This is a genomic window from Telluria sp. ZB2R32, from assembly GCF_059685715.1.
The window spans coordinates 170560-227935 of record NZ_JCASIG010000008.1; the positions used below are offsets into that span (position 1 = coordinate 170560).

At 64.6% G+C, this 57376-nt stretch carries 50 protein-coding genes and 2 tRNA genes (2 of these 52 running past the window's edge); 13 read left to right on the top strand and 39 right to left on the bottom strand.

All coding sequences use genetic code 11. The features are described 5' to 3' along the window. From AC56LG_RS21580 to AC56LG_RS21600, 5 genes are all read right to left on the bottom strand, one after another. Positions 1–341: the 5' portion of a LiaI-LiaF-like domain-containing protein gene (locus AC56LG_RS21580; protein WP_497168082.1), read on the bottom strand. The gene continues 451 nt to the left of window position 1, outside the view; the window shows 341 of its 792 coding nt (coding positions 1–341); it begins with the start codon at positions 339–341; its stop codon lies off the left edge, out of view. Beyond that, positions 334–705, bottom strand: a complete 372-nt coding sequence (locus AC56LG_RS21585) for a LiaF transmembrane domain-containing protein (protein ID WP_497168083.1) — start codon at positions 703–705, stop codon at positions 334–336. The genes AC56LG_RS21580 and AC56LG_RS21585 overlap by 8 nt, the downstream gene beginning before the upstream one ends. Before the next feature lie 188 nt (positions 706–893). Beyond that, positions 894–1070: a hypothetical protein gene (locus AC56LG_RS21590; RefSeq protein WP_497168084.1), complete on the bottom strand. Its 177-nt coding sequence runs from the start codon at positions 1068–1070 to the stop codon at positions 894–896. Positions 1071–1094: 24 nt separating this feature from the next. Next, complete coding sequence (locus AC56LG_RS21595; protein WP_497168085.1) at positions 1095–1277, bottom strand: hypothetical protein; 183 nt, start codon at positions 1275–1277, stop codon at positions 1095–1097. Between the two features lie 300 nt (positions 1278–1577). Beyond that, positions 1578–4541: a TonB-dependent receptor gene (locus AC56LG_RS21600; RefSeq protein ID WP_497168086.1), complete on the bottom strand. Its 2964-nt coding sequence runs from the start codon at positions 4539–4541 to the stop codon at positions 1578–1580. Positions 4542–4774: 233 nt separating this feature from the next. Between AC56LG_RS21600 and AC56LG_RS21605 the strand changes: the two genes are divergently transcribed. Together AC56LG_RS21605 and AC56LG_RS21610 are read left to right on the top strand one after the other, a co-directional pair. After that, the gene (locus AC56LG_RS21605) at positions 4775–5743 is read left to right on the top strand and encodes an N-acetylmuramoyl-L-alanine amidase-like domain-containing protein (RefSeq protein WP_497168087.1); all 969 of its coding nucleotides are present in this window, start codon (positions 4775–4777) and stop codon (positions 5741–5743) included. Between the two features lie 557 nt (positions 5744–6300). Further along, on the top strand, positions 6301–8235 hold the full coding sequence (locus AC56LG_RS21610; protein ID WP_497168088.1) for a polysaccharide biosynthesis protein: 1935 nt from the start codon (positions 6301–6303) through the stop codon (positions 8233–8235). A 145-nt stretch (positions 8236–8380) separates the two neighbouring features. Here the strand turns inward: AC56LG_RS21610 and AC56LG_RS21615 are convergent, their stop codons facing one another. From AC56LG_RS21615 to AC56LG_RS21625, 3 genes are all read right to left on the bottom strand, one after another. Continuing rightward, entirely contained in the window at positions 8381–8524 is a 144-nt protein-coding gene (locus AC56LG_RS21615; RefSeq protein ID WP_497168089.1) for a hypothetical protein, read from the bottom strand. A 34-nt stretch (positions 8525–8558) separates the two neighbouring features. Further along, the gene (locus AC56LG_RS21620; RefSeq protein WP_497168090.1) at positions 8559–9608 is read right to left on the bottom strand and encodes a polysaccharide biosynthesis/export family protein; all 1050 of its coding nucleotides are present in this window, start codon (positions 9606–9608) and stop codon (positions 8559–8561) included. A gap of 263 nt (positions 9609–9871) precedes the next feature. Continuing rightward, positions 9872–11746 carry an energy transducer TonB gene (locus AC56LG_RS21625; RefSeq protein ID WP_497168091.1) on the bottom strand — a complete coding sequence of 625 codons (1875 nt, stop codon included), beginning with the start codon at positions 11744–11746 and terminating at the stop codon, positions 9872–9874. Positions 11747–11875: 129 nt separating this feature from the next. Here AC56LG_RS21625 and AC56LG_RS21630 point away from each other — a divergent pair, with 129 nt between their 5' ends. Continuing rightward, positions 11876–13156 (top strand): family 1 glycosylhydrolase, encoded by a 1281-nt coding sequence (locus AC56LG_RS21630; protein ID WP_497168092.1) that lies wholly within the window; start codon positions 11876–11878, stop codon positions 13154–13156. Here the strand turns inward: AC56LG_RS21630 and AC56LG_RS21635 are convergent. Next, on the bottom strand, positions 13153–14118 hold the full coding sequence (locus AC56LG_RS21635; protein WP_497168093.1) for an MBL fold metallo-hydrolase: 966 nt from the start codon (positions 14116–14118) through the stop codon (positions 13153–13155). The two genes, AC56LG_RS21630 and AC56LG_RS21635, sit on opposite strands and share 4 nt — an antisense overlap. A 230-nt stretch (positions 14119–14348) precedes the next feature. On the opposite strand from AC56LG_RS21635, the gene AC56LG_RS21640 reads away from it, so the two are divergent. Together AC56LG_RS21640 and AC56LG_RS21645 are read left to right on the top strand one after the other, a co-directional pair. Then, positions 14349–15434: a M28 family peptidase gene (locus AC56LG_RS21640; RefSeq protein ID WP_497168094.1), complete on the top strand. Its 1086-nt coding sequence runs from the start codon at positions 14349–14351 to the stop codon at positions 15432–15434. A gap of 129 nt (positions 15435–15563) precedes the next feature. Continuing rightward, positions 15564–16049, top strand: a complete 486-nt coding sequence (locus AC56LG_RS21645; protein WP_497168095.1) for an Rv1443c family protein — start codon at positions 15564–15566, stop codon at positions 16047–16049. Between the two features lie 38 nt (positions 16050–16087). Here AC56LG_RS21645 and AC56LG_RS21650 read toward each other — a convergent pair. The 6 genes from AC56LG_RS21650 to AC56LG_RS21675 all read right to left on the bottom strand — a co-directional run bounded on the left by AC56LG_RS21650 (position 16088) and on the right by AC56LG_RS21675 (position 21524). Then, positions 16088–16164: transfer RNA gene (locus tag AC56LG_RS21650), tRNA-Arg, on the bottom strand. Positions 16165–16236: 72 nt separating this feature from the next. Continuing rightward, positions 16237–16313 (bottom strand) — tRNA-Pro (locus tag AC56LG_RS21655). Positions 16314–16380: 67 nt separating this feature from the next. Continuing rightward, complete coding sequence (glmM, locus tag AC56LG_RS21660; protein ID WP_497168096.1) at positions 16381–17718, bottom strand: phosphoglucosamine mutase; 1338 nt, start codon at positions 17716–17718, stop codon at positions 16381–16383. 40 nt (positions 17719–17758) lie between these two features. Beyond that, complete coding sequence (gene folP, locus AC56LG_RS21665) at positions 17759–18595, bottom strand: dihydropteroate synthase (protein ID WP_497168097.1); 837 nt, start codon at positions 18593–18595, stop codon at positions 17759–17761. Positions 18596–18746: 151 nt separating this feature from the next. Next, the gene (gene ftsH, locus AC56LG_RS21670; protein ID WP_497168098.1) at positions 18747–20633 is read right to left on the bottom strand and encodes an ATP-dependent zinc metalloprotease FtsH; all 1887 of its coding nucleotides are present in this window, start codon (positions 20631–20633) and stop codon (positions 18747–18749) included. Positions 20634–20837: 204 nt separating this feature from the next. After that, positions 20838–21524: an RlmE family RNA methyltransferase gene (locus AC56LG_RS21675; protein ID WP_497168099.1), complete on the bottom strand. Its 687-nt coding sequence runs from the start codon at positions 21522–21524 to the stop codon at positions 20838–20840. A 42-nt stretch (positions 21525–21566) separates the two neighbouring features. Here AC56LG_RS21675 and yhbY point away from each other — a divergent pair, with 42 nt between their 5' ends. After that, on the top strand, positions 21567–22037 hold the full coding sequence (gene yhbY / locus AC56LG_RS21680) for a ribosome assembly RNA-binding protein YhbY (RefSeq protein ID WP_497168100.1): 471 nt from the start codon (positions 21567–21569) through the stop codon (positions 22035–22037). 103 nt (positions 22038–22140) lie between these two features. Here the strand turns inward: yhbY and AC56LG_RS21685 are convergent, their stop codons facing one another. The 16 genes from AC56LG_RS21685 to alr form a co-directional block, all read right to left on the bottom strand. After that, positions 22141–22599, bottom strand: coding sequence for a DUF4149 domain-containing protein (locus tag AC56LG_RS21685; RefSeq protein WP_497168101.1), 459 nt, complete (start codon positions 22597–22599; stop codon positions 22141–22143). Next, on the bottom strand, positions 22599–23078 hold the full coding sequence (greA, locus tag AC56LG_RS21690) for a transcription elongation factor GreA (RefSeq protein ID WP_497168102.1): 480 nt from the start codon (positions 23076–23078) through the stop codon (positions 22599–22601). Before greA ends, AC56LG_RS21685 begins: the two co-directional genes overlap by 1 nt. A 100-nt stretch (positions 23079–23178) precedes the next feature. After that, a complete protein-coding gene (gene carB, locus AC56LG_RS21695) occupies positions 23179–26409 on the bottom strand; it encodes a carbamoyl-phosphate synthase large subunit (protein ID WP_497168103.1) in 3231 nt (1076 codons plus the stop codon). Continuing rightward, positions 26409–27572 carry a glutamine-hydrolyzing carbamoyl-phosphate synthase small subunit gene (gene carA, locus AC56LG_RS21700; protein ID WP_497168104.1) on the bottom strand — a complete coding sequence of 388 codons (1164 nt, stop codon included), beginning with the start codon at positions 27570–27572 and terminating at the stop codon, positions 26409–26411. The genes carB and carA overlap by 1 nt, the downstream gene beginning before the upstream one ends. Positions 27573–27857: 285 nt before the next feature. Continuing rightward, complete coding sequence (locus tag AC56LG_RS21705; RefSeq protein ID WP_497168105.1) at positions 27858–28271, bottom strand: GlcG/HbpS family heme-binding protein; 414 nt, start codon at positions 28269–28271, stop codon at positions 27858–27860. 29 nt (positions 28272–28300) lie between these two features. Next, positions 28301–29212, bottom strand: a complete 912-nt coding sequence (locus AC56LG_RS21710) for a patatin-like phospholipase family protein (protein ID WP_497168106.1) — start codon at positions 29210–29212, stop codon at positions 28301–28303. A gap of 165 nt (positions 29213–29377) precedes the next feature. Then, positions 29378–30670 (bottom strand): phosphate regulon sensor histidine kinase PhoR, encoded by a 1293-nt coding sequence (gene phoR / locus AC56LG_RS21715; protein WP_497168107.1) that lies wholly within the window; start codon positions 30668–30670, stop codon positions 29378–29380. 26 nt (positions 30671–30696) lie between these two features. Next, positions 30697–31380, bottom strand: coding sequence for a response regulator (locus tag AC56LG_RS21720; protein WP_497168108.1), 684 nt, complete (start codon positions 31378–31380; stop codon positions 30697–30699). Between the two features lie 3 nt (positions 31381–31383). Then, positions 31384–32079: a phosphate signaling complex protein PhoU gene (gene phoU / locus AC56LG_RS21725; protein WP_497168109.1), complete on the bottom strand. Its 696-nt coding sequence runs from the start codon at positions 32077–32079 to the stop codon at positions 31384–31386. 190 nt (positions 32080–32269) lie between these two features. Next, the gene (pstB, locus tag AC56LG_RS21730; RefSeq protein WP_497168110.1) at positions 32270–33058 is read right to left on the bottom strand and encodes a phosphate ABC transporter ATP-binding protein PstB; all 789 of its coding nucleotides are present in this window, start codon (positions 33056–33058) and stop codon (positions 32270–32272) included. Between the two features lie 40 nt (positions 33059–33098). Continuing rightward, positions 33099–33953 carry a phosphate ABC transporter permease PstA gene (gene pstA, locus AC56LG_RS21735; RefSeq protein ID WP_497168111.1) on the bottom strand — a complete coding sequence of 285 codons (855 nt, stop codon included), beginning with the start codon at positions 33951–33953 and terminating at the stop codon, positions 33099–33101. Continuing rightward, positions 33950–34972 carry a phosphate ABC transporter permease subunit PstC gene (pstC, locus tag AC56LG_RS21740; protein WP_497168112.1) on the bottom strand — a complete coding sequence of 341 codons (1023 nt, stop codon included), beginning with the start codon at positions 34970–34972 and terminating at the stop codon, positions 33950–33952. Before pstC ends, pstA begins: the two co-directional genes overlap by 4 nt. Positions 34973–35050: 78 nt before the next feature. Continuing rightward, positions 35051–36091 (bottom strand): phosphate ABC transporter substrate-binding protein PstS, encoded by a 1041-nt coding sequence (gene pstS, locus AC56LG_RS21745; protein ID WP_192053447.1) that lies wholly within the window; start codon positions 36089–36091, stop codon positions 35051–35053. 575 nt (positions 36092–36666) lie between these two features. Then, on the bottom strand, positions 36667–36987 hold the full coding sequence (locus AC56LG_RS21750; RefSeq protein WP_497168113.1) for a PilZ domain-containing protein: 321 nt from the start codon (positions 36985–36987) through the stop codon (positions 36667–36669). A gap of 63 nt (positions 36988–37050) precedes the next feature. After that, complete coding sequence (radA, locus tag AC56LG_RS21755; RefSeq protein ID WP_192053443.1) at positions 37051–38430, bottom strand: DNA repair protein RadA; 1380 nt, start codon at positions 38428–38430, stop codon at positions 37051–37053. Then, entirely contained in the window at positions 38417–39529 is a 1113-nt protein-coding gene (alr, locus tag AC56LG_RS21760) for an alanine racemase (protein WP_497168114.1), read from the bottom strand. The genes radA and alr overlap by 14 nt, the downstream gene beginning before the upstream one ends. Positions 39530–39689: 160 nt before the next feature. On the opposite strand from alr, the gene lplT reads away from it, so the two are divergent. Beyond that, positions 39690–40952 carry a lysophospholipid transporter LplT gene (gene lplT, locus AC56LG_RS21765; RefSeq protein ID WP_497168115.1) on the top strand — a complete coding sequence of 421 codons (1263 nt, stop codon included), beginning with the start codon at positions 39690–39692 and terminating at the stop codon, positions 40950–40952. A 257-nt stretch (positions 40953–41209) separates the two neighbouring features. Here the strand turns inward: lplT and AC56LG_RS21770 are convergent, their stop codons facing one another. The 4 genes from AC56LG_RS21770 to tsaB are packed head-to-tail and all read right to left on the bottom strand — an operon-like array spanning position 41210 to position 44247. After that, entirely contained in the window at positions 41210–42193 is a 984-nt protein-coding gene (locus tag AC56LG_RS21770) for a DUF1853 family protein (RefSeq protein WP_497168116.1), read from the bottom strand. After that, complete coding sequence (locus tag AC56LG_RS21775; RefSeq protein WP_497168117.1) at positions 42174–43046, bottom strand: uracil-DNA glycosylase; 873 nt, start codon at positions 43044–43046, stop codon at positions 42174–42176. The genes AC56LG_RS21770 and AC56LG_RS21775 overlap by 20 nt, the downstream gene beginning before the upstream one ends. After that, positions 43043–43513, bottom strand: a complete 471-nt coding sequence (gene rimI / locus AC56LG_RS21780; protein WP_497168118.1) for a ribosomal protein S18-alanine N-acetyltransferase — start codon at positions 43511–43513, stop codon at positions 43043–43045. Before rimI ends, AC56LG_RS21775 begins: the two co-directional genes overlap by 4 nt. Then, entirely contained in the window at positions 43510–44247 is a 738-nt protein-coding gene (gene tsaB / locus AC56LG_RS21785) for a tRNA (adenosine(37)-N6)-threonylcarbamoyltransferase complex dimerization subunit type 1 TsaB (RefSeq protein ID WP_497168119.1), read from the bottom strand. The genes rimI and tsaB overlap by 4 nt, the downstream gene beginning before the upstream one ends. Positions 44248–44338: 91 nt before the next feature. Here tsaB and AC56LG_RS21790 point away from each other — a divergent pair, with 91 nt between their 5' ends. Both AC56LG_RS21790 and AC56LG_RS21795 read left to right on the top strand, forming a co-directional pair. After that, positions 44339–44764, top strand: a complete 426-nt coding sequence (locus AC56LG_RS21790; protein WP_497168120.1) for a thioredoxin family protein — start codon at positions 44339–44341, stop codon at positions 44762–44764. Between the two features lie 91 nt (positions 44765–44855). After that, positions 44856–48161 carry a PAS domain-containing protein gene (locus AC56LG_RS21795; RefSeq protein WP_497168121.1) on the top strand — a complete coding sequence of 1102 codons (3306 nt, stop codon included), beginning with the start codon at positions 44856–44858 and terminating at the stop codon, positions 48159–48161. Positions 48162–48220: 59 nt separating this feature from the next. Here the strand turns inward: AC56LG_RS21795 and AC56LG_RS21800 are convergent, their stop codons facing one another. After that, on the bottom strand, positions 48221–49048 hold the full coding sequence (locus tag AC56LG_RS21800; protein ID WP_497168122.1) for an ABC transporter substrate-binding protein: 828 nt from the start codon (positions 49046–49048) through the stop codon (positions 48221–48223). Positions 49049–49162: 114 nt separating this feature from the next. On the opposite strand from AC56LG_RS21800, the gene AC56LG_RS21805 reads away from it, so the two are divergent. Then, on the top strand, positions 49163–50257 hold the full coding sequence (locus tag AC56LG_RS21805; RefSeq protein ID WP_497168123.1) for a substrate-binding domain-containing protein: 1095 nt from the start codon (positions 49163–49165) through the stop codon (positions 50255–50257). Beyond that, the gene (locus tag AC56LG_RS21810) at positions 50254–51396 is read left to right on the top strand and encodes a putative sulfate/molybdate transporter (protein ID WP_497168124.1); all 1143 of its coding nucleotides are present in this window, start codon (positions 50254–50256) and stop codon (positions 51394–51396) included. The genes AC56LG_RS21805 and AC56LG_RS21810 overlap by 4 nt, the downstream gene beginning before the upstream one ends. Here AC56LG_RS21810 and AC56LG_RS21815 read toward each other — a convergent pair whose 3' ends face one another. From AC56LG_RS21815 to AC56LG_RS21825, 3 genes are read right to left on the bottom strand one after another with little or no spacing between them, the layout of a single operon-like run. Further along, positions 51397–53715 (bottom strand): xanthine dehydrogenase family protein molybdopterin-binding subunit, encoded by a 2319-nt coding sequence (locus AC56LG_RS21815; protein ID WP_497168125.1) that lies wholly within the window; start codon positions 53713–53715, stop codon positions 51397–51399. It lies immediately after the preceding gene. A gap of 3 nt (positions 53716–53718) precedes the next feature. Continuing rightward, the gene (locus tag AC56LG_RS21820; RefSeq protein WP_497168126.1) at positions 53719–53976 is read right to left on the bottom strand and encodes a DUF1289 domain-containing protein; all 258 of its coding nucleotides are present in this window, start codon (positions 53974–53976) and stop codon (positions 53719–53721) included. After that, the gene (locus tag AC56LG_RS21825; protein WP_497168127.1) at positions 53957–54526 is read right to left on the bottom strand and encodes a DUF1415 domain-containing protein; all 570 of its coding nucleotides are present in this window, start codon (positions 54524–54526) and stop codon (positions 53957–53959) included. Before AC56LG_RS21825 ends, AC56LG_RS21820 begins: the two co-directional genes overlap by 20 nt. 482 nt (positions 54527–55008) lie before the next feature. Between AC56LG_RS21825 and AC56LG_RS21830 the strand changes: the two genes are divergently transcribed. Together AC56LG_RS21830 and AC56LG_RS21835 are read left to right on the top strand one after the other, a co-directional pair. Next, complete coding sequence (locus tag AC56LG_RS21830) at positions 55009–56331, top strand: transglycosylase SLT domain-containing protein (protein ID WP_497168128.1); 1323 nt, start codon at positions 55009–55011, stop codon at positions 56329–56331. 430 nt (positions 56332–56761) lie between these two features. Then, positions 56762–57376 carry the 5' end (the start) of a DEAD/DEAH box helicase gene (locus tag AC56LG_RS21835; RefSeq protein ID WP_497168129.1) on the top strand. The gene runs 837 nt beyond the window's last position, so 615 of the gene's 1452 nt are visible here — the first part of the coding sequence; its start codon is at positions 56762–56764; its stop codon lies beyond the right edge, outside the window.

A 57376-nucleotide genomic window follows, 5' to 3' on the forward strand; every position in this document is an offset into this window, starting at 1 on the left:
GGCCAAACCGCGCGCCACGAAAAATAGATGATGCCGAGGCGGTGCAGGATCATGGTGACGCCGATGCCGATGCCGGCCAGGCCGACCAGGTAACCGTTCGGCGAGGTGGTATCGAGCAGCTTGGCCACGCCGGCAAAGATGAAGACCAGCGGCCAGAACGCCAGCGCGTCGTGGATGTCGATGATATCGAGGTTATCGAGCAGGAACAGCAGGCCGATGGCAATCACCAGCACGCCCATCAATACCTGGCTGGTGGCGCCGCGGTCGGCACGGTCGGCGCGGCGCGCGGCCCGGCGTGCCTGGCGCGCGGCGCGCCGGTCTTCCATAGTTTCCTTAAGCATGGTCCTTCTCCTTCGACTGCGAGAAGCGGCGGTTGAAGACCGGGGTCAGCACCATCAGCACGCCCCACACCAGCAGGAATAGCGGCCAGCTGTTGCGGAAGGTCAGGCCGAACAAACCCTCGAACACAGCGAACAGCCACAGGCCGGTGAAGATTGTCCACAAGCCATTGCGGAACTGGCGCGCGGTCGGATAGCCGATGGTCTGGTTGATGCCGACCACGACGAGCAGCAGCGGCCAGTAATGCCACAGCGTCTCCGCATCGACGATGTACATGCGGTCGAGCAGGAAGATGATGCCGACCACGATCAGGACCAGGCCCCACATCATCTGCTTGCGCGTCGTATAGTTGTTGTCGCTACCCATGTCGCCCTCCGTGTTGTGATGTATACACGATAGCGGGAAGCGCAGCACAGGAAAAGCGCCTTTCGGCGAATGGCGGCGTAGGGTCGGCGAACGGCGAAGGAATCGGTGAATGCCTCCGATGGCGCCGGCGAGGGACGAAAAAAAGCCCGCCACGTTGCCGGGCGGGCTTTTTTGCTATTGGGGAGCGATCAGGCGGCCGCTGCGGCGATGGCCGGCTGGTTCTGGTTGCGGACCTGGTTGCGGTACTTGGCGCGGGCGGTGGCTTGCTTGACGGCCTCGCGTGCGATGTTGGTGCGGCGGATGTCGAGGCGCTCTTCGCGGCCGCGGTGCTGGGCTTCGTGTTTGTTACCGATACGCTTGGTCATGTGCTTCTCCTCTGTGAAAACAATTTATCCGAAAACGACTGCCCGCTGCGCCTGGCGGCCGGTGTCGTCCGCCTCCGCCTCCACCATCCCCCACCCCAGCTGGCGCCGGATTTCCTCGGGCGTCGGCGGCGGCTGTGAGTCGCGCGTCCGGCGGGCGAGGTATTCGCGCACCAGGTGCTTCGGTGGATTCTTGGTCGTCGCAGACATCGGGCCTCCGCTTCCGGTTATATATTCGTCGCCGCCACTGGCGCCGACCGGTATTCTGGTGCCGATCCTCGAGGCGACCGGCTAACCTGTTGAGATATTTGGGGCCTGCAGAACGGATTCGCTGGCGCCTCACTCACACGGCTTCATCATAGCCCTGCGGCCGGCAGCGCACCGTTAGGTGGCGCACACTGGCGGTAAGGATGAGCTGCCGGGAAGGCGCGTTCTACTGTAGGACTGGGCATACACGACGATAAAAAAGGGGAGCCGAGGCTCCCCTTCCCGTTCATAAACGACGTTCGATCAGAACTTGTACTTCAGGTTCAGGTAGAACTGGCGGCCGCTGACGTCCAGTTTCTGCTGCTCTTCTTCGCTGTAGCGATAGTAGGCGCGCTTGACGTTGGTCAGGTTGGTCGCGTCGAACGACAGGATCAGGTTCGGCGAGATGTTGTAGCTGGCGTTAAAGGCGAGCGTCGTCACCGGCGCCGCCATCGTCGGCGCCGCGAACATCAGGATGCCGGCCACCGGCGCCTTGTTGTTGGTCGAGTTCGGCGTCGGCGCGGTCGTGGTATTCACGTATTCGCTGCGGTAGTTCGCTACCAGGCGTGCCGAGACGCGGTCGTTCTCGAAGTAGGTGCCAAGGTTGGCGGCGTACTCCGAGGCGCCCGTCATCGGACGGCCGTCGTCGACCTTCGTCTTGGCGCGGCTGACGTTCGAGGTGAAGCCGAACGGCGTGTTGCCGAACGGCTGCTCGTACGACAGTTCGATGCCGGCGATGCGCGCACCCTGCTGGGTGGACGTGTTGACGGCGAACGTGCGCAGGGTGCTGTCGAGCGGGTAGACCAGTTCGACGCTGTCGCCGCCGGCCGAACCGGTCTTCGGATAACCGGCGATCTTCGAATAGAACACGTTCACGGCCACCAGCGAGCGGCGCGCGAAGTACCAGGCCCACGAGGCGTCGACGTTCTTCGCCGTCATCGGTCCCAGGTTCGGGTTCGGACCGTTCACGGTGCAGCCGCTGACCAGGCAGTTGGCGCCGGTGTAACCCGCGCCCAGCAGGTTGTAGTTCTGGCGGCCCAGGGTCTTGCTGGCGCCGAAGCGGACGATCATGTCCTTGTCCATCTCGTAGCGCAGGTTCAGGCTCGGCAGGAAGTCGTCGAAGGTCTGGTCGGTCGGGCGCTTGTAATAGACGACGCCGGCGAGCGGGTTGAACGTGGTGTCGTCATAGAACTGCACGCCTTCGCCCACGGTCGTCAGCGCGGTCGGATAGGCCGGGCATGGAATGGCCGGCTGGTTCGGCGCCGAACGGGCACAGGCGCCGGTCGGCAGCGGGATCGGAACCTGGGCATTGACGCGGGTACGCACGAAGCGCAGGCCGACGTTGCCGGACCAGCGGTCCGCTTCCAGGTTCGCCATCACGTACGCGGCGCTCTGGCGCTCACGCATGTCGAGTTCGGTGGCGGCGCGGCGTTCCCAGTCGGCCGAGGTCGCCTTCGAGTTGGCGGTGAAATAGGCCTTGAGCGCTTCCGGGGTCAGGGTCCAGCTGGTGTTGTCCCAGCCGGCCGGGCCGTCCAGGTCGGCGCCGAAGTCCGACGGATAGGCGATGAAGCTGCCGGCGTCGGTCGGCGCATTCACGTTCAGGTTGGAACTGCGCAGCTGCGGGAAGCGGCGCGCGCTCTCGCGCCGATGGTCGGCATAGCGCACGCCGGCTTCCAGCGACTGGAACACGCCCTTCTCGAGGCGGTATTCGGCGTCGAACTGCAGGCTGTTTTCCTTGTCGGTGGTCTTCACGCCCGACGCCGCGCGGCCGGTCAGGCGGTAGCCGCTGCCGTCGGCATTCATGCCCGGTACGTTCGGGCCGGTGCCGAAGTACTGGACGAAGGGCGCATCGCGCAGGCTGCCCAGCGCGTACGACACGCCGGTGCCGTAGCGGGTGTAGGTCAGGCCCTGGTCGAGGCCGGTCTTGCCGACGCCCTTGGTGGTCGAGAACAGGGTCTTGACGGTCAGGTCCTGATTGACGCGGTACTTGGCGTCGAAGTCGAGGAAGGCGCTGCTCGATTCGGCGCCGTCGCGGTAGGCGCCTTCGGTTTCGCCGATATATTGCGGCGTGGTGCCCGGTGCATACATGATGTCGGCGCTTTTCAGCACGCGTAGCTGGTCGCCGTAGAGCGTCGTTTCGTTGACGATCACCGGATTCTTGATCTGCGCATAGACGCGCTGGCCGTTCGACGAGGTCGGTGCGGTGCCGCCGGTCGGGCCGTTTTCGCCGCGCAGCATGCTGAACATGGCCCCGGCGTTCAGGCGGCCGAAGTTGTTCGCCTTCATGCCCGAGTGGAAGCCCGTCATCGTCATGTCGAGGTCGCTGTTCGGCTTGTACTGCAGCGAGAACATGCCGCCCTTGCGGTCGCGCACGCTTTCCACGAATTCGGTACTCATCGAGCCCGGAATGCGCACGCCGTTCAGGTCGGCGGCCTTGTAGCCGGTGCCGGCCAGCGAGGCGTCGGTGATGCCCAGCATGCGCGAGGTATCGATCACGTCCCAGCCGCTGCCGCCCGCGTAGGCGAAGCGCGAGACGGAATCGCGGCGCACGTAGCGCTTTTCGGCGAAGCCCTGAACGATGAAGCCGAAGGTGCCGGCTTCGTTCTTCCAGTTGAAGGTAGCATTCAAGTCGGGACCGGTCTTGCCCGGCAGCTCGGCGTAGCTGGCGCCGGCGCTGATGAGGCCGCCGAAGCGCTCTCGCTGCTGCAGCGGCTTGCGGGTGGTCACGTTGATGGTGCCGGCCAGGCCGCCGTCGACGATGTTGGCCTGCGAAGTCTTGTAGACCAGTGCCTGGTTCAGCACGTGCGACGGCATCAGCGATAGGCTGGTCGAGCGGCTGCTGGAGAGCTGGTCGGCAACGTACCAGTCGCCGCCGGAGACGGTGTGGCCATTGAAGATGATCAGGGTCATGTCGGCATTGGTACCGCGCATCGACACTTTTTCCGCTTCGTCGTAGTCGGTACGTACGGCCACGCCGGCGAGGCGCTGGAGGGAGTCGGCCAGGTTCTTGTCCGGCATCTTGCCCACGTCTTCCGCTGTGATGACCTCGACGTTCGCCGTCGCGTTCTTCTTGACGTTGAGCGACTTGGCCATCGAGGCGCGGATACCGCTCACCTCGACGGTCTGCATCGGGGCTTCGGCATCCGTCGTCTGGGCCATGGCCGGCAAGGCGGTCAGGCTCCACAGCGCCATCGAAACGGCAGCTGCCAGCGGCTTCTGTTTGAACATTCTTCTCTCTCCTGGATATAAGTATGGTGTGATGCAGGCGCAGGCGGTCCCTGCCATATTGATAGTATTAGCTATAAGTAAATAACTGGAAAATTACTTGTAAGCCTTGAGCCATAACTTGAAGGAATGTTTGACCTTCGCAACACTCAAGTTATAGGTGGACGACAAATAGTGATTGTCAAACCGAGCGCAGCCGCGTTAGCGTCTTGCAAACACAACATGGAGACCCTTGCATGCGCTTCGCCCCCTTGATCTTCGCCGCCGCTCTCGCCGGCTGCGCCAACCAGTCCACCCTGACTCCCGTCGCGACTCCTGCACCCGCACCGGCACCCGCCCCCACGCCGGCCGCGCCGCCGCCCATCGAGACGGCATTGCAAAAGCAGATCTTCCAAATGACGCCGGTCGAGGCTGGACGCTACATCGCCTGGGCGCACCAGGCCGAACCCGACCTGCGCAAACGGATCGCCGCGATCGGCCGCAAGAACCTGGGCCAGCCCTACCTGCTCAACCTGCTGGGCGAATTCCCGTTCGAAGTGCACGACGATTTGCCGATGTTCAGCCTGCAGCAGAGCGATTGCGTCGTCTTTGCGGAACACACCTATGCGATGGCCTTGTCGCGCTCCTGGGAAGAGTTTTTCTGGATGCTGCAGCGCATCCGCTACCGCGACGGCGTGATCGGCGTGGCGACGCGCAACCATTACACCGAGATGGACTGGAACGTCGCCAACAGGTGGCTCGTCACCGACGTCAGCGCCGCGCTGGCCGGGCCCAACGGTCCGGGTTACGCCATGCGCGTCGACCGCGCGCGCTTCCTCAAGACGCGCCACAACACCGAGCGCGACATCCCGGTCGAAACCAGCCGCCAGAGTTACGTGCCGAAGGAACAGGTGGCGGCCATCGCCGGCCAGTTGCAGGAAGGCGACTTCGTCAACGTGATCTCGACCCGCAACGGCGAACACTGGGCCTCGCATGTCGGCCTGGTCGTGCTGGGCCCGAACGGCGAGCGCCACTTCCTGCATTCGCAGGAGCCGAAGGTGCGCGAAGAAACCTTCGATTCCTTCATCGCCCGCGCCGCCGAACGCGAAGCGCGCAACGCGCGCGAGGGCAAGAACGGCCAGCGCCTGGCCGGCTTCAAGTTCCTGCGACTGAACGACAACATCGTGGTGCCGCCGATGGCGCCGCAGCCGCGTCCCGGCACCTGACACACCGTCGCACCACCGGCGCGTGCCCGGTGGTGCGCGTCTTCCCCGCTCTACCCCTCCTCCATAACGCAGCGCCTTCGCAAGGCTGCCGCGCATCCGCGTTCACAGCCAGCCCTCCTGGCGGCCTATGTGCTTTTCGCATTTAGAAGCGCAATTTCCACTTTTTATATTCCCATCGGAAATCTATTGCCGATGGCGACTCGATCTATTTCCAAATTACATTTCCTAAATTAAATAAACAGGTCATTTCGTTTTAATTCAGAATTTCCGGTTGAGCGGGGTCAAACTCAGCAATCTCACTGAGGCAGATAATAAACTTACTCAGCAGCCATAAGTCTAAATGCCGCCATTAATCCACTTGCGCGTTAATTATTTCCGGCGACATCTTTCTTAATATATCAATCGATTTTATTCGCTTGTTTATTCGCTCGTTTATTCGCTGATCGTTTACTTGATAACGTTTATTTATTAACCGCTGCTATCGCCATCCACCCGACCGAATAACGCGCACCATGCCAACTCTATCCACCCGAGTATTAAGCCAATTTTGCGCCGGAATGGTATCGCTGCATCGGACTACCAAAATCGCGCTGATGGTCTGTATCGACCTGGTCGCATTGCCGCTCTGTTTCTTGATTGCGATGTTATTACGCGGCGGCGACCTGAAACTCGCATCGCATTATGGGCCGGCCTCGTACCTGATCGTTGCCCTGGTCACGATTGCGGCATTTTCGATGTCCGACCTGTATCGCGCCGTGATTCGTTTTATCGACGGTCGCTTATTGAGTGCCACCGGCCTGGCGCTCGGCATCGCGGTGCTGTGCGCGTATGTCGTGCTGTTTGCAATTAACGATGCAATGTTCCCGCGCAGCGCGCTGGCGATTTACTGGTTCATCGTCTTTTCCTATGTCGTCACTTCGCGTATCGGCATGCGCAACTTCCTGCGCAACCACAGCACGCGCCGTCCCGCCTCGGACGCGGTCGCCATCTACGGCGCCGGCGAGCCAGGGGCGCGCCTGGCGCAAACGATGCGCTCGAGCGACGAATACCGCCCGGTGTGCTTCTTCGACGACAAGCGCGCCCTGAACGACCGCACCATCGCCGGACTGCGTGTGTTCCATACCGACCGCCTGGCCGACCTGGTCGCCGCGCATGGCATCCGCACCGTCGTCATCGCCGTCCCCGGCATGCCCGCCGAACGCCTGCGCGACATCATGCAGCGCCTGGCCGGCGCCGGCGTCACGACCAAGATCCTGAGCCGGCTGGTCGACCTGGCCGACGATCGGGTGCGCCCGCGCGACTCGATCCGCGAACTCAAATTCGAAGATCTGCTGGGCCGGCCGCCGGTGCCGCCGCGGCTCGACCTGTTTGCCCGCTGCGTGCGTGGCAAGACCGTGCTCGTCACCGGCGCCGGCGGCTCCATCGGCAGCGAACTGTGCCGCCAGATCGTCACCCTGGCCCCCAGCCGCCTGCACCTGCTCGACCACTCGGAGTTCGCGCTGTACACCATTCGCCAGGAATTGTGCACCCGCTTCCCCGACCTGCGCATCGACGCCCACCTCGGCTCGGTCTGCAATGCCGACCTGGTCGAGCGCATCCTGACCGACAGCCACGTCGATACGGTCTACCACGCCGCTGCCTACAAACACGTGCCGCTGGTGGAGTCGAACATCGTCGAAGGCTTGCGCAACAATGTGCTCGGCGCCCAGGTGATCGCCGCGGCCTGCGCCAGCCACCATGTCGAAACCTGCGTACTCATCTCGAGCGACAAGGCGGTGCGCCCGACCAACATCATGGGCGCCAGCAAACGTATCGCCGAGCTGATCTTCCAGGCAGCTGCCGCCAAGCATGGCGGAAACACCACCTTCTGCATGGTCCGCTTCGGCAACGTGCTGGGCTCCTCCGGTTCGGTGATCCCGCTGTTCCAGCGCCAGATCGCGCGCGGTGGGCCGCTGACCATCACCCACCCCGAAGTGTCACGCTACTTCATGCTGATCCCGGAGGCGGCCCAGCTCGTGATCCAGGCCGGCGCCATGGCCAAAGGCGGCGACGTGTTCGTGCTCGACATGGGCGAACCGGTGCGCATCGTCGAACTGGCGCGCACCCTGCTCGCCATGTCCGGCCTGACCGAAAAAACCCCGCAAAACCCGGACGGCGACATCGAGGTGAAATTCGTCGGGCTGTTCCAGGGCGAAAAGCTGCACGAGGAACTGCTGACCGACGGTACCGTCTTCCCGAGCGAGCACCCGCGCATCATGCGCATGAAGGAAAACGCACTGCGCCCGAGCGTGCTTGAAACCTGCATCACCTGTCTGATGATGGCGTGCGAAACGCACGAGCGCGGCATGATCGAATCGATGGTCAAGGCCATCGTCAGCGAATACACGCCCCAGGTACCCGCCGGAACCCCGGCGCAAACGCCCGAACCCGAACTCGAAGCCGGCAAAGCGCGGCTGAGCCTCATCCATAAATTCGTGCCCTTCCGCATCTAGCGGCTGCATCCCTTTTCATCTTCACCCACCCACCATTCATAGTTGGCGAGGAACACATGCGCGACGAACAACAATCGGCCCACCTGCAGCAACTCACGGCAAAACTGCGCGACCGCACCGCGGTCATCGGCATCATCGGACTCGGCTACAGGGTATTGAAATGCCCCTTCAAATCGACTGTCGGCTCGTCGGCAGCCGTCAGTGGCGGACGCGGATCGAAGGGAACGCTCAGGATCGGCGGGCTATGTGCGACATGGGTCAGCGGCAAGTGGTCGGCGGGTTTGGTCATGGGTGGTCTCCGTGCTCGCGGGCGCTTAGGGCGCTTAAGGGCGATTGGTCACACCCACCGCGGAGGTGAGCGCACCAGGGAACAGCAGGCTGAGATGGCGGTTCCAATTCGCCAGCGGCGAGGCGGCGACGTAGACCACATCCTTCGGCCGCAGCTCGAACGACTCGGCCATCGCAATCGAGCTCGCCAGGCGCGCGTCGAGCTGGAAAACGCGCGTGCGTTCAGGCGTCTTGCGCACGACATAGATCTGACGCGCATCTCCGCTCAGCGGGCTGATGCCGCCGGTCTCGCCCAGCGCCTCGTTGAGCGTAAGGCGCCCGTTGTGCATCGTCAGCGCCCTAGGCGTGACGACTTCGCCGGAAACGAAGACCTTGCTTTCTTCGCGCGAGTGCACGCGCACGACGTCGCCCGGCGCCAGCATGACGTTGCCCGGATTGATGCCCTTTTGTACCAGGTCGCGCAGGTTGATGCGGTAGCGCGCGTCGCCCCGTTCGAGCGCGATGCGGCTCTGGTCGGCGGAGGGCAGCAAGCCGCCTGCCCGGTTCAGCGCCTCGACCAGGGTCATCGGAATGTCGTTGATCGGCTGCAGGCCCGGCTGCTTCACTTCGCCATCGATGTAGACGCGCTTGCTGCGGTAGGACTGGACCCGCAGCGTGATGTTCGGGTTGGCGATGTAGCGCGCCAGCTTTTGCGTGAGCAGCGCGCGCGCCGCTTCCTCGGTGAGTCCTTCGACCGGCAGCAGGCCGGCGAACGGAAACTGGATGCGCCCCTGGTGATCGACCACGAAACCCGGCTGCGGCGTGCTGGTGCTGGCGCCGGCGTTCGTGCCGTTGGCGTCGGCCGCGGCGGTGGCGGCCGTCATGCCGCCGCCGGCCAGTTCGGGGTGATCCCAGACGACGATCGAGAGCACGTCGCCGCGTCCGATCGTGTACGGCGGGGGATTCGGTACCAGCAGGCGCGACAGATCCTGGTCGCCGCGCTGCGCGTTCGCCGCCCGCTCGGCAGCGATCAATTGCTCGGTAATCATTTCGGTTGGCGGCGGTGGTTCGGCGCTTCCCTTGGTGTCCTCCGAACGGAACTGCAAGCCGGTTGCACACCCGGCGATGAGCAGCGTACCAGCGAATGTACTTGCCACGGCGACAGAGCGCCAGCGCAAAATTTCTGTTGGAAAATTCATGTGCTTGCCTATGAAATGGACTGCCGTTCTATTGCTGACTAACTCAGCGTACGGCGTCCGTCACAGGCGGCTTTGCTGCATATCAAACGCCAGGCTCAGGCAAGGCCGACCCAGACAGATGCACGTTGGGCGGTCCAGCGCTTCATTGCCGGTCGTAACATCGGCAGGCGTCAGCGCACTTCTTCCAGCAGTTTCAGGGTGTCGGCAAAGGTCCAGATGCGGCGGATCTCGACCACATCGAAGCGCGCGGCCACGTTCGGCGGAAAGACGGCATAGCGGGCATTGAGGTGCACGATGCGCCGTACCGCCTCGTCCAGATCGGCGCGGCCGCTCGAGCGCACGATCGTCACCTCGTCGACGCTGCCATCGCTGCGCAAGGCGACGCTGACTACGGGATCGGCGCGTCCCGGTCCGCCAGCCACCTGCATTCCGATCCGGGCGGCGTTACGCTCGATCTTCTGGCGGAAACTGTCGACGTACAGGCGCAGCGGGACATCCCGTTCGAGCGTATCGACCACGCGCCGGCGTCCCTCGGCCATCTGCTGGGCCGGACGCAATGCCGCCGGCGGCGCGCCGGGAATGTCGATGCCGCGCATCAGCTCGCGCGCCCGGCTCGCCAATGCGCCGCTGCCCAGATTGCCACCGGCAGCGCCACCATTGCCTGCCCCGCTGCCCGGTGCAGTTCCCGGCGCAGTTCCCGCAAAGCTGCCGGCGCCGCCTGCCGGCACGGGCGCCCCTGCAAGCTGGCGCGCACGCTCCGCATCCGCGGCGTCGTACGCACGCTGGCGCGCCTGCTGGATGGCTTGCTGGCGCGCCAGTTCATCCTGGACGGCCCGTTGGGCCAATTGTTCGGCCTGCTGGAGGCGCACGCGCTCGTCTTCCGCGCGCTGCCGTGCCAGCCGCTCGCGCTCCTGCTCCTGTTTCTGCACTTGCTCGGCCCGTTGCCGGGCGGCCTCGGCTGCGTGTTGCTGCGCCGCTTCCTGCGCCAGGCGCTGCGCGTTTTCCTGCGCCGCCAGTCGTTCGGCTTCGCGAGCCGCCGCCGCACGCGCACGTTCTTCCTCCAGCGCCTGCTGCGCAGCCAGCGCCCGTGCGCCCGCCTGCTCCTCGGCAAGGCGGCGCTGTGTTTCCTGCTCGCGAGCCTGGCGCAATTGTTCCTCGCTGACACGGCGAGCCTCCATCTCGCGCTGGCTGGCCAGCAGGCGCTCATGCGCCGCGGCTCCCTCACGCTGGCGCCGCATTTGCTCGCGCATTTGCTCAACCTCCTGTTCGGCCTGGGCCTGGCGCTGCTGCGCGGCTGCCTGCGCCTGCTTGCGCCGTTCCTCCTGCGCGCGCTCGGCGGCCACCCGTTCGGCCGCCTGCCGCTCGCGTTCGGCTGCGCGCGCCTGCTCCGCATCGGCCAGCCGGCGTTGCTCCAGTTCGCTAGACACACGCTGCCGCTCGGCTTCCTGTTCCTGCAGCGCCAGCGTCCGTGCCGACTCCTCGGCTACGCGCTGCGCTTCCTCGCGCGCCTTGGCAACCGCGTCTTCAGCCGCCTGATCGTCCGGCCCGGGTTCGGCCTCGGCCATTGCGATTTCCGGCACCGGCGCCACGACAGGCGGCTCCGGCTCAGGTTCGACCAGCGGCACCTTGAAGGCAGCGTCCGGATTGTCTTGCTGCACAATCACGGGAGTCGGCACTGGCCGCTTCACCGGCCGGCGTCGTTTGGCAGGTTTCGCCGTAGCCTGGACCGGCGGCGGCGGCGCCATCGGTACCGGCTCGACCACGCGAAAACCTGAGCCAGGCACGTCGGCTGGCGGCGGCGGTTCTGGCGGCGTCTCGGCAACGGATGGCGCTGGCGGCGCAGGCAATACGGCAGGCGGTTCGGGAAAAGATGGCGCCGGCAAGGGCGCCAGGCTGACTGCGATCGGACGGCTGCTCCCTGCCAGCTTGCTCGGCAGTCCGAACTGGATCGACAGAATCAGCGCATGCACGAGTGCGGACAGCAGCAAGCCGATCACCATCCGGCGCGTGGCGAGGTCGGGCACGGATGGCTGAGCGGTCGTCATGCGGAAGGCGCGCCTGATATGGATGAGCTGACAGCATAGCTGTTTCGGAACGAGCGCGTGCGCACGCTAGCAATTGACGCTGCGGTGGACGATACTGGTTGCAGCCCTGATACCAATGGAGGCAGCCGTATGCACGCCGGTTTCATTTTCGCCACGGGGATCGAGAACAGCAATCCCACCATCAATGGCGGCCGTGTCCGCATGGACGAGCTCGAAAAGTGCGGCCACTACAAGCACTGGAAGCTCGATTTCGACCTGGTGCAGGAGCTCGGCCTGCAGGTGCTGCGCTATGGCCCCCCCCTGCACCGCACCCTCCTCGGTCCCAACCGTTACGACTGGGAATTTGCCGACCTGGCCTTTGCCGACCTGCGCCGCCGCAATATCGCGCCCATTGTCGACCTCTGCCACTTCGGCGTACCCGACTGGATCGGCAACTTCCAGAACCCGGATTTTCCGGCGCTGTTTGCCGATTACGCCGCCGCCTTTGCACGGCGTTACCCCTGGGTGCAGCTATACACGCCGATCAACGAAATGTGGATCTGCGCCGTGTTTTCGACCCTGTACGGCTGGTGGAACGAGCAGTTGCGCACCGATGTCGCGTTCGTGACTGCGATCAAGCACCTGGTGAAGGCGAACATCCTGGCCATGCATGCGATCATCAAAGTCCGGCCGGACGCGCTCTTCATTCAGAGCGAATCGACCGAATACTTCCATGCCGAATCGCCCGACGCCATCGGTCCCGCCGAGATGAACAATGCGCGCCGCTTCCTGGCGCTCGACCTGAACTACGGCCGGCGCGTCGATTCCGACATGTACGAATACCTGCTCGACCATGGGATGACGCGCCAGGAATACCATTTTTTCCTGCAGCACAATCTCAAGCATCACTGCATCATGGGCAACGATTACTACCAAACGAACGAACACTACGTCTCGGCCGATGGCATGACGCGCGCCGCCGGCGAAATCTTTGGTTACGCGGTCATTACCCACCAATATTACAACCGCTACCGCCTGCCCGTGATGCACACGGAAACCAACCTGTGCCAGGGGCCGAGCGGTGACGAAGCGGTGTATTGGCTGAAAAAGGAATGGGCGAACGTGCTACGGGTGCGCAACAACGGAGTGCCGCTGATCGGCTTCACCTGGTATTCGCTGACCGACCAGGTCGATTGGGACAGCGCCCTGCGCGTCAACAACGGCAACGTCAACGCACTCGGCTTGTTCGACCTCGACCGCAAGATCCGCCCGGTCGGGGTTGCCTACCGGGAGCTGGTCAAGGCCTGGGAAGCAGTGCTGCCGACCAAAAGCATCTGCCTGCAGGTGCCGGTCGTGATGCCGCACGAATTCGGCGGAGAAATTACTTCGCTCGATCCCGAATCGCCAACTAGCGGAGCGATCCAGGGTTAAGGTTTGCGTGGGGTAAAAGTATAGGTGTCGCCATGCGCCAGGTAGACCACGCTCTCCTCGAGCCCGGCCGCCTTGACCTCGCGCGCGAAGTCGGCGAGCGGCGACTTGAAGACGTCGTAGTCGTTGTAATGGATCGGAATCGTCTTCTTCGGCTTTACGATCTGCATCATCTGGACGCCGTCCTTGCCGTCCATCGTCACCTTGAACACGCCCAGGATGCGGGTGCCGCCGAGGTGCAGCAGGGCCAGGTCGATGCCCGGGAAGCGTTGCGGAATGCTGCGGATGTCGTCATAGACCAGGGTGTCGCCGCTGATGTACATGCGGTAGTCGGGCGTGTCGGGCGTGGCGCCGAAATCGAGCACGCTGCCCATCACCTTCGGCAACAGCACCGAGACGCCGGCCGCGCCATGCCGTCCCGGCACCGACGTGATGCGCAGGCGCGTGTCGCCCTTCGCGACATCGAGCCGGTCCCATTCGGACAGGGCGAAGCGTTGCTGGAAGCCGAGACGTTTGAGCTTCTCGGTCGCTTCGCGGGTGGAGACGATCGGCGTGTTGCGGTTCAGTCGCTCCTGCACCAGCTTGTCGAAATGGTCGTCGTGCATATGCGACAGGATCACCAGGTCGATCGGCGGCAGCTTGTCGAAATCGATGGCCGGATTGGTCTGGCGCTGCGACGTGAGTCCGTAACCGAGGTGGACGTGGTCGCCCTTGTGCAGGAAATTCGGATCGGTCATGATGGTCAGTCCGCGGTAGCGGATCAGCACCGTCGCGGTGCCGATGAACTGGACGGTGCCCGTCTGTGTGTTTGCCGCTGCCGGCTCGCCAGCGGGAAGCTTGAGGGTGAAGGTGTCGCCCGGCGGCGGGTTCTGTACCTGGTCTTGGGCGGCCTGGGCCGACCCCGCAAACCCCATGCCAAACGCAGCCAGTAAGGCAGCACTTCCCAGCAGACGATGAACACGCATACGCACTCCATAATTGGACGAGCCCGCCAGACGCAGGCCAACAGTATGGAAGACGTTAACATAAAGACCATCCCGGCGGCGCTCGTTTCCAAACAGACAACAATCACAGTGCCCCGAACAGTCGGCTCTGGATGCAATGTCAAAACCTGGTTCCCGAGCGCAACGCGGAGCGATATACTCCAACGGCTTTGCTACTTCATCAACTACCTGAACGCTCACGCGCCCTGCCCATGCTCCTGTCCAAACGCCTGCTTCCCCGCGTCCTTGCTCTTGCTTTGCCGCTCGTCTTGCCGCTCAGCGCCGGCGCCGCTCCGGTACCGCCCGATGCCGCGCCCGTGCTCGAGCGCATCTCGGCTGCGGCCATGCGCGGCAACCTCTCCTTCCTGGCCTCGGATGCACTCGAAGGCCGCGGCACGCCTTCGCGCGGACTCGACATCGCCGCCGAATTCATTGCCTCGCAATTCCGCGCGGCCGGTCTCGAGCCGCTGGGCGACGACGGCTACTTCCAGACGGCGGACTGGAACCTGATCGATCCGAAGCGTGCCAAGAACCCGCCCGCTACCCCGGCTGCCCCAGTCAAGGTGCGCAACGTGGTCGGCATCCTGCGCGGCTCCGATCCGGCATTGAAGGATACCTATGTCCTCGTGACCGCGCACTACGATCACGTCGGCCTGAAGCCGGGCCAGGGCGACGGCATCTTCAACGGCGCCAACGACGACGGCAGTGGCACGGTATCGGTAATTGAACTGGCCAAGGCCTTCAGCGCCAACAAGGTGCGTCCCAAGCGCAGCATCGTCTTCATGACCGTGTTCGGCGAAGAGCACGGCCTGGTCGGCTCGCGCTACTACGGCGCCAACCCGCTGGTGCCGATCGAAAAGACGGTCGCCGGCATCAACCTGGAACAGGTCGGACGCACCGACGACAACGAAGGCGCCCAGGTGCGCGCCTTTGGCGTCACCGGCTTCGACTTCTCCGACGTCGGCAACATCCTGAGGGCGGCGGGTGACGATACCGGCATCCGCGTCTGGAAACACCCGGTCAACAGCGACAAGTATTTTGCCCACAGCGACAACCAGGCCCTGGCCGACCAGGGCATTCCGTCGCACACGGTCAGCGTCGCCTACGCCTTCCCCGACTACCACGGCGCCGGCGACCACTGGGACAAGATCGACTACGACAACATGGCCGCGGTGGACCGTACCGTCGCGCTGGCGATCTGGACGATCGCGAACGGCAGTACGGCGCCGCAGTGGAATGCGAAGAATCCGAAGGCCAGCAAGTACCTCGGCATCTGGCAGGGACGCAACGCGAAGTAAGAAACCGAGGGCGCGACAGGCGCCCTTTTTTTTCGCGCATGCGACGGTTGAATGTGCCGGAACTGCGAACTGGCTAACGGACTGATGTTAATCGCGCGCCGACAATACCTCCATCACAGCGGAGGTCCGATGGCAACAGTACGACACACACTCAACACGACAGTACCCGCTTCCGCCGAGGAAGTCTGGGCCTGGTCGACGTCGATCAAAGGCATCAAGGCCGAAATGTGGCCGGTCCTGAAGATTACTTTTCCAAAGGGCATGACCCACATTGGCGAGGACACAACCCTCGACAAGCCGCTATGCCGCTGCCAGTTCCTGCTGCTCGGGCTGTTCCCGATCGATATGTCGAAGCTGACGTTTTCCGAGATCGAGCCGGGACGCCGCTTCGTCGAACAGTCACCTCTGCTGTCGATGCGTTCCTGGCGCCACGAGCGGATCATCACGCCGACGGCGAATGGGACGCTGGTGACCGACAACCTCACCTTCAAGCCACGCATGGCGGGGCCGATCGTGGGCTGGTTCGTGAAGCAGTTCTTCCAACACCGGCATGCGGTGCTGGCCAAGTCGTTCGCCAAGGGGGCGGCAAAGCCGGCGCCCGAAGTGGCGGTCTGAGTAGAAAGACGGCTGGGGCAATACGGGGTTGCGTTCACTGGCCTGCCCAGCTGGGTTCGAACCAGCGACCCTCAGCTTAGAAGGCTGATGCTCTATCCAACTGAGCTATGGGCAGAGAGAGATGCATCGACGAAAGTCGATGCGGAAATGAAAACGGGCCGTCGAAGACGGCCCGTTTGTAATACCTTGGTCGGAGTACAAGGATTCGAACCTTGGACCCCCTGGTCCCAAACCAGGTGCGCTACCGGGCTGCGCTACACTCCGAATACACCCATTTTACTATCGCGCCGGTGCTGCGTCAATGCGGGCAGCACCGGATGATGCATTTAACTCAGGCTGCGAGTTTGTCGGCAATGCGGCGCGCCATGCTGTCGGCCATTTCGGCATTCTTCGCTTCGACCATCACGCGGATCAGCGGTTCGGTGCCCGAGGCGCGGATCAGCACGCGGCCGCTGTCGCCCAGCTCGCGCTCGACCGCTTCCTTCTCGGCCACCATGGCGGCATCCTTGGTCCAGTCGAAGCCCGGGGTGACGCGCTTGTTGATCAGGGTCTGCGGGTAAAGCTGCAGCTCGGCGCAGCAGGCTTCCAGCGATTTGCCGCTGCGCTTCAGGGCGGACAGTACCTGCAGCGAGGACACGATGCCGTCGCCGGTGGTGTGCTTGTCCAGGGCCAGCAAGTGGCCGGAGCCCTCCCCGCCCAGGATCCAGCCGCGTTCCTGCATGACTTCGAGCACGTAGCGGTCGCCCACCTTGGCGCGGGCGAAGCCGATGCCGAGTTCCTTGAACGCCACTTCGAGCGCCATGTTGGTCATCAGGGTGCCGACAGCCCCTGCCACCGGGCCGGTCGCCATGCGGTCGCGCACCATCAGGTACAGCAACTCGTCGCCGTTGTAGACACGGCCGGTGGCGTCGACCATGATCAGGCGGTCGGCGTCGCCGTCGAGGGCGATGCCCAGGTCGGCCTTGTGCTCGACCACGGCGGCCGACAGCGCTTTCGGTGCGGTGGCGCCGAAGCCGGCGTTGATGTTGAAGCCGTCAGGCGAGGCGCCGATCGAGATGACTTCCGCGCCCAGTTCATGGAACACGTGCGGCGCGATGTTGTAGGCGGCGCCGTGGGCGCTGTCGACGACGATCTTCAAGCCGCGCAGGTCGAGTTCGTTCGGGAAGGTGCTCTTGCAGAATTCGATGTAGCGGCCCTGGGCGTCGCGCAGGCGCGTGGCCCGTCCGAGCTTGTCGGAAGGCACGCAGGACATCGGCTGGTCGATCGCTTCTTCGATGGCCAGTTCGACGCTGTCGGGCAGCTTGGTGCCGTGCGCGGAAAAGAACTTGATGCCGTTGTCCTGGAACGGGTTGTGCGAAGCCGAAATGACGACGCCGGCCTGGAGGCGCAGTGCGCGCGTCAGGTAGGCGATGGCGGGCGTCGGCATCGGGCCGGCCAGCATGACGTCGACGCCGGCAGCGGAAAAGCCCGCTTCCAGCGCCGCTTCGAGCATGTAGCCGGAAATGCGGGTGTCCTTGCCGATCAATACGGTCGGACGGCTACCGCTGGCGTAATCCTTGGCCATGACCATGCCCGCCGCGTAGCCGAGGCGCATCACGAAGTCAGGTGTGATTGGTGCTACACCGACCTGGCCACGAACGCCATCCGTACCGAAATATTTGCGTGCCATGCTTGTTCTCTTTTGTAAATGAAACGATTAATGTGTATGACTAAGCAACGGTGGCCGCGCGCCAGACCTTCAGCGCGTCGACCGTTTCTGCCACATCATGAACCCGCAGGATTTTAGCGCCATGCGCGACCGCAGCCAAGGCACCTGCGATACTTCCAGGCAATCTTTCCTCGACCGGGCGGCCGGTGACGGCTCCGATCATCGATTTGCGCGACAAGCCAATCAGTACCGGCAGGCCAAGTTCCTGCTCGATGCGGGCAGTCGCGCGCAGCAAGGCGTAATTGTGTTCGACCGTCTTGCCGAAGCCGAGTCCCGGATCGAGACAGATGCGCTCGCGCTCGATGCCTGCCGCCAGCAGTGCATCGATGCGTTCGCGCAGGAAATCGATCACCTCGCGCACCACGTCGGCGTAGACCGGCTGGGCTTGCATGTCCTGGGGCGTTCCCTGCATGTGCATGATGCACAGGCCGCAGTCGCTGTCTTTCACGGCCTCGATCGCGCCGGGCGCGCGAAAACCATTGATATCGTTGATCATGTCTGCACCGGCAATGATCACTTCGCGCATCACCTGCGGCTTGCAGGTATCGACCGACAACGCGCGCCCCAGTCCCTGCAGCGCGTACACGGCCGGCATCACGCGGCGCAACTCTTCCTCCACGGGGACGCTGGGCGAACCCGGCCGGGTCGACTCGCCGCCGATATCGATCAGGTCGACGCCATCGGTGGCCATGGCCTCGGCCTTGGCGACGGCGAACTCGAGCGTGCCATAGCGGCCGCCATCGGAAAAGGAATCGGGCGTGACGTTCAGGATGCCCATGACGAGCGGACGCTGTTCGAGCCGGAAGCTGAAACGGCCGCACTGCAGCAGTTGACGCATAAAAATATGAAGAGTGAGTAGAGGTCAATGACGCCTGCCACGCGTCTGATCTGAAAAGCAGCTCCGTTTTAACAGCCCGTTAACGCGCAAAAGACATCCGCGAGGATGCCTTTTGCTCGAGAGTTGCTACGCGATCAAAACGCTATGACAATCAGGCCGGTGCCGGGGCATTGGTGGCAACGCCGCCCGAACCGCTGTCGCCCGGCGGGGTGCGCTTGGTCAGCAGGCCCGCTTTAGGTGCACGTGGCTCCTTGCCGGCCATGATGTCGTTGATCTGCTCGGCGTCGATGGTTTCCCACTCGAGCAGGGCCTTGGTCATCATTTCGACCTTTTCGCGGTTCTCTTCCAGCAGGCGACGCGCCAGTGCGTACTGGGTGTCAAGGATGGCGCGGATTTCCGCGTCGACCTTTTGCTGGGTCGCTTCCGAGATGGTCTTGGTGGCGCCGCCGAAGAAGCCTTCGTTCTCGCTGTCCTCGTAGACCATCACGCCCATGCTTTCCGACATGCCGAAACGGGTGACCATCGAGCGTGCCAGCTTGGTGGCACGCGAGAAGTCGTTCGACGCGCCGGTCGACATCTGGCCAACGAAGATCTCTTCGGCAATACGGCCACCGAACAGGATCGAGATTTCTTCCAGCATCTTGTCCTTGTAGCCGGACAGCGCGTCGTGCTCAGGCAGCTGCCAGGTCAGGCCGAGGGCGAAGCCGCGCGGCATGATCGTGACCTTGTGCACCGGATCGGCCTTCGGTAGCAGCTTGGCGATCACCGCGTGGCCCGACTCGTGGTAAGCCGTGTTGCGGCGCTCTTCCTCGCGCATGACCATCGACTTGCGCTCCGGACCCATGTAGATCTTGTCCTTGGCATCTTCGAAGTCGCCCATCTCGACCAGGCGCTTGTTGCGGCGCGCGGCGAACAGGGCTGCTTCGTTGACCAGGTTGGCGAGATCCGCACCAGAGAAACCAGGGGTACCGCGGGCCAGGATGTCGGCCTTGACGTCGGCGCCGATCGGCACTTTGCGCATGTGCACGTTCAGGATCTGTTCGCGGCCGCGGATGTCCGGCAGGCCAACCATCACCTGGCGGTCGAAACGACCCGGACGCAGCAGCGCTTTATCGAGCACGTCGGCGCGGTTGGTGGCGGCGATCACGATCACGCCGGAAGTGGCTTCGAAACCATCCATCTCGACCAGCAACTGGTTCAGCGTCTGTTCGCGCTCGTCGTTGCCGCCGCCCATGCCGGCGCCACGATGGCGGCCGACGGCGTCGATCTCGTCGATGAAGATGATGCAAGGCGAATGCTTTTTCGCATTTTCGAACATGTCGCGCACACGGGATGCACCCACGCCGACGAACATCTCGACGAAGTCGGAACCGGAGATCGAGAAGAACGGCACTTTCGCTTCGCCGGCAATGGCGCGCGCAAGCAGAGTCTTGCCGGTACCTGGAGGACCGACCATCAGCACGCCGCGCGGGATACGGCCGCCCAGCTTCTGGAACTTGGTCGGGTCTTTCAGGAAATCGACGATCTCGCTGACTTCTTCTTTCGCTTCGTCGCAACCGGCGACGTCGGCGAAGGTGACGCTGTTGTTCGTTTCATCGAGCATGCGCGCCTTCGACTTGCCGAAGGAGAAAGCGCCGCCCTTGCCGCCGCCCTGCATCTGGCGCATGAAGAACACCCAGACGCCGATCAGGAGCAGCATCGGGAACCAGGAGATGAACACTTGCTGCAGGAACGAAGGCTCTTCCGGCGGCTTGACGTCGAAGCGCACGCCGTTTTCGCGCAGGTCGCCGATCAGGCCGCGGTCGAGCATGGTGGCGGTCGCGCGTACCTTGGTGTCGTCGGTACGGGTGGCGGTGATGTTGGCGCCTTCGATGACGACATCCTTGACGCGGCGCGCTTTCACATCGTCGAGCAGCTCGGAATAAGCGATGGTCTTGCTGCCACCGGCAGGGCTATGGTTGTCGAACTGCTTGAACAGCATGAACAACAGCAGTGCGACCACCACCCAGATGGCAGATTTGGAAAACATATTATTCACGAAAACTCCTCCGATGCGGATCGCACCAATACCAATTTGAGATTGCCGATTTACTTGCGATTCTACTCGCGATTTTACTAGCAGCAAGCGGGGCGTGCCAGGCACAAGCCGACATGATGCCATATCGCCACCGTTTGGACCTCGACAAGCGCGCAAACGGGTGTGTTGTACCAGGCACCACGCCGACCATGTGCGGCTATAGGCTCAAATATCAAGGGCCGGATCGGTATCGAGTGCGGATTTATACGCCACCGGATTCTTAAGACCACGTCCAAGCAGGAAAATTTCCGAGGATTTGTCGCGGCTTGCCTTTGGCTTGATCTGTTTGACGGTCTTGAACTCGGTACGGAACTTCTCGACGATCTGCGTGAAGCCCATATCCTTGAAACACTTGACCAACAATGCGCCGCTGGGCTTGAGGTGCATTTGCGAAAACTCAATCGCGAGATCGATCAAATGTTCCATGCGCGCGGCGTCGGCTGTCGGAATACCCGACAGATTGGGCGCCATGTCCGACAGCACAAGGTCGGTCTTGCGGCCTTCGAGCACGGTGGCTAGTTGGTCCAATACAACATCTTCGCGGAAGTCGCCCTGGATGTAATGCACGTCGGCCACCGGCTCCATCGGAAGGATGTCGAGGCCGATGATGGTGCCATTGATGCCCCCGCCCTCTTTCCCGGCCAGCTTGCGGCGTGTGTACTGGGCCCAGCTGCCCGGCGTGCAGCCGAGGTCGACAATGACCTGGCCCGGCTTGATGAGTTTTTCCGCTTCGTCGATTTCTTTGAGCTTGTAGGCGGCGCGGGCGCGGAACCCGTCTTTCTGCGCCTGCTTCACGTAGGGGTCGTTAATATGGTCGTGTAACCAGTTTTGGTTGGATTTGTTCTTGGCCATTCGCGTAGAATACTGCTTTTATAGGTACATCAAAAAATTATTATGCTTACACTTACACCCGGCGAACGTAGCGCCTTGCGTGCGGAAGCCCATGGCCTGAAGCCTGTGGTCATGATCGGCGAATCGGGCCTGACCGAATCCGTCATGAAGGAAATCGCCGGCAGCCTCGACGCGCACGGCCTGATCAAGGTCCGCGTCTTCGGCGACGACCGCGAGGCGCGCGTCGCCATGTACGAACAGATCTGCACCGAACTCGACGCGGCGCCGGTCCAGCACATCGGCAAGCTGCTGGTGCTGTACCGCCCGAAAGTCGAAGCGGTCAAGGAACGCAGCAGCAAGGCCGGCAAGGGCATGCGCGAAGTCACCATCGTCAAGGCCAGCGCCAGCGGCACCAAGAAGCCGAGCGTCACCAAGGTCATGATCAAGGGGAACGAACGCGTTACCGCCGGCGGCAACATCAAGCGCGCCAAACCGCGCCAGGCCAGCACCAAGAAGAATGCACTGAACAAGTGATCGAAAAAACCGGAGCGATGTCTCCGGTTTTTTTTTGGCCTGTGGCCGTCCGGGACGGTGCCGCGCCGCACACGGTCAGACCGCGTGCGCACGAGTGCGCACCCTACCGGGACTTCACCACCAGCACGGCCGCCAGCACGCCTTCGATCAGGTGGAACAGCTGCGAGACGCCGTGCATGACCGCGAACTGCGTCCACAGCGGCGAAGCGCGTACGCCGGCCGGCCCGGCCGCTTCGCGCAGCGCCGCCATCGCCGGCTGCAGGCCGACGAACATCACCAGCGCACAGGCCAGCATCGCCAGCACCAACAGGTTCAGGAAACGCCGCCGCCCCGCCGCCAGATCCGATGACAAACGCACCAGCACCAGCATCACCAGCGCGCAGGCGATGCTGATCCAGGCCAGGCGGCGCAGGAAAGCGCCCACGATGTCGCCTGCCAGCGGACCGCTGACGATGCCGAACACCGCCGGCGCAGCGATATAGCCGAGCACCCACAGGGCTCCCGCCCACAGCGCCGCCACCAGCACCCGTGCCGCCGGCAGGCGCGCGACGAGTGGCGTCATCAGACGTAGCGTACTTCGAGGATTTCGTATTCGCGCGGGCCGGACGGCGCCTGCACTTCGACCACGTCGCCGGCGTACTTGCCGATCAGGGCGCGCGCGATCGGCGAGGTCACCGAGACCTTGTTGAGTTTGATGTCCGCTTCGTCGAGACCGACGATCTGGTAGCTGACCTTCTGGCCCGACTCCAGGTCTTCGAGGTCGACGGTCGAGGCGAAGACGACGCGGCCTTCGGCGTCGAGCGTGGCCGGGTCGATGATCTGGGCGGCGCTCAGCTTGCCTTCGAGTTCGGCGATGCGGCCTTCGACAAAGGCCTGGCGCTCCTTGGCGGCGTCGTATTCGGCGTTCTCCGACAGGTCGCCGTGCGAGCGCGCTTCGGCGATCGCGTCGATGACGATGCGGCGTTCCTTGGTTTTCAGCTGGTGCAGTTCTTCTTTCAGGAGCTGGGCACCGAATTTTGTCAGGGGAATCGTATTGTTCATAAATCTCTGCTTATCGAATTCGTGGACGTACAAGCGAAAACCACAGAGGCGCGCGACACAAGCCGCGCGAACTCTGTGGTTTGACGGTACTACTCGACGCTTAGTTTAAGGTTTTATGCAGCCCTTGTAAATCGTAGACCCGAATCGCGTCCAGATGGCGCATGCCCTGGATCGCCGCTTCGGCGCCGGCGATCGTCGTGTAGGTCACCACGCGCGCCAGCAAGGCCGAGGTACGGATCGTGCGCGAGTCGGTGATCGCGCTGCGCTTTTCCTCGACCGTGTTGATGACCATCTCGATCTCGTGGTTCTTGATCATGTCGACCACGTGCGGACGGCCCTCGATCACCTTGTTCACCGCCAGCACCGGCAAGCCCGCCGCGGCGATCACCGCCGCCGTGCCTTTCGTAGCCGCCAGCGTGAAGCCCATGGCGACCAGGTCGCGCGCCACCTGCACCGCGCGCGGCTTGTCCGAGGCCTTCACCGACAGGAACACGCGGCCCGACGTCGGCAGCTTGATGCCGGCGCCGATCTGCGATTTCACGAAGGCTTCGCCGAAGGTCTCGCCCACGCCCATCACTTCGCCGGTCGACTTCATTTCCGGTCCGAGGATGGTGTCGACGCCCGGGAACTTCACGAACGGGAACACGGCTTCCTTGACGCTGTAGAACGGCGGCGTAATTTCCTTCGTGATGCCCTGGCTGGCCAGGGTCTGGCCGACCATGCAGCGTGCCGCGACTTTCGCCAGCTGGATGCCGGTCGCTTTCGAGACGAACGGCACCGTGCGCGAGGCACGCGGGTTCACTTCGAGCACGAACACGGTATCGACCGTCTTGCCGTCGACTTCGGACTGCTGGATCGCGAACTGCACGTTCATCAGGCCGACCACGTTCAAGCCCTTGGCCATCAGCGCGGTCTGGCGCTTGAGTTCATCGATCGTCTCTTGCGTGAGCGAGTACGGCGGCAGCGAGCAGGCCGAGTCGCCCGAGTGCACGCCGGCCTGTTCGATGTGTTCCATCACGCCGCCGATGAAGGTGGTCTCGCCGTCCGAGATGCAGTCGACGTCGACTTCGATCGCGTCGTTCAGGAAGCGGTCGAGCAGCACCGGCGAATCGTTCGATACCTTCACCGCTTCGCGCATGTAGCGCTCGAGGTCGCGCTGCTCGTGCACGATCTCCATCGCGCGGCCACCGAGCACGTACGAAGGACGCACGACTAGCGGGTAACCAATTTCCTGGGCCAGGGCCAGCGCCTCGGGTTCGGTGCGCGCGGTGCGGTTCGGCGGCTGGCGCAAGCCCAGGTCCTGCAGCAGCTTCTGGAAACGCTCGCGGTCTTCGGCGGCGTCGATCATGTCCGGCGAGGTGCCGACGATCGGTACGCCATTCGCTTCCAGGTCGAGCGCGAGCTTCAAAGGCGTCTGGCCGCCGTACTGCACGATCACGCCCACCGGCTTTTCGAGGTCGACGATTTCGAGCACGTCTTCCAGCGTCAGCGATTCGAAGTACAGGCGGTCCGAGGTATCGTAGTCGGTCGACACGGTCTCGGGATTGCAGTTGACCATGATGGTCTCGTAGCCGTCTTCGCGCATGGCGAGGGCGGCATGGACGCAGCAGTAGTCGAACTCGATGCCCTGGCCGATGCGGTTCGGACCGCCGCCCAGCACCATGATCTTCTTCTTGTCGGTCGGCGCCGCCTCGCATTCCTCGTCATAGGTCGAGTACATGTAGGCGGTGTCGGTCGAGAATTCGGCGGCGCAGGTGTCGACGCGCTTGTACACCGGGCGGATGCCCAGCGCGTGGCGGCGCTCGCGCACCGTCGCTTGCGTGGTGTGCATCAGGAATGCGAGGCGGCGGTCCGAGAAGCCTTTTTGCTTGAGCTTGTACAGCGTCGGCTTGTCGAGCGATTCCAGCTTCTGGTGATCGAGCCACAGCTCGATGTCGACGATTTCCTTGATCTGGATGAGGAACCACGGATCGATTTTCGTCAGCTGATGGACTTCTTCCAGCGTGAAGCCCTGGGCAAAGGCGTCGCCCACGTACCAGATGCGTTCCGGTCCCGGCTCGCCCAGTTCTTCCTCGATGACTTCGCGGTCGCGCGTCATCTCGTTCAAGCCGTCCACGCCCACCTCCAGGCCGCGCAGCGCTTTCTGGAACGATTCCTGGAAGGTGCGGCCCATGGCCATGACTTCGCCGACGGATTTCATCTGCGTGGTCAGGTGCTTGTCGGCCGCCGGGAATTTTTCGAACGCGAAGCGCGGGATCTTGGTGACGACGTAGTCGATCGATGGCTCGAACGACGCCGGCGTGGCGCCGCCGGTGATCTCGTTGCGCAGCTCATCGAGCGTGAAGCCGACGGCCAGCTTGGCTGCGACCTTGGCGATCGGGAAGCCGGTCGCTTTCGACGCCAGCGCCGACGAACGCGACACCCGCGGGTTCATCTCGATGACGATCATGCGCCCGTCCTGCGGGTTGATCGCGAACTGCACGTTCGAGCCGCCGGTGTCGACGCCGATTTCGCGCAGCACCGCGATCGACGCGTTGCGCATGATCTGGTATTCCTTGTCGGTCAGCGTCTGCGCCGGCGCGACCGTGATCGAGTCGCCGGTGTGCACGCCCATCGGGTCGAGGTTTTCGATCGAGCAGATGATGATGCAGTTGTCCGCCTTGTCGCGCACGACTTCCATCTCGTACTCTTTCCAGCCCAGCAGCGACTCTTCGATCAAGAGTTCCGAAGTCGGCGAGGCTTCCAGGCCGCGCTTGCAGATGGTCTCGAACTCTTCTTCATTGTAGGCGATGCCGCCGCCCGAACCGCCCATCGTGAACGATGGACGGATGATGGTCGGGAAGCCGAGTTCGCGCTGCACGGTGCGGGCTTCGTCGAGCGTGTGGGCGACGCCCGAACGCGCCGAACCGAGGCCGATCTTCGTCATCGCTTCCTTGAACTTGGAGCGGTCTTCGGCCTTGTCGATCGCTTGCGGCGACGCGCCGATCAGTTCGACCTTGTATTTTTCCAGGATGCCGTGGTGATGCAGGTCGAGCGCACAGTTCAGCGCGGTCTGGCCGCCCATGGTCGGCAGGATCGCGTCGGGACGCTCTTTCTCGATGATCGCCTCGACGACCTTCCAGGTGATCGGCTCGATGTAGGTGACGTCGGCCATTTCCGGGTCGGTCATGATCGTCGCCGGGTTGCTGTTGACGAGGATGACCTTGTAGCCTTCGTCGCGCAGGGCTTTACAGGCTTGCGCACCCGAGTAATCGAATTCGGCCGCCTGGCCGATGATGATCGGACCTGCGCCGATGATCAGGATGCTTTGAATATCACTACGCTTTGGCATTACTTTTTCTCCTGGGCTTGCATCAGGCCGATGAAGCGGTCAAACAGGTAGGCGACGTCGGTCGGGCCAGGGGATGCTTCCGGGTGGCCCTGGAAGCAGAAGGCCGGTTTGTCGGTGCGGGCAAAGCCCTGCAGCGAACCGTCGAACAGCGACACGTGGGTGACGCGGCAGTTTTCCGGCAGCGTGTCCGGATCGACCGCGAAGCCGTGGTTCTGCGACGTGATCAAGACCTTCTTCGAATCGAGGTCCTGCACCGGGTGGTTCGCACCGTGGTGGCCGAACTTCATCTTCATCGTCTTCGCACCCGAAGCGAGCGCCATGATCTGGTGGCCGAGGCAGATGCCGAAGGTCGGGATGCCCTGCTCGATCAGTTCGGCGGTGGCCTTGATGGCGTAGTCGCATGGCTCCGGGTCGCCCGGACCATTGGCCAGGAAGATACCGTCGGGATTCAGCGCCAGCGCGTCGGCGGCGGTGGACTCGGCCGGCAGCACGGTGACCTTGCAGCCGCGTTCGGCCAGCATGCGCAGGATGTTGCGCTTGACGCCGTAGTCGAAGGCGACGACGTGGTATTGGGGATTGTCCTGCTTGCCGAAACCCTGGCCCAGCTTCCATTCGGTCTCGGTGAAGACATAGGATTCTTTCACCGACACGACTTTGGCCAGGTCCATGCCGGACAGGCCGGGGAACGAACGCGCCAGCTCCAGCGCCTGCGCTTCCGACGGCTGGTTGCCTTGCGTGCCGGTGAGGATGGCGCCGCCCTGGGCGCCCTTCTCGCGCAGCAGGCGGGTGAGTTTACGGGTATCGATGCCGGCGATCGCGACGACGTTCTCGGCCTTCAGGTAGTCGGCCAGCGACTGGGTGGAACGGAAGTTCGACGCCATCAGCGGCAGGTCGCGGATGATCAGGCCGGCCGCGTGGACCCTGGTCGCTTCGACGTCGGCGCCGTTGACGCCGTAGTTGCCGATGTGCGGGTACGTCAGCGTGACGATCTGACGCGAGTAGCTGGGGTCGGTGAGGATTTCCTGGTAGCCGGTAATGGCGGTATTGAACACCACTTCACCGGTCGTGTGGCCAGCGGCACCAATCGAATATCCCCGAAAAATAGTCCCGTCTGCGAGGGCCAGGATGGCCGGAACGGCAGGGCCAGAAAAAAATGGCGGCAAGGTAACTCCCAATAAAGTTACCGTAGCTGCGCCACGTCAGACCGGCATCCAAAACCTGCGGACGCGCCAGGCGTGCCGAAGGGTGGAAGTCGTTTTTGAATGAGGAATGGAGGGTAGGCGCTACGGCAAGTAAGTGAATGGCTAAACCCCCAAATTATAGCGCGAGTTGGACTTCGCGGCAATGCACCATTGGCAGGTTGCGGGGCTAACGCGCGAATTTCACTGACAGATGAGCGCCAAATTTCCGCGCCTCAATCGAATCGGCGCGGACCCTCCATGCGCCAGTCAGGCCGTCACGCCCAGTGCCGCGATCCCCGCCCTGGCGATCTGCGCATCCTCGTTCGACTTCACGCCCGACACGCCGACCGCGCCGATCACGTGGCCATCGGCGATGACCGGCACGCCACCTTCGAGCATGCCTTTCAGCTCGGGCGCCGACAGGAAGGAGACGCGCCCGCCGTTGATCACTTCCTCATACGACTTCGATTCGCGCCGGCCGATCGCGGCGGTGTGCGCCTTGGCCGGGGCGATGTGGCTCGACACCGGCGGCGCGCCGTCCAGGCGCTGCAGCCACAGCAGGTGGCCGCCGTCGTCGACGATGGCAAAGGTCACGGCCCAGTTGTTGGCGAGCGCTTCGGCTTCGGCGCCGGCGGCGATCTTCTTGACGTCGTCCAGAGTCAGCATCGGTTTGGTCTTCATGGGTTCTCCTCAGGTGATGATGGTCATTGTTATGGCTGCCGCTTGGCGGCCAGTTTCGCTTTCAGTTGCGGCATCACGGCCGCGGCGGCCTGTTCGCCCGCGAGGATCGCCAGGTTGCGGCCGGCAAAATCGGCGCTGCCCATCTTGCCCAGCGCCGGCGTGATGACGACGTCCGCTTCCTTCAGCTCGAAATGGTTCAGGCGCTGGCCCATGATGCTGAAGGTCTGCATCAGCACGTCGAGCGAACTGACCGTCGCTTGCGTGTCGGCCTGGGTCGAGATGTTGACGGCGATGACGAAGTCGGCGCCCATCTTCTCGCGCGTGAATTTTACGGGCACCGGCGCGACCAGGCCGCCGTCGACATAGGTCTTGTTGCCGATCTTGACCGGCTGGAATACCGACGGTACGGCGGACGAAGCGCGCACGGCCATGCCGGTATTGCCCTTGTCGAACATGATGGCTTCGCCGGTCTTCAGGTCGGTGACCACCGCGCCGAAGCGTTTCGGCAGCTTTTCCATCGGTCGGTTGCCGACCGCCTTGTTGACGTAGTTCTGCAGCGCCTCGCCTTTCAGCAGGCCCGGCGAACTGCTGAACAGTGGCATGGCCCAGTCCGAGATCGTGGCTTCGTCCATGTCCATCGCGATCTTTTGCAGCGCGAAGCCGGTATAGCCCGAGGCGTACAGCGCGCCGACCACCGAGCCGGCACTGGTGCCGACCACGATGTCGGCATGGATGCCTTGCGCTTCGAGCGCCTTGATCACGCCGATATGGGCGAAGCCGCGCGCGGCGCCGCCGCCGAGGGCGAGGCCGATCTTGATTTTTTTCGGTGGCGCCGGCGGGGCCTGCACCGCGACCGGAGCCGGAGGCGGCGGCGGGGTGCTGCCGCAGGCGGTCAACAGCAAGGCGCCGAGGGCGATGAGGGAGGTGCGTCGAGCGAGCATGGGCGGGGTCGAAAGGGACAATATTCGATTGTACCGCGCAATGTTCGGGCGTGGATGAGGCGAGGCTTATGCGGGCACACGCGGCGGCCGCGTCATCGGCACGCATCGGCGGGCATGCCCGCCCTACACCAAGGCGACCCAATTGCATCGGCCCGGCCGCAACGGTCACCCCGGCAGCGAGGTATTCGGCAACGACGCCGTAAACGTACTCCCCTCCCCCGGCGTCGAGCAGATCTTCAAGCGTCCGCCATGGCGCAGCAGCACGTGCTTGACGATCGCCAGGCCCAGGCCCGTGCCCTGCGTCTCGCGCGAGCGGCTCTTGTCGACGCGGTAGAAGCGTTCGGTCAGGCGCGAGATGTGCTGGGGATCGATGCCGATGCCGCAATCGGTCACCGCAAACTGCAGGTCGTCGTCGCCGCGCTTCCATGACAGCCTGATGGTGCCGCCCTGCGGCGAATAGCGCACCGCGTTCGAAGCCAGGTTGGCAAAGGCGCTGCGCAGTTCTTCCATGCTGCCCATCACGTCCGGGCCGTCGATGTCGACCGCGATCTGGTGGCGTCCGCCGGACAGGGCGCGCGCTTCCTCCGCCACCGATTCGACCAGCGCCGTCAGGTCGACGCGTTCGCGCCGCAGCGGGAATTCGTCCGACTCCAGGCGCGACAGCGTCAGCATGTCTTCGATCAGGCGCTGCATACGTTCGGCCTGCTCGGTCATCAGTTTCAGGTGCGCGCTGCGCGTCGCCGCATCCATGCAGGGGTCGGACATGGCGATTTCCAGGAAGCCGACGATCACGGTCAAGGGCGTGCGCAACTCGTGCGAAGCGTTGGCGATGAAGTCGCGCCGCATCGCTTCGACCCGTTCGGTATCGGTGGCGTCGTGCGTGACCAGGATCTGGCGCCGGTTCTCGAAGGGGATGATGCGGCATTCGATCTTGCGGCCGCGGAAGGCCAGCGTCAGCGGCTGCTCGTAGCGGCCCAGGATGATGTAGTCGATGAACTCGGGATGGCGCACCAGGTTCGTCACGCGCAAGCCCTTGTCGCGCTCCATGGTCAGGCCCAGGTGGCGCTCGGCGGCCGGGTTGCACCACTCCAGGAACAGCACGTCGTCCATGATCGCCACGCCTTCGGGCAGCAGGTGCATCGCCTGGCGAAAGCGCGCCAGCCACTCGGCCAGTTCCTGCTGGTTGCGCTCGTCCTCGCGCCGCATGCGGTACAGGCGCGCGAAGACATCGGTCCAGGCGCCCCAGCCGTCGGGCAGGCGCCCGCTCTGCGGGTCGTGCAGCCACTCGCCCAGCTGGTGCAGGTAGGACAGCTGGACGAACAGCGCGATGATGGCGCCGGCCAGCGCCAGCGACAGGCCGGCGATCGGGCCGGCCATCCACCAGGCGACGCCGCCGGCAATGAACACGGAGGCCAGGCGCAGCAGCGCCGGCACCCAGAACAGCAGTTTGGGATTCATCTGTACTCAGGTGTTTGACACTGCGTTTATTTTTCCGACAGCATGTAGCCGACGCTGCGCACCGTGCGGATCAGGCCTTCGGCGCCCTTCAGGGCTTTCCTCAGGCGCAGCACGTGGACGTCGACCGTGCGCTCTTCGATGACGGCGTGGTCGCCCCAGACTTTATCGAGCAGCTGGGCGCGCGAAAACACGCGCTCGCGGTGCGCCAGCAGGAATTTGAGCAGCTTGTACTCGGCATTGCCGATATCGATGCCCTGCCCCTCGATCGTCACCGTGCAGCTGGCCGGGTCGAGCACGACGGCGCCGGCGCGCAGCGGCGCTTCGGCCAGGTGCGGGCTCTTGCGGCGCAGCAGCGCGCGCGAACGCGCCAGCAGTTCGCGCGGCGAAAACGGTTTGGTGACGTAATCGTCGGCGCCCGTGTTCAGGCCGGCGAGCTTGTCTTCTTCCATGCTCTTCGCGGTCAGCATGATCACCGGGATGTCCTGGAAATCGCGGTCCGCGCGCAGCCGCGCCAGCAGGCGCAGGCCGCTCTGGTCGGGCAGCATCCAGTCGAGCAGCACCAGGTCCGGCTTGCCGTGGCGGATGCTGTCCCAGGCCGCGCTCGTGGTGCCCACCGATTCGATGGCCCAGCCGGCTTCGCGCAGCGAGTAGCTCACCAGTTCGACGATCGCCGGCTCGTCCTCGACCACCAGTACGCTCGTGTTGTGCATGCCTCAGGACTCCTGCGCCACGGGTTTGGCGGTGTGGCGGATATCGCGCCCCTCGACCACGTAGATCACGTATTCGGCGATGTTCTTGGCGTGGTCGCCGATGCGCTCGATGGCTTTCGCCACCCACAGCGTGTCGATCGCCGACGAAATCGTGCGCGGGTCTTCCATCATGAAGGTGATCAGGTTGCGCAGGATGGTGCGGAATTCGTGGTCGATGATTTCGTCGGCCGCGATGATGGCCAGTGCCTGCTTGCCGTCGAGGCGCGCAAAGGCGTCGAGCGCATCGTGCAGCAGATCGGCCGTGCCCTTGCCGATGGTGCGGATGATGTCGTAATGGGCAAAGCCCGTCACGCCGCGCTCGTGCAGGCTTTTCGCCGTACGCGCGATCTTGCTGGCTTCGTCGCCGATGCGTTCCAGGTCGGTGATGACCTTGATCGTCGCCATCACCGTGCGCAGGTCGTTGGCCGTCGGCTGGCGCTTGACGATCAGGTGGCTGCAGGCGTCATCGAGCGACACTTCGAGCTGGTTGACCGCGTGGTCGTCCGCCATCACCTTCTCGGCCTTGGCCGAATCGCCGACGCGGAAGCAGTTCAGCGCTTCTTCGAACTGGGTTTCCACCATGCCGCCCATCAGCAGGACTTTCGAGCGGATCCCCTCGAGTTCCTGGTCGTACTGTTTTGATGAGTGTTCGCCAATCATTACTGCTCTCCCGTGGGGGGATCCCGATCAACCTACTACGCGTCGGATTGACGCCCTGCGATGCTCGCTGTACATCCGTACAGCTGCGCTTCTCGGACGCCACTCCTTCCGCTCGCTACGGTTGCTCGGGCCCCCGTTAATGTTTTGGATGAATTTAGTAACTGCCGACTATTTCAGGCTATCCGTGCTCTTAGCCGAAACGACCGGTGATGTAATCCTGGGTCTCTTTGCGCGCCGGGTTCATGAACAGCTGGTCGGTCTCGCCGAATTCCACCAGCTCGCCCAGGTACATGTAGGCAGTGTAATCGGAGCAGCGCGCCGCCTGCTGCATGTTGTGGGTTACGATGGTGATCGTGTAGTCCTGTTTCAGTTCGCTGATCAGTTCCTCGATCTTGGCCGTCGAGATCGGGTCCAGCGCCGACGTCGGTTCGTCCAGCAGCAGCACGTCCGGCTTCACCGCCACGCCGCGTGCGATGCACAGGCGCTGCTGCTGGCCGCCAGACAGCGACAACCCGCTCTTGCTCAGCTTATCCTTGGCCTCTTCCCACAGCGCCGCCTTTTTCAGGGCCCACTCGACGCGCTCGTCCATCTCGCCCTTCGACAGGTTTTCGTACAGGCGCACGCCAAAGGCGATATTGTCGTAGATCGACATCGGGAACGGGGTCGGCTTCTGGAACACCATGCCGATTTTCGCGCGCAGCATGTTCACGTCGACGCCGGATTCCAGGATATTGCGGCCGCGGTACATGATCGAACCCTCGGCACGCTGCCCTGGATACAAATCGTACATGCGGTTCAGCGTGCGCAAGAGCGTCGACTTGCCGCAGCCGGACGGGCCGATAAAAGCCGTCACCTGCTTTTCGTGGATGTCGAGCGAGACATTTTTGAGGCTTTGCGTTTTGCCGTAGAAGAAATCGAGGCCGGAGATCTCGATGGTCTTGTTCTTCGGCGCGGTCGCCGCGGAGCTCGGGTTTGCCATTGGGGTAGCCATTGCGTGGTTCATGTTTGTCATGGATGGATTAGCGCGGCGTCTTCTGGGTGAAGACGGTACGCGACAGGATGTTCAGGAACAGCACGGTAAAGGTCACCAGCAGTGCGCCTCCCCAGGCCAGCGAGCGCCAGTCGTCGTACGGGCTCATCGCATAGGTGTAGATCACGACCGGCAGGTTGGCCAGCGGCGCGTTCATGTCGGCGCTGAAGAACTGGTTGTTCAGCGCGGTGAACAGCAGCGGCGCGGTTTCGCCCGAGATGCGCGCCAGCGCCAGCAGCACGCCGGTGATCACGCCGGCTTTCACGGCGCGCAGGCGCACCAGCATCGCCACCTTCCAGCGCGGCGCGCCGAGGGCGAATGCCGCTTCCAGCAGGCTGTTGGGCACCAGGCGCAGCATGTTGTCGGTGGTGCGCACCACCACCGGCACTGCGATCAGGGTCAGCGCGATGGTGCCGGCGTAGCCCGAGAAGTGCTGGACCTTGGCGACGTACAGCGCGTAGACGAACAGGCCGATCACGATCGACGGCGCCGACAGCATGATGTCGGTCACAAAACGCGTGATCTGGCCGAAGCGGTTGCGGTCGCCGTATTCGGCGAGATAAATGCCGGCCAGGATGCCGATCGGGGTGCTGACCAGGGTCGACAAGCCGACCATCATCAGGCTGCCGACGATGGCATTGCGCAGGCCACCGCCCTCGCCGCCCGGCGCCGGCGTGTCGCCGGTGAACAGCGACGGCGCCAGGGCGCTGAAGCCATTCACCAGCAGGGTCCACAGGATCCAGGCCAGGAAAGCCAGGCCGATGCCCATGGCGATCACCGACAGCAGGATGCCGATGCGGTGCGCCAGCAGGCGCTTGCGGTAGACCGGATTGGCCGTATTCATTTCGTACCTTCCTTGCGGGACATCCCCGCCAACATCAGTTTCGCCGCCGACAGCACGACGAAGGTAATACCGAACAGGATCAGTGCCAGCGCGAACAGCGAGGACACGTGCAGCGGCGTCGCCGCTTCCGCGAATTCGTTGGCCAGGGTCGAGGAAATCGAGTTACCGGGCATGAAGAGCGAGGGCGACAGTTTATGAGCGTTACCGATGACGAAGGTCACGGCCATGGTTTCGCCGAGCGCGCGGCCCAGGCCCAGCATCACGCCGCCGACCACGCCGGTGCGGGTATAAGGCAGCACTACCTTGCGCACCACTTCCCACTTGGTGCAACCGAGGCCATACGCCGATTCCTTCAGCACCGCCGGCACGATCTCGAACACGTCGCGCATCACCGAGGAGATGAAGGGAATGATCATCACCGCCAGGATCAGGCCGGCGGTCAGGATGCCGATGCCCATGGTCGGGCCCTGGAACAGCTGGCCGATGACCGGCAGCTGGCCGACGGTCTCCTTGAGGAAAGGCTGGACGTGGTCGGCGAACAGCGGCGCGAACACGAACAGGCCCCACATGCCGTAGATGATCGAGGGCACGCCGGCGAGCAGCTCGACCGCGGTGCCCATCGGGCGCTTGAGCCAGGCCGGGCAGATCTCGGTGAGGAACAGGGCGATGCCGAAGCTGATCGGGAAAGCGACCAGCAGCGCGATCAGCGAGGTGGCCAGCGTGCCCCAGATCGCGATCATGGCGCCGAATTTGTCGTCGACCGGATCCCATTCGACGGTGCTGATGAAGCTCGCGCCGAACTCTTTAAAAGCCGGCGCCGCGCCGATCGCCAGCGAGACGATGATGCCGACCAGGGCGATCAGCACCGTGGCGGCGAACAGCAGGGTAATTTTATGGAAGAGGAAGTCCTGGATGCGCTGGTTGCGCATCGTCTTGCCGAGGGCGGCGTATTGCAGGTCGACTTTGGCGGCGTCGTGCGCGGCCGGCTTGTCGATGGCGACGGAAGGATGTGCGCTCATGTGGTTTTTTATTGAGTTTGATACTGGGAGAGCCGGAAACCGCCACGCTGCGAAGCGTGGCGGTTCCTGTTCCATTCCTTACCAGATCGCCTTGCCGCCGGCATCCTTGACGTTGGCGCGCCAGGCATCCTGCACCAGCTTGGTGACGGCGTCGGGCATCGGCACGTAGTCCAGCTCGGCCGCGGCGGCGTCGCCGTTTTTATACGCCCAGTCGAAGAACTTCAGCACTTCCTTGCCCTTTACCCCATCGGCCTGCGACTTGTGCAGCAGGATGTAGCTGGCGCCGGTGATCGGCCAGCTGGCCTTGCCCGGCTGGTCGGTCAGCACCACGGCGAAGCCCGGCGCCTTGGCCCAGTCGGCGCTGGCGGCGGCGGCCTTGAAGTGTTCGTCGTCCGGCTGCAGCCAGGCGCCGTCGCGGTTTTGCAGCTGGGTGTGCGCCATGCGGTTCTTCTTGGCGTAGGCCCATTCGACGTAGCCGATGCCGCCCTTGATACGCTGCACGTTGGCGGCCACGCCTTCATTGCCCTTGCCGCCCACGCCCGTCGCCCACTTCACCGCCGTTCCGGCGCCGACCTTCAGCTTCCAGTCCGGGTTGGTCTTGGCCAGGTAATCCGTGAACAGGAAGGTCGTGCCCGAGCTGTCGGCGCGGTGCACCACGGTGATGTCCTCGGCCGGCAGCTTCACGCCCGGGTTCAGCGCGGCGATCGGCTGCGCATTCCACTTGGTGATCTTGCCCAGGAAGATATCGGCCAGCACGGCGCCGGTCAGCTTCACCTGACCCGGCGTCACGCCCGGCAGGTTGATGACCGGGACCACGCCGCCCATCACCGCCGGGAACTGGAACAGGCCGGCCGCGGTCAATTCATTCGCAGGCAGCGGCATGTCCGAGGCGCCGAAGTCGACCGTTTTCGCCTTGATCTGCTTGATGCCGGCGCCCGAACCGACCGACTGGTAGTTCAGGCCATTACCGCTGGCGGCCTTGTACATCTCGGCCCACTTGGCGTAGATCGGATAGGGGAAGGTCGCGCCGGCGCCGGTGATGTTCACGGCCTGGGCAGCAGTGGCTGCCAGGGTGGTGGCGGCCAGTGCGATCGAAAGGAGCAAGGGCTTCATACGCATGTCAGTTTCCTTTAAGGAAGAATGCGGGCGCAGGTTGCGCCCCAGTAATGCTGCGCAGTCTACTGGCCGAATATGACAAGTTCATGACATTCCCATTACGCGTGTCATCGAATCGATGACATGACCGGAAACGCCTGTCATATGACTGTGACAGGACGATGTCGGCCCTATGACGCGGCTGCCGTGACAGGGTTCGAACGGGGCGTGGCGCCATCGTGCCAAGATACGCGAACAGCTGTCACGCGATTGAATCACGCCAACCTTTCCAGGCGAACCGGGGCGCAAATATAGCCGATCGCCGCTCTTGTAAATACACTGGCGGCTGCTATGCTCAAAGTGTCATCACTGCATGGAGGGATGCTGAAGAGCGTTTGGAGCTATGTTTAATATGTTTGTGTTTGCTATTTTATCGGGCATGGTTGGCCTGATCGCCTACGAGATTTTCCAGGAGATCGGTGGCAGCTCAGGAGCCCTGCATGACCGCTATCACGAATAGCGCCCAACCCATTGATGGGACCAGTGAAAAGCGGCGAGGCCTGCCAGGCGCTCGCCGCTTTGCTTTTTGGGGTCGTCAGTCAGCGTAAGAAGCGCGAGACCGCCGTCATCGCACCCATATCCAGGCTCAGGAACTGCAGGCCGACCTTGAATTCGCCATTGCTGAGAATGCAGTACAGGGTGCGCGCCCTGCCCTGGACCGGCACCACCGTGCCCTCGACCAACAGGTCGAAGCGCAGTTGCGCATCCTGCCCGGCCGCGACCGGCTGCGGCAGGCTGATGCTCACGCCGTTGGCGCCCAGGTCGGTGGTGCGGCCGAGGACCGGGGCGCTGCCCGCGAGCGCCAGCATGACGCGGGTTTTGAGGATCTTGCGTGGGGACTGCCTTTGGTCTGCTTGCACGGTATGCCATGATTTGTAATTTCAGGGCGCAATTATATGCAAGATGACTATCGCCTGCTGCCCTCAGTCCAGCTCGCGCAATTTCGTGAACGCCTGGTCGATCCGCTCGACCCCGATGATGTTCATCCCCTCGATCTTCTGCTTCGGCATGTTCCCCTTCGGGATCAACGCCACTGAGAAGCCGAGCTTGGCCGCTTCCTTCAGGCGTTCCTGGCCGCGCGGCGCCGGGCGGATTTCGCCGGCCAGGCCCACTTCACCGAACACCACCAGCCCGCGCGGCAGCGCCTTGTTGCGCATCGACGAGTTAATCGCCAGGAGCACCGCGAGGTCGGCCGCCGGTTCGGCGATCTTCACCCCGCCGACCGCATTGATGAACACGTCCTGGTCGAAGGCGGCAATGCCGGCGTGGCGGTGCAGCACGGCGAGGAGCATGGCCAGGCGGTTCTGTTCCAGGCCGACCGACAGGCGGCGCGCATTCGGCAGGTGACTGGCGTCGACCAGCGCCTGGATTTCCACCAGCAGCGGACGCGTGCCTTCCTGCGTCACCATCACGCACGATCCCGGCACCTGGTTGTCGTGCTGCGACAGGAACAGCGCCGACGGATTCGACACGCCTTTCAAGCCCTTTTCGGTCATCGCGAACACGCCCAGCTCGTTGACCGCGCCAAAGCGGTTCTTGATCGCCCGCACCAGGCGGAAGCTGGACTGGGTGTCGCCCTCGAAATACAGCACGGTGTCGACGATGTGTTCGAGCACGCGCGGGCCGGCGAGTGCGCCTTCTTTCGTCACGTGGCCGACCAGGATGATGGTCACCCCGGTCTGCTTGGCCACGCGCGTGAGCTGCGCCGCGCATTCGCGCACCTGCGACACCGAGCCCGGCGCCGCCGTCAGCGCGTCCGAATACAGGGTCTGGATCGAGTCGATCACCGCCACTTCGGGTTTCAGGTCGGCCAGCGTGCCCAGGATTTTTTCGAGCTGGATCTCGGCCTGCAGCTTCAGGTCTTTCGCTTCGACCTGCAGGCGGCGCGCGCGCAGCGCGATCTGGGCGCCGGATTCCTCGCCGCTCACATACAAAGTGCTGCGCGTGGTGGCGAGGTTCGCCAGCGCCTGCAGCAGCAGCGTCGATTTACCGATGCCGGGGTCGCCGCCGATCAGCACCACACCGCCCGCGACCAGGCCGCCGCCGAGCACGCGGTCGAATTCTTCGATGCCGGTGCCGAAGCGCGGCACGTCGGTCGCTTCGATGTCGGAGAGCGAGAGCACCGGCGCCGTCTGCGCCAGCGCCTTGTGGTTCACCGTCTGCGACATGCGGTTCACGCCGGCCGTTTCGACCGTCTGCTCGACCATCGTGTTCCAGGCCTTGCAGTCGGCGCACTGGCCGGTCCAGCGCGTGGTGACGCTGCCGCATTCGCTGCAGACGAACTGGGTTTTAGCCTTGGCCATGGGTTCCTAACCGTCCTTCCGTAACGCGTACGCGCGGCGCGAGTGCGCACATCAATTCGTACCCGATGGTACCGGACATGGTGGCGACTTCGTCGATTGGCAAGCCGTCGCCCCACAAGATGACCTTGCTGCCCACGCGCGCGTTCGGGACCGGGGTCAGGTCGACCGTCATCATGTCCATCGAGACGCGGCCGACCACGCTGGTGCGCACGCCGTCGACGATCACCGGCGTGCCGTGCGGCGCGTGGCGCGGGTAGCCGTCGGCATAGCCGCAGGCGACCACGCCGACCTGCATCGGACCGGTGGCTTCGAAGCGGCTGCCGTAGCCGACCGTGTCGCCCGCCACCAGGTCCTGGATGCCGATGATTTCCGACGCCAGCGTCATGGTCGGGCGCAGGCCGAACTCGTGCGCGGTGCGCCCGCCGGGCGTGCCGCCGTACAGCATGATGCCGGGACGGACCCAGTCGTTGTGCAATTCGGCCTGCAGCACTGCCTGGTGCAGCACACCGCCGGAATTGGACAGGCTGCGCTCGCCTTCCAGGCCCTGGGCGCCGCCGACGAAACGCTCGACCTGCTCGGCCACGGCCAGGCGCGGATGCTCGAGTTCGTCGGCATTGGCGAAGTGCGTCATCAGGGTGATGTTGCGGATGCCGGGAATCGCGCGCAGGCGTTTATAAGCGGCCGCGTACTCGTCGGGCTTGAAGCCAAGCCGGTTCATGCCGGTGTTCATTTTCAGGTGAACGTCGATCGGGCGGTACAGCTGGGTGTATTCGAGCATCCTGATCTGCTCGATGCAGTGCACTGTGCTGTTGATGTTGTGCTCGGCCAGCAGCGACACGTCGGAGACGTCGAAGATCCCCTCTAACAGCAGGATCGGCTTGATCCAGCCGAGTTCGCGCAGGCGCAGCGCATTTTCGGTTTCGATCAGGGCCAGGCCGTCGGCCAGGGCGAAGCCGCGCATGCCGCGTTCCAGGCCGTGGCCATAGGCATTTGCCTTGACGACGGCCCAGACGCGGGCCTCGGGTGCGCAGGCACGCGCACGGGCAAGGTTATGCTGCATCGAATCGAGATGGATGGTGGCGCAAAGCGGGCGTGGCATAGGGCGAATGGGCTAAAAAAGCGTTCAATTGAAGGGCGCTATTTTACCGGAGCGGGCCGTATTTTGCCGCGCTCGTGGGCGCCTCGTGCCCGTCCATTTCTTTGGCATGCCGTTCATTCATGGTATAAAGCAACCCACACTAGTTTTCAGACTCACTCGAATGAATCGTGGTTTCTATACCATCATGGCGGCGCAGTTTTTCTCGTCGCTGGCAGACAATGCGCTGCTGTTTGTAGCCATTGACGTGCTGGTGACGATGAACGCGCCGGCATCGCTGACGCCGCTGCTCAAGCTTTCATTCGTCCTGTTCTACGTGCTGCTGGCCGCTTTCGTCGGCGCCTTTGCCGATTCGCTCCCGAAAGGGCGCGTGATGTTCATCGCCAACCTGATCAAGGTGTTCGGCTGCGGCCTGATGTTCATGACCGTGCATCCGCTGCTGGCCTACGCCGTCGTCGGCTTCGGCGCGGCCGTGTATTCGCCGGCCAAATACGGCATCCTGACCGAACTGCTGCCGCCCGAAAAACTCGTCCCCGCCAACGGCTGGATCGAAGGCCTGACCGTGATGTCGATCATCTTCGGCACCGTGCTGGGCGGCGCGCTGGTCAGCGACAAGGGCTCCGCCCTGCTGCTCGGCCTGGACCTCCCCTTCGTCGACACCGGCATCGACACGGTCAGCGAAGCGGCAATGGCCGTCGTGGTCGTGATCTACCTGCTGGCGGCCCTGTTCAACCTGCGCATTCCCGATACCGGCGCGCGCTACGAGCACCAGGAGCGCAACCCGATGAAACTGATCGCGGACTTCGCCAACTGCTCGGCCACGCTCTGGAAAGACAAGCTGGGCCAGATCTCGCTGGCCGTCACCACCCTGTTCTGGGGCGCCGGCGCGACCTTGCAGCTGATCGTGCTGAAGTGGGCCGAGCGCTCGCTCGGCATGCCGCTCGACAAAGCCACCAGCCTGATCGGCGTGGTCGCGATCGGCGTGGCGATCGGCGCGGCCATGGCGGCGCAGATGGTCCCGCTGCGCAAGTCGCTGACCGTGATCCCGATGGGGATCATCATGGGCCTGGTGGTGACGATCATGGTCTTCGTCCACGAGGTCATCATCGCCTACCCGCTGCTGGCGCTGATCGGCTTCCTGTCGGGCTTCTTCGTGGTGCCGATGAACGCGCTGCTGCAGCACCGCGGCCACGTGCTCATGAGCGCCGGCCACTCGATCGCGGTGCAGAACTTTAATGAAAACCTGTCGATCCTGACCATGCTGGCGCTGTACGCGATCATGATCACGCTGAACCTGGACCTGAACGTCATCATCGTCCTGTTCGGTCTGTCGATCGCAGGGGTTACCTTCCTGATCATGCGGCGCCACCAGCGCAACCAGGCGCAGCATGATTCGCTGGCCTTGATTGGCGAGCACAAGCATTGAGGTGAATGGCTTGCAACCTGCGTAAGGTGGGCGGCTTTACCGCTTCAGTTTGCAGATCCGGGGTGCGCGCGCCGCCGACGCGTTCAACCGCCCGGTGAGCCGTCGCGAAGTTTCAGGGTGTGGTTGAACGCGTGGGCGGCATCGAGACTGCGGGCGATCATGCACTTGGGTATAGCCGCCCACCTTACGGGTTTATGCGTCGTCATCGGAACAAGGCGCCCGTCGACATGCAAATTATATTTGCATAAATATCAATTTTACCAAACAATATTGCGCATGTTATCCTTGGCGCTGCGTGCTTCGGCACGCTCGCGCCAGTCGTTGGGGACGACGAATCCGCGCTCGACTTCTTCCACCAGGCCCGGCCCCGTGCGCACCACGGCCACCAGCACCGGCGAGGCATTGGTCTCGAACTGCGCCTCGAGTTCCGCATGCAGCCCGGCGGCGTTCATCACAGTCACCTCCTGCGTCGAGCGGAACGGCGCCAGCCATTGCAGCTTGGGCAGCACTACGAAGGCATCGGCGTCGAGCGTGCCGAGTTCGCCGAGCGCGCACCAGAAACCGCGGCAGTGGCCGGCGGCGATGCCGCTCATCGCCGGCCACGTCTGTGGTTTCTGATGCGCACTCGGGTAGAACAGCCAGCCCTTCACCAGCGCGCGCGCCATCGTCACCGGGCGCGGCAGCAGCGGCTGGGCGGCGGGATGCGCGCCCAGTTCGAGCTGGCGGCCGAAGATCTTGCGCATCTTGGCACCCAGGCTGTCGGCCAGGTTGGGGCCGACCAGGGCGTCGAATTCCTGCCCCGCCTCGCCCTGCAGCAGGTAGAACTTGGTGGCGAATTCGATGTGTTCGAGCGCGTCCGGACCGGCGTCGAGCAGGAAATCGAACTCGCCGACGGTGTCGTTGCGGTTGGCGCGGATCTGCAGGCCGTGCGCCACCAGCCGGCCCTGCTCCTGGAAATAAAAGGCCATCAGCTTTTCGGCATACAGGCCCAGGCGCGTGTAGACGCGCGCGCCGAGGGCCGCCTCGAGCGGCGCCGGGTCGTGGTCGAGGTCGGCCAGCCAGCGCGCCACTTGCGGCGTCACCGTCCCGGTGGAAGCGATGCGGCCCTGCCAGTGCGGCGCGGCGGCATCGAGCAGGTCGGGCGAATCGAGCAACCAGGCCAGCGCGCGCACGCGTGCGCGCCGCAGGTGGCCCCAGCGGCGGTGGAAGTCGCGCTGGTAACTAGCGACCGCGTCCTGCATCGAGAGCTCTTGCGCGGCACAGGTCGGCCCAGGCCAGCGCCTTGTCGCCGCCGCGGCGCAACAGTTCGCCCGGATGCAGGGTCGCCACCAGCGGCACGGCGCCCAGCGCATGGGTGCGGCCGCGGGTGCCGGCCAGCGGTTCCTGCAAGGGCTTGCCGAGCAGGCCGTTGGCGGCGATCTGGCCCAGGGTCAGCACCACGCCGGCGCCGGTGAGGGCCAGTTCGCGCTCGACGAAGGGACGGCAGGCCGCCGCTTCCTCGGCGCTCGGCGCGCGGTCGCCGCCATTTGCGGAAGTCGGACGGCACTTGACCAGGTTGGTCACATACACGTCGCGCTCGCGCGCCAGGTCGACGGCGGCCAGCATGTTGCCCAGCAGTTTGCCGGCGTCGCCGGCCAGCGGCGCGCCGGCGCCTTCGTCGGCGCTGCTGCTGGCGCCGGCCGCGACGAACCAGCGCGCCTGTTGGGGGCCGGCGCCGTAGACCGGTTTGCGGCCGGCGCAGTCGCCGCAGCGCGTGCAGCGCGCGATCGCGTCCCGCAATTCGTCCCAGCCCATGGCGGCAATCGCTTCGAGGCTGTCGCCCTGTTCTTCCTCGACGACCGGCGCCGGTGGCGGGGTCCAGGGCGCCGGCGCGGGCGCCGAAGTGCGCGGGATCTCGCCCCAGGCAGGGTCGCGCGGCGGCGGCGGAATCACGCCGGGCGCGTGGATGCTCGGCGCTTCAGCTTGTACCGGAGGCGCTGCCTCAGGTTCGGCCACTTCCACCTGCTCTTCAGGCGCCGGCTGGCGGCGCAGGCGCCACAACGGCGTGATGCCCATCTCGGCCAGGAACACTTCGTCGCGTTCGTTCACGTTCATACTGCATGCCTCATCACGATCGCGTCTTCGCGCTTGCCCTCGTGGGCGGGATAATAACCCTTGCGGCGGCCGATCTCGGCAAAGCCGAAGCGTTTATACACGGCCAGCGCGCGCTCGTTCGACGGCCGCACTTCCAGCAGCACCGATTCGGCGCCCATCTCCTTTGCCCGCGCACACAAGGTGTCGAGCAGATAGCGCCCGAGGCCGGTGCCGTGGCGCGAACCGGCCACGGCGACGTCGAGCAGGTGCGCCTCGTCGAGCGCATACATCAGCAGGAAATAGCCGGCCAATCGCCCGTCGGCGTCGCGCAGCAGCCAGGCATCGTAGCCGGCCTTGACCGAATCGCTGAAGTTGGCCCGGCTCCACGGATGGGGAAACACGCTGCATTCGAGCGCGTGCACCTCGTCGACGTCGTCCAGGGTCATGGGAACCAGCGCCAGGCCGGCCGCGGCGCTTGCTGCCATCATGCGCGTTGTCCTTCGCCGGCCTTGGCTGCCGCATTGGCCACATTCATGGCCTGGCGCTCGGCGCTGGTGTAGGCGACCTTGTTGCGCAGGTAAAGCGGCTGCGCCTGCGCCGCCGGCACGCCCTGCCCTGCCGCCAGCGCGGCGGCGCCGATGCGCGCCAATTCACGCGCATGCGGCACGATGGCGCTGTCGGCAGTGGCGGCGAAGTCCTTGCCGGCGAACGCGTCGGGATAGACGGCAAAGCCGTTGCCGCAGGCGGCCAGGCCGTCGACCGGCTGCGGCGTCACCAGCTCGGGGCTGGACAGGACCGGTTCGATGACGGTTTGCCAGACGCTGTCGCCGTCGAACCTGTACTGCGCCCAATAGACTTCGTTCATGCGCGCGTCCAGCACGGCCAGCACCTCGTGCGCGCCGGAACGCGCGCGGCAAGCCTCGGCCATCGCCTCGAGCGTGTTCAGCGGCAGCACCGGCAGGTCGGCGCCAAAGGCCAGCCCCTGGGCCACGCCGCAGGCGGTGCGCACGCCCGTGAACGATCCTGGCCCGGCGCCAAAGGCGATCGCGTCGACCTCGGCCAGCTTGACCCCGGCTTCGGCCAGCAATTCCTGCACCATCGGCAGCACGAATTGCGAATGGGTACGTACGCCGCCGGACTCGCGCGCGATGACGGTGTCATTGGACAGCAGCGCACACGAGGCGAGTTCGGACGAAGTTTCGATGGCAAGGATGATAGGCATGCGCTATTTTAACCCGACGCGCGGAGCCGCCGCCATGGCCGCGACCGAGCATATCGACCCACAAGCGCGCGCCGCAAGGTAGAATCCGCTCATGCATAGCCTGACACTCCATACCAGCAACCGCGACCAGCTGGCCGGCGCCTTCGACGGCGGCCGCTGGATCGTCGCCTGCCTGTGCGCCGCCTGGTGCGGCACCTGCGGCGGCTACCGCGCCGCCTTCGACGCCCTGGCCGCGCGCCATCCGGACAAGACCTTCGTCTGGATCGACATCGAAGACCAGGCCGACGTTGTCGGCGACCTCGACGTCGACAATTTCCCGACCCTGCTGCTCCAGCAGGGCGACACGGTCGCCTTTTTCGGCCCCATGCTGCCCGACGCCCTGCTGGCCGAGCGCCTGTTGCTGGCCCAGGCCGAGCTGGCCCCGAGCGAACTGGCGCGCCTGGCGCAGTCGACCGAGGAACGGCGCGGCTGGCAGCGCGACTGCAACCTGCAGACGTTGCTGGAACAGGCAGGCTGACTGGCGTCGAATCGAAAAAGCTGTACTTGCCAGATATGCCAGAATATAAGCAAGAATGCTACAGCACGGATATTCGCCGCCGCACCAGCCCATGCCGCTTACCAAACAATCCTTCCACGCGCTGTTCGACGCGTCGCCCAACCCCTACCTGGTCCTCGACCGCCAGCTCAACATCGTCACCGCCAACCGCGCCTACCTGGCCTCCACCGGGCGCGACCTGGCGCAGATGGCCGGGCGCCCCTACTGGGATGCCTTTCCAAGCGATCCCGAGACCCTGAAGCAGATGAGCACTTCGCTCGAGCGCGCCATCCGCTCGCGCCAGGGCGACACGATGGCCGTGCTGCGCTACGACATCCCGCGCGCGGACCCCGAGGGTGGCTTCGAGACCCGCTTCTGGAGCATCACCCATACGCCCGTGATGGACGAGGCCGGCGAAGTCGAATTCGTGATGCAGCATCCGATCGACGTCACCGAGATCGAGCGCATGCGCGGCGCCGCGCGCAGCCAGGACGAGGCCGGCCTGCTGGCAGCGCGCAGCGGCCTGTTCAGCCGCGCCGAGCACGTCTACCGCCAGAACCTCACGCTCCAGGCCGACGTCGAGCGCCTCAACGCCCTGTTCCAGCAGGCGCCGAGCTTCATGGCCGTGCTGCGCGGGCCCGACCACGTGTATGAACTGGTCAACGAAGCCGTCGTCGAACTGTCGGGCGAGCGCGAGTATCTCGGCAAATCCATCCGCGCGGCGCTGCCGGAACTGGCCGGCCAGGGATTCTTCGAAATCCTCGACGCGGTCTACGACAGCGGCGAAGCCTTTGTCGGGCGCGGCATGCCGATGCGCCTGCAGCGCCGGCGCCGCCCCGGCCGTCGCGGCGAAATCGAGCAGCGCTACCTCGATTTCATCTTCCAGCCGATCGCCGGCGCCGACGGCGAGATCCAGGGCGTGTTCATCGAAGGCACCGACGTTACCGAACGGGTGCTGGCGCTGGCCGAGGTCGAGGAAAAAGTCACGCGCCTGGAAAGCGCCGAGCGCCAGCTCGCCTTCCAGCTGGAGCTGGCCGACAAGCTGCGCCCCCTGTCCGAACCCGCTGCCATCGCGGCCAGCGCCTGTGCGGTGCTGGGCCAGCGCCTGGGCGTGGCGCGCGTGCTGTTCGCCGACGCCGATCCGGCAGCGGCGACGCTGGGCGTGCGCGGCGACTGGAGCCACCCCGAGATGGACAGCCTGACCGGGCACGACTTGCAGGTGGACCAACTCGGCTTTCGCATCGACGCTGATCTGCTGGCCGGGCGCCCGGTGATGGTGGACGACGCCGCCGACCTCGCCGCCGCCGGCCCCTGGTGCGCCGTCGACGCCAGTTTCGGCGCCCGCGCCCACCTGACCGTGCCGGTGATCGACGCCGGCACCCTGCGCGCGGTACTGAGCCTGCACCGCCCGCTGGCGCACCACTGGAGCGGCGAGGAACTGCGCATGGCGCAGGACATGGCCGAGCGCACCTGGGCCGCGGTCGAAGCGGCCAATGCCCAGCGCGCCCTGCGCACCGAGCGCGACGAGTCGCAAACCATCTTCGACAGCATGATCGAAGGCTTCGGCCTGCTCGACCGCGACTGGCGCCTGGTCAAGATGAACGCCGCCGGCCTCAAGCTGCTCGAGCGTGGCGGCGAAGTGCTGGGCGTCGATTTCCGCGACGCCTTCGCCAACATGCGCGGCACCAGCATCGACAGCCTGTGCCGCCACGTCAAGGAAAGCCGCGTGGCCGACATCGCCGAGTATCCGCACCCGCTGGCGGACGGCGGCGTGCGCTGGCTGGAAGTGCGCGCCTTGCCGGCGCTGGACGACGGCGTCGCCCTCTTCCTGCGCGACGTCACGCTGCGCCGCGACGCCCAGGAGCGCCTGCGCGACACCGCCGAGCGCCTCCACTTCATCCTCGAATCGGCCGAGCTGGGCGCCTGGGAACTCGACCTGGCCACGGGCGTCTCGCGCCGTTCGCTGCTGCACGACCAGTGCTTCGGTTACGCCGAGCCGGTGGCCGAGTGGGGCCTGGAGATTTTCCTGCGCCATGTCCATCCGGACGAGCGCGCGGCGGTCGCGGCCGGGTACCGCGACGCGATTGCACGCCAGGCGGTATGGCAGGCCGAATGCCGCATCGTCTGGCCCGACGGCTCGATCCACTGGATCGCGATCTTCGGCGCCATGCAGGCCGGCGCCGCCGGCCCGGGGCGCATCGCCGGCATCGTCTACGACATCAGCGAACGCAAGGCGGCCGAGGAAAAGCTGCGCATCGAAGGGCGGCGCAAGGATGAATTCCTGGCCATGCTGGCGCACGAACTGCGCAACCCGCTGGCGCCGATCGGCGCCGCCGCCCAGATCCTCTCGCTGGGCGACCCGGACGCCGCCAGGGTGAAAAAGACCAGCGCCATCATCACGCGCCAGGTCGCCCATATCACCAGCCTGATCAACGACCTGCTGGACGTGTCGCGCGTCTCCGGCGGCCTGGTGCGCCTGGAAAATGCGCCGGTCGACGTCAAGGACGCGGTGGCCGACGCGGTCGAGCAGGTGCGCCCGCTGGTCGAAGCGCGCGGCCACCGCCTGGAAGTACACCTGGCGGCCGAGCACACGGTCGTGCAGGGCGACCGCAAGCGCCTGGTGCAGGTGCTGTCGAACCTGCTCAACAACGCGGCCAAGTACACGCCGCAGCACGGGCGCATCGTGATGCACATGGAAATGAACGACGACGAGGTGGTGCTGTGCGTGATCGACGACGGCATCGGCATGACGCCCGAGGTACAGGCCGGCGTGTTCGACCTGTTCACCCAGGCCGAGCGCACCCCGGACCGCTCGCAGGGCGGCCTCGGGATCGGCCTGGCGCTGGTGCGCAGCCTGGTCGAACTGCACGGCGGACGGGTCGCGGTCCACAGCGAAGGGCTGGGACGCGGCAGCAAGTTCTCGGTGGTGCTGCCGCGCCTGCGCCGGCCGGCGGCGCCTGAACCCGGCCAGTCGGCACAGCCGGTCGGCGCGGCGGCCGCGGCGCCGCTGCACATCCTGGTGGTCGACGACAATGTCGACGCCGCCCAGTTGCTGGCGATGTTCCTGGAGGGCGCCGGCTACCGGGTTGCGGTCGAACACGATCCGGCGCGCGCGCTGGCCGTGGCGGCGGGCGAGGATTTTGACGTCTTCCTGCTCGATATCGGCCTGCCCGGCATGGACGGCATCGAACTGGCGCAGCGCCTGCGCCGCCTGCCGCAGGCCGAGCACGCGCTGCTGGTCGCCATCACCGGCTACGGCAGCCCGCAAGACCGCGAAGCGGCGCTGCGGGCCGGCTTCGACCACCACTTCGTCAAGCCGGCGCCGCTGGATAAACTGCTGGCGATTTTTGCCAGGCGCGCACCGGTCACTTCAAACTGATTCGGAGCGATCCGTAGGGTGGGCTCTCGAGCCCACGCGGTTCAGCGCTCGCATGTCGGTTACCTGGCCACCGTGGCAGACGGGAAGAACACCTGGCGGCCATCGACCTTGAAGGAGGCGATCAGTTGCTGGCCTTCAGGCGACGTGATCCACTCGACCAGCTGCATCGCGCCCTTGTAGTTCAGGTCTTTCGATTTTTGCGGATTGACGGCGATGATGCCATAGGGGTTGAACATCTTCGGATCGCCTTCGACCGCGATCTGCAGGCCGGTCTTGGCCTGGTAGGCGAGATAGGTGGCGCGGTCGGTCAGCGTGTAGGCGCGCAGTTCGGCCGCCATGTTCAGCACTTCGCCCATCCCCAGGCCGGCCGAGACGTAGGCGCTGCCCTGCGGCTGGCTGCCGAGCTGCTTCCAGTAAGCCCTTTCCATCAGGTCGGTGCCGGAATTGTCGCCGCGCGAGATGAACTTGGCGCCGCTGGCGGTAATCTTCTTCATCGCGGCCACCACATCCTTGCTGCCCTTGATGCCGGCCGGGTCGCTTTCAGGACCGGCGATGATGAAGTCGTTGTACATCACGTCGCGCCGGTTGACGCCATGGCCTTCGGCGACGAACTTGTCCTCAAGCGCGCGCGCGTGCACCAGGGTGACGTCGACGTCGCCGTTCTTCGCCAGTTCCAGCGCCTTGCCGGTACCGACCGAAATCACCTTGACCCTGGCGTTCGCCCTGGCTTCGAATTTCGGCAGCAGGTATTGCAGCAGGCCCGAGTTCTCGGTACTGGTGGTGGTCGACAGGCGGATCGCCTGCTGGGCCAGCGCTGGGGCGGAGGTAGCCACGGAGGTGGCCAGCAGCAGGGCCAGCAGGACAAGGTGTTTCTTCAGGTTCGGCATTGTGTTCCTATGATTAAAGCAGGGAGGCGCCATCGCATCCTTATCAGTGTGCTATGGTAAGCCGCCCTCAAAAACTTTCAATATGAACATATTTGCATATGTTGTCTTCTAAAGATGTTGCACGTTAAGCTTGCCTATACCTTCACCCGCTCCGGCGGCATGCGCATGCAGCTCGAAAATCCCTTGTTCGACATCCTCTCCGCGATCCACGCGGCCGGCTCGGTTGGCCAGGCGGCGACGCGGCTGCAGCTGTCTTACCGCCACGTCTGGGGCGAGCTCAAAAAATGGGAAGCTACGCTCGACGCCGGGTTGATCGTCTGGGAGCGCGGCAAGCGCGCGCGCCTGTCGCCCTTCGGGGAAAAGCTGCTGTTCGCCGAGCAGCGCGCCAAGATGCGCGTCCATCCCCAGGTCGAGAACCTGGTGGCCGAGATGGAGCGCGAGTTCGCGCTCGCCTTCGACCCCGAAGTGCACGTGATCCCCATGTTCGCCAGCCACGACATCGCCCTGTCGCGCCTGAAGGAATTCCTGGCGCGCGACGCCGGGCTGCACCTCGACCTGCAGTTTCGCGGCAGCCTCGAATGCATCGAGGCGCTCTCGCGCGGCGACTGCCTGCTGGCCGGCTTCCACGTCAGCGAAGACCGGGCCCAGGGCAGCATGGCGCAAAAAGCCTTCAAGGCGCTGCTGAAGCCGGGCCGCCACAAGCTGATCGCGTTCGTCGGCCGCCAGCAGGGCTTGATGCTCGCATCCGGCAACCCGAAGCGGATCGCGGGCGTGCAAGACCTCAAGCGCGCCGAGGTACGTTTCGTGAACCGCCAGCCCGGTTCCGGCACCCGGCTCGAAATCGAACAGTTGCTCACCAGCGCCGGCATCGCACCGTCCGCCGTGAACGGCTTCGAGCGCGCCGAACCGACTCACCTGGCCGTGGCCGCCGCCGTGGCATCAAGCCAGGCCGACGTCGGCTTCGGCATCCAGGCCGCGGCCGCCGCGTTCGGACTTGACTTCATTCCACTGCTGCGCGAGCAGTATTATTTTGTCTGCCTGAAGGAAGCGGTCGACCAGGCGCCGATCGCCAAGCTGCGCGAACTCCTGCAGCGCAGCGAGTGGGAAGGCTTGATCGCCGACCTGCCCGGCTACGACATCGAGGGTGCCGGCGACGTCATCCGTTTGAGCCAGGCGCTGCCCTGGTATTCGTTCAGGAAGCCAAAATGAACAGCGGTGTCGAGAATACCGGCCGCCTGCGCTTCGACCGCGCCGAATGGGCGGCCGCCTTTGCCGACCTGGGCAGCTTCATCCCTTTCGTGGTCGCCTACGTCACCGTGCTGAAGATGGACCCGGTCGGCATCCTGCTCGCCTTTGGCGTGGCCCTGGTCGGCTGCGGCCTGCTGTACCGCACCCCGGTGCCGGTGCAGCCGATGAAGGCGATCGGCGCGCTGGCGGTGGCGCAGGCCGGCGTGCTCGGCGGCGGCATCACGGCGGCGACGGTAGCGGCGGCGAGCCTGGTTACCGGGCTGTTCTGGCTGCTGCTGGGTGCCAGCGGCGCGGCCGGGCGCCTGGCGCGCCTGATCCCGAGGGAAGTCGTGTCCGGCATCGTCGCCGGACTCGGCCTGTCGTTCATGCTGCAGGGCGGGCGCATGATGGCGGGCGACTGGCTGGCCGCGCTTGTTGCCTTTGCGATCGCCGTGTGCTTGCGGCGCAGCCGGCGTTTTCCGGCCATGCTGGTCCTGCTGGGCGCAGGCTTTGCCTATGGCGTGTTCCAGGCGCCCGCCTTGTGGGAAGCGGCGGATTTCGGTTTCGCGCCGCGCCTGCCCGGCCTGGCCATCGGCGACCTGCGCTGGCACGATGTCGTCACCGGCACGCTGCTGCTGGCCCTGCCCCAGCTGCCGCTCACGATGGGCAACGCGGTGATCGCGACGAGCGAAGAAAACAACCGCCTGTTCCCGGAGCGGCCCACGAGCGTGCGCAAGCTGGCGCTGTCCACCGGCGCCATCAACCTGGCGGGCGGGCTGTTCGGCGGCATCCCGATGTGCCACGGCGCCGGCGGCATGGCGGCCTACACCGCCTTCGGTGCGCGCAGCGGCGGCGCGCCGGTCATCTTCGGCGCCACATTAACGGTCCTTGCACTGTGCTTTTCCGATTCGATCGGCTTCCTGCTGCAGGTGGTGCCGGCCGCGGTGCTGGGCACGATCCTGCTGCTCGCGGGCGGACGTTTGGTGACCGGTAACCTGCCGCTCACCGCAGGCTGGCGCACATTGCTGCCGGTCGTGCTAACGGCGCTGGCTGCGATGTGGAACGTCGGCGTCGGCTTCGTGGTCGGGATGGCCCTGCACCGGGCGCTGCGCCGGGTCTGATCAACCCAGCCGCAGCGGCAGGCTGCGCAGGCGTCGGCCGGTCAGTTTGAACACGGCTGCCGCCACCGCCGGCGCCACCGGCGGCACGCCCGGCTCGCCCACGCCTTCGGGCGGCGCGGCGCTGGCGACGATCACGGTCTCCACCAGCGGCGCCTGGCCCATGCGCAGCAGCGGATAATCGCCGAAGTTCGATTGCTGCACGCGGCCCTCCTTGATCGTGATCTCGCCCGCCAGCGCCGCCGACAGGCCGAACACGACCGCCGACTCCATCTGCTGGGCCACGATGTTCGGGTTGACCACGATTCCACAATCGATCGCGCAGACGACGCGGTGCACGCGGATCTCCGTGCCATCGACCGCGACTTCGGCCACTTGGGCGACGATGCTGCCGAAACTCTGGTGCAGCGCCACGCCATGGGCCCGCCCGGCGGCCGGCGCGCCCGCCTTGTTCAGCGCCGCATCGAGCACGGCCAGGTGGCGCGGGTGGTTCTCAAGCAGCGCACGGCGGAAGACCACGCCGTCCTGGCCGGCCGCATGTGCGACTTCGTCCAGAAAACCTTCCTTGAAAAAGGCATTGTGCGAGTGGCCGACCGAACGCCAGTAGCCGAGCGGCACCGCGCTGTCGACGATCACGTGGGCGATGCGCTGGTGCGGAATCTCGTACTGCATGTCGTACTCGCCCTCGGCCGTGGTCTTGTCCGGTCCCATGCCGGGCAAGCCGAGGTTGCGCGGGAAGTACTGGTGGCCGATCGCGCCGCTGGCCGATTTGTTGTCCCAGGCGAGCAGGCGTCCGTGCGCGTCCAGCGAGGCCGTGAAGCGCGCCAGCGCCGCCGGGCGGTAGACGTCGTGGGCGATGTCGTCCTCGCGCGTCCAGATCAGCTGGACCGGGCGGCCAGCAGCGGCCATGGCCACGGCCACCGCCTGCGCCACCATGTCGCCCTCCAGCCGCCGGCCGAAGCCGCCGCCCAGCAGCATCACTTCGATGGCGACGTCCTCGCGCGCCACGCCGGCCACGCGCGCGGCGACGTCGACCGCGATGCTCGGCACCTGGGTCGAGGCCCACAGGCGCACCTTGCCGTTCTCGACCTGGGCGGTGCAGTTGACCGGTTCCATCGTGGCGTGGGCGAGAAACGGCGCGCGGTATTCGGCGCTGACGGTTTTCGCCACGCCGGCCACATCCCGGGTGCCGCTCGCGTGATAGGTGAAGCCCGACTCCGCGTCGAGCGCCGCGGCGAAGCCGGCGAAGATGGTTTCCGACGACAGCGATGCGTTGATGCCCTCGCTCCAGCGTACCGGCAGCGCGGCGGCGGCCGTTTTCGCTTGCCACCAGCTGCGTGCGATCACGGCCACGCCGGCTCCGGCACCTGAAAACGGTCCGAGCGCGGACGAGATGTCGACAACGCCAATTACGCCGGGCATGGTTTTGACGGCGTGTGCATCGAACCCGGCGACGCCGGCGCCGATCACCGGCGCCATCTTCAGTGCCGCGTACAGCAGGCCGGGCGGACGCGCATCGATGCCGAACAGCGCGCTGCCGTCGACCTTGCCCGGCGTGTCGCGGCGCGGAACGCCTTTCCCGATCAGGCGGAAATCGCGCGGGTCTTTCAGGCGCACGTCGCCGGCATCGATGCCGGCGCCCACTTCAGCGGCGCGCGCGGCCAGGCTGGCGTAGCCGGCGCGGCGGCCGTCCGGGTGGATGACGAAGCCTTCTTCGGTGCGCAGGTCGCGCACGGGCGCTTGCCAGGTTTCGGCCGCGGCCTTCATCAACATGGCGCGCGCCACGGCGCCGGCTTCGCGCATCGGCTGCCAGGCATCCTTGACGCTGGTCGAACCGCCGGTAAACATGATGCCCAGTTCGCGCCCGACTTTCGCCAGCAGCCACTGAACACCATCCTTGACGTCGCCGCCACCGTCCGGGTGGAACGGCAGGTTCTCGCGCAGCACCGCCAGGTTGCCGAAGATCTTGTCGATCGGGGCCGGGGCGATGCGCACGCTGTCGATCGGGAAGTCGAGTTCTTCGGCCACCAGCATCGGCAGCGCCGTGTGCACGCCCTGCCCCATCTCGCTGCGCGGGACGACGACCGAGACTGTCCCATCGGGATGGACGGCGATCCAGCCGTTCATCGCCACCGCACCGTCCGTCACCGGCAGCGGTTCGCTCGTATGCAGGCGCTGGCGCGGCGGGCGCGTGCCCCAGCCGACCAGCAGCACGCCGCCGGCCAGCAGGCCGCCGAGCAGGAAGCGGCGGCGCGTGCGGCCCTGGCGGTGCGTGTTTGCCAACGAGGGGGCCAACGAAGGCGTGATGTCGCGATCCCGCATCGATCAGGTATTACGGCGCGGGTAGCCTTCGGCCAGGATGCGCTGCCAGACCAGTTCCTTCTGCTCGGCCGGCATCGAAACCCAGTGCGCCACCTCGGCCACGGTGCGGCCGCAGCCGCGGCAGACGTCGTCGAAGGTCGTGGAGCAGACCGCCACGCATGGTGTGTCGGGGCGCTGCGGGAGCGCTCCGACAGGGCCATGCTTGAGTTCCCCATCCGGACGTGGCGGTAGCGCCGCCGGGCTATCGTGCTGGTCCGACATCGAGCTTGTCCCAGCCTTCGTGGCCGAGTTGTTCCATGGTCTCGATATTCTTCTCGAAGATCTCGGCGGCGTCAGGGAAGGCCTCGACGGCACGCTCGATGCTCTCTTCGCGCAGCAATTGCAGGATCGGATACGGCGCGCGGTTGGTGAAGTTCTCGATGTCGTTCTTGTCGGTATCGGCGAACTGGTATTCCGGGTGAAAGCTGGCCACCTGCAGCTCGCCGTCGAGGTGCATGTCCTCGACCGCGGCGTCGGCGACGTCGAGGAATTCGTTGTAGTCGAGGAAATCGTCGAGCACGAAGGGGTGGATCAGCAGCGTCGTGTCGACCTGCTCCGCCGGGGTGTCGGACAGCAGTTGCAACTCGTCCATCAATTGTTCCAGTAACGCCTCGGGCGTGCGCGCCGGCGAGACGATATAGCGCACCTGCTCTTTTACATACACGGCTTTGGCGAACGGGCACAGGTTCAGGCCGATGACGGCCTTTTCCAGCCAGCGGCGGGTGGCGGCGACGATGGCGTCGTCGTCGGCATTCAGGTTGGCAATACTCATAAGAAGTTCTCGGTATAAAAACGGGCTTGCAGTTCGCGGACGTGCCAACCCGGATTGTACGCACAGTTTGCGTGCGCTCATAGGTCAACCATTCGAGGCGGGTAAGTTCAAACTGAGTTGAAACTGAGTCGAAAACAGTCTGGGCAAGGCCGACATCCCGGCTTTTTATTGTCAACTCTACAATTAGTCAGAATAGCTGAGTTGTTTCCATGTGGAATGAATTACAGATAGGCGATTACGCATACACCCGGCCAGTATGCGTCGACGGTGACGGTCTTGTCCTATGAATTCTGCCTGCGCAGATGTGCATACCCCTGCAAAATGTTATCAAAAACATTTCATATTGGCAAAGTGAGTAGACAAGATATTTTGTAACCGCCCAGGAGATTTGCTTGACTGCCTCAGCAGGGGCTACTTACACTGCCCCCTTATCGTCAGTCCCGCAGTTCCTGGACGCAACATACTGGAAAGCTATGTACGACATGACCCGCACTACCTCCATTGCTGCCGCGCTGGTGCTTTTGCTCTCGGCTCCCCTCGCCCACGCCATCGACACTGCCTCGGTCAACGCGCTGCAAGGCGCTGCCGTCATGCGCCCTGCCGCGGCACCTGCCGCAGCCGGCGCCGCTTCGTTGAAAATCGACGAATACAAGGAAACCGATGTCTGGGGCCGTATCCGCAGCGGCTACGCCATTCCCGACATCAACAACAACCTGGTCGAGCGCCACGTAAAGTCTTACAGCCTCAAGCCGGAATACATGGCCCGTATTTCCGGGCGCGCCTCGCTGTACATGTTCCACGTGGTGCAGGAACTGGAAAAGCGCGGCATGCCGACCGAACTGGCGCTGCTGCCGATCATCGAATCCGCCTTTAACCCGCAAGCCCTGTCGACCGCCAGCGCGGCCGGCCTGTGGCAGTTCGTGCCGGGCACCGGCAAGGACTACGACCTCAAGCAGAACATGTTCAAGGACGAGCGCCGCGGCGTGCTGGCCTCGACCGATGCCGCCCTGACCTATCTGCAGCGCCTGTACACGATGTTCGGCGACTGGCAGCTGGCCCTGGCCGCCTATAACTGGGGCGAAGGCAATGTGCAGAAGGCGATCAAGAAAAACCAGGCGCTGGGCAAGCCGACCGACTTCGAAAGTTTGGCCGACCTGATGCCGGCGGAAACGCGCAATTACGTGCCGAAACTGCAGGCGGTGAAGAACATCGTCGGCAACCCGGGCCAGTACAACGTTACCCTGCCGGTGATCGACAACCAGCCGTATTTCACCGCGGTCGACAAGACCAGCGACATCGACCTCGCCATTGCCGCCCAGCTGGCCGAAATGTCGGTCGACGAATTCAAGGCCCTGAATCCGCAGTTCAAGCGTCCGGTCATCACCGGCGACGACCGCACCAAGATCCTGCTGCCGCAAAAGAACGCCGAGAAATTCCACCTGAACCTGGCGCAATGGGGCCAGGCGCTGTCGACCTGGACCACGCACCGCATCACCGGCGCGCGCGAAAGCATCGCTTCGCTGGCATCGAAGTTCGGCACCACCCCGGAAGTCATCCGCCAGGCCAACAATATTCCGGCGCAAACCCGCCTGAAGGCCGGCTCGACCATCCTGGTACCGAAGACCTCGGCCTCGATGCATTCGGACATCGCCGAGAATATCGTCGAAAGCGCCGTCATGGCACTCGAAGCCGACCGCGGCGAGAGCCGCAGCGGCGCGCGCACCCAGCGCTTCAAGGCCAAGGCGACCGCCGCGTCGAGCTCGCGCGTTTCGCGCAACACCAATAGCCGCCGCAAGCATCGTTAAGTGTCATCCGCGACCTGCTGCCTGGGCAGCAGGTCGCATCTCTCCTTCCTGACCCGCCTCCGGGGTGCGCTGAATCACCGGCTTCCTGGCCAAACCTTGCGCCACCTCAAAACAAGCGCCCTGTGCAAGCATTCCCAAACTAGGGTATGATGTCGTTTGTGCGCTGCAAAATAACCCCTCGACACCCTGTCGACGGCATGTACCGCGTACGAAAATAAAACAAGCAGCATCGCAGCCAGGCCTGTCCATCGCGACAGCCTCCCATAAAGCCCTCCCGCCCTGCGTGTCGAACTTTTGACACCGTCCCGGCGCAAAGCTTTTGTGCCGAAATTTCTTTCATTTCTGAGTCATTTCGTTCTGTTGGTTCGCGTTGCTATTTCGCGCTCGTACACATGATGAGCGCTGATCACTACCGAAAGAAAAGCAAACAATGAGTTTTGAAGCACTAGGCCTCCACGCCACGATCGTCAAAGCAGTGACCGAAGCAGGTTACACCGTCCCGACCCCGGTCCAGGCGCAAGCCGTCCCGGCAGCCATCGGCGGGCGCGACCTGCTGGTATCGTCGCAAACCGGTTCCGGCAAGACCGCAGCCTTCATGCTGCCGGCCCTGCACAAGCTGGTCAGCGCCGAAGTCGCGCCGGCACCGGCACGCACCCCTGCGCAAGAAGCGCAGTCGGCCCGTTCGCGTGGCGAGCGCGTCCGTTTCACCGCAGCCAAGCCGAAGATGCTGGTGCTGACCCCGACCCGCGAACTGGCCCTGCAGGTCACGACCGCGACCGAAAAATACGGCAGCTACATGCGCCGCATCCGCGCCGTGTCGATCCTGGGCGGCATGCCTTATCCGAAGCAGATGCAACTGCTGTCGAAAAATCCTGAGATCCTGGTCGCCACCCCAGGCCGCCTGATCGACCACATGGAGTCCGGCAAGATCGACTTCTCGGAACTGCAGATCCTGGTGCTGGACGAAGCGGACCGCATGCTGGACATGGGCTTCATCGACGACATCGAAAAGATCGTCGAAGCGACGCCTGCCACCCGTCAGACC

Bases quoted from the DNA above. Each gene is read 5' to 3' on its own strand.
- AC56LG_RS21635 (WP_497168093.1), bottom strand. From the start codon at position 14,118: ATGCGTGTTCATCGTCTGCTGGGAAGTGCTGCCTTACTGGCTGCGTTT.
- pstA (WP_497168111.1), bottom strand. From the start codon at position 33,953: ATGAATACGGCCAATCCGGTCTACCGCAAGCGCCTGCTGGCGCACCGC.
- AC56LG_RS21720 (WP_497168108.1), bottom strand. From the start codon at position 31,380: ATGCACAACACGAGCGTACTGGTGGTCGAGGACGAGCCGGCGATCGTC.
- AC56LG_RS21615 (WP_497168089.1), bottom strand. From the start codon at position 8,524: ATGACCAAACCCGCCGACCACTTGCCGCTGACCCATGTCGCACATAGC.
- AC56LG_RS21830 (WP_497168128.1), top strand. From the start codon at position 55,009: ATGACCCGCACTACCTCCATTGCTGCCGCGCTGGTGCTTTTGCTCTCG.
- AC56LG_RS21705 (WP_497168105.1), bottom strand. From the start codon at position 28,271: ATGAAGACCAAACCGATGCTGACTCTGGACGACGTCAAGAAGATCGCC.
- AC56LG_RS21795 (WP_497168121.1), top strand. From the start codon at position 44,856: ATGCCGCTTACCAAACAATCCTTCCACGCGCTGTTCGACGCGTCGCCC.
- AC56LG_RS21590 (WP_497168084.1), bottom strand. From the start codon at position 1,070: ATGACCAAGCGTATCGGTAACAAACACGAAGCCCAGCACCGCGGCCGC.
- lplT (WP_497168115.1), top strand. From the start codon at position 39,690: ATGAATCGTGGTTTCTATACCATCATGGCGGCGCAGTTTTTCTCGTCG.
- AC56LG_RS21815 (WP_497168125.1), bottom strand. From the start codon at position 53,715: ATGCGGGATCGCGACATCACGCCTTCGTTGGCCCCCTCGTTGGCAAAC.
- alr (WP_497168114.1), bottom strand. From the start codon at position 39,529: ATGCCACGCCCGCTTTGCGCCACCATCCATCTCGATTCGATGCAGCAT.
- pstB (WP_497168110.1), bottom strand. From the start codon at position 33,058: ATGGCAAACCCGAGCTCCGCGGCGACCGCGCCGAAGAACAAGACCATC.
- AC56LG_RS21810 (WP_497168124.1), top strand. From the start codon at position 50,254: ATGAACAGCGGTGTCGAGAATACCGGCCGCCTGCGCTTCGACCGCGCC.
- AC56LG_RS21825 (WP_497168127.1), bottom strand. From the start codon at position 54,526: ATGAGTATTGCCAACCTGAATGCCGACGACGACGCCATCGTCGCCGCC.
- AC56LG_RS21625 (WP_497168091.1), bottom strand. From the start codon at position 11,746: ATGACGACCGCTCAGCCATCCGTGCCCGACCTCGCCACGCGCCGGATG.
- AC56LG_RS21605 (WP_497168087.1), top strand. From the start codon at position 4,775: ATGCGCTTCGCCCCCTTGATCTTCGCCGCCGCTCTCGCCGGCTGCGCC.
- glmM (WP_497168096.1), bottom strand. From the start codon at position 17,718: ATGGCACGCAAATATTTCGGTACGGATGGCGTTCGTGGCCAGGTCGGT.
- AC56LG_RS21800 (WP_497168122.1), bottom strand. From the start codon at position 49,048: ATGCCGAACCTGAAGAAACACCTTGTCCTGCTGGCCCTGCTGCTGGCC.
- AC56LG_RS21775 (WP_497168117.1), bottom strand. From the start codon at position 43,046: ATGAACGTGAACGAACGCGACGAAGTGTTCCTGGCCGAGATGGGCATC.
- AC56LG_RS21675 (WP_497168099.1), bottom strand. From the start codon at position 21,524: ATGGCCAAGAACAAATCCAACCAAAACTGGTTACACGACCATATTAAC.
- phoU (WP_497168109.1), bottom strand. From the start codon at position 32,079: ATGATTGGCGAACACTCATCAAAACAGTACGACCAGGAACTCGAGGGG.
- rimI (WP_497168118.1), bottom strand. From the start codon at position 43,513: ATGATGGCAGCAAGCGCCGCGGCCGGCCTGGCGCTGGTTCCCATGACC.
- AC56LG_RS21685 (WP_497168101.1), bottom strand. From the start codon at position 22,599: ATGACGCCACTCGTCGCGCGCCTGCCGGCGGCACGGGTGCTGGTGGCG.
- AC56LG_RS21610 (WP_497168088.1), top strand. From the start codon at position 6,301: ATGGTATCGCTGCATCGGACTACCAAAATCGCGCTGATGGTCTGTATC.
- AC56LG_RS21770 (WP_497168116.1), bottom strand. From the start codon at position 42,193: ATGCAGGACGCGGTCGCTAGTTACCAGCGCGACTTCCACCGCCGCTGG.
- tsaB (WP_497168119.1), bottom strand. From the start codon at position 44,247: ATGCCTATCATCCTTGCCATCGAAACTTCGTCCGAACTCGCCTCGTGT.
- radA (WP_192053443.1), bottom strand. From the start codon at position 38,430: ATGGCCAAGGCTAAAACCCAGTTCGTCTGCAGCGAATGCGGCAGCGTC.
- AC56LG_RS21640 (WP_497168094.1), top strand. From the start codon at position 14,349: ATGCTCCTGTCCAAACGCCTGCTTCCCCGCGTCCTTGCTCTTGCTTTG.
- carB (WP_497168103.1), bottom strand. From the start codon at position 26,409: ATGCCAAAGCGTAGTGATATTCAAAGCATCCTGATCATCGGCGCAGGT.
- folP (WP_497168097.1), bottom strand. From the start codon at position 18,595: ATGCGTCAACTGCTGCAGTGCGGCCGTTTCAGCTTCCGGCTCGAACAG.
- greA (WP_497168102.1), bottom strand. From the start codon at position 23,078: ATGAACAATACGATTCCCCTGACAAAATTCGGTGCCCAGCTCCTGAAA.
- AC56LG_RS21585 (WP_497168083.1), bottom strand. From the start codon at position 705: ATGGGTAGCGACAACAACTATACGACGCGCAAGCAGATGATGTGGGGC.
- AC56LG_RS21710 (WP_497168106.1), bottom strand. From the start codon at position 29,212: ATGCTCGCTCGACGCACCTCCCTCATCGCCCTCGGCGCCTTGCTGTTG.
- AC56LG_RS21820 (WP_497168126.1), bottom strand. From the start codon at position 53,976: ATGTCGGACCAGCACGATAGCCCGGCGGCGCTACCGCCACGTCCGGAT.
- pstS (WP_192053447.1), bottom strand. From the start codon at position 36,091: ATGCGTATGAAGCCCTTGCTCCTTTCGATCGCACTGGCCGCCACCACC.
- AC56LG_RS21600 (WP_497168086.1), bottom strand. From the start codon at position 4,541: ATGTTCAAACAGAAGCCGCTGGCAGCTGCCGTTTCGATGGCGCTGTGG.
- pstC (WP_497168112.1), bottom strand. From the start codon at position 34,972: ATGAGCGCACATCCTTCCGTCGCCATCGACAAGCCGGCCGCGCACGAC.
- yhbY (WP_497168100.1), top strand. From the start codon at position 21,567: ATGCTTACACTTACACCCGGCGAACGTAGCGCCTTGCGTGCGGAAGCC.
- AC56LG_RS21790 (WP_497168120.1), top strand. From the start codon at position 44,339: ATGCATAGCCTGACACTCCATACCAGCAACCGCGACCAGCTGGCCGGC.
- AC56LG_RS21645 (WP_497168095.1), top strand. From the start codon at position 15,564: ATGGCAACAGTACGACACACACTCAACACGACAGTACCCGCTTCCGCC.
- AC56LG_RS21630 (WP_497168092.1), top strand. From the start codon at position 11,876: ATGCACGCCGGTTTCATTTTCGCCACGGGGATCGAGAACAGCAATCCC.
- phoR (WP_497168107.1), bottom strand. From the start codon at position 30,670: ATGAATCCCAAACTGCTGTTCTGGGTGCCGGCGCTGCTGCGCCTGGCC.
- AC56LG_RS21805 (WP_497168123.1), top strand. From the start codon at position 49,163: ATGTTGCACGTTAAGCTTGCCTATACCTTCACCCGCTCCGGCGGCATG.
- AC56LG_RS21595 (WP_497168085.1), bottom strand. From the start codon at position 1,277: ATGTCTGCGACGACCAAGAATCCACCGAAGCACCTGGTGCGCGAATAC.